Source organism: Halospina denitrificans (assembly GCF_004364635.1).
In the GTDB taxonomy this organism is placed as follows: Bacteria; Pseudomonadota; Gammaproteobacteria; order Pseudomonadales; family Oleiphilaceae; genus Halospina; species Halospina denitrificans.
This window is the reverse complement of sequence record NZ_SOAX01000001.1, coordinates 170,323-227,145: the sequence shown is the minus strand read 5'-3', so window position 1 is coordinate 227,145 and position 56,823 is coordinate 170,323. Positions and strand designations below refer to the sequence as shown.

The 56,823-nt window shown below is 60.0% G+C and carries 55 protein-coding genes (2 of these 55 cut by a window edge); 26 read left to right on the top strand and 29 right to left on the bottom strand.

Translation table 11 applies throughout. From position 1 onward, the window contains the following. The 6 genes from DES49_RS01050 to DES49_RS01025 form a co-directional block, all read right to left on the bottom strand. Nucleotides 1-305 carry the beginning of a TetR/AcrR family transcriptional regulator gene (locus DES49_RS01050; RefSeq protein WP_133734532.1) on the bottom strand. It extends 349 nt beyond the left edge of the window, so only the first 305 of its 654 coding nucleotides appear in the window; the start codon lies at nucleotides 303-305; its stop codon lies off the left edge, out of view. A gap of 88 nt (nucleotides 306-393) precedes the next feature. Next, nucleotides 394-1,065, bottom strand: a complete 672-nt coding sequence (locus tag DES49_RS01045) for an SCO family protein (protein ID WP_133734531.1) — start codon at nucleotides 1,063-1,065, stop codon at nucleotides 394-396. 9 nt (nucleotides 1,066-1,074) lie between these two features. Beyond that, nucleotides 1,075-1,977 carry a heme o synthase gene (cyoE, locus tag DES49_RS01040; protein WP_133734530.1) on the bottom strand — a complete coding sequence of 301 codons (903 nt, stop codon included), beginning with the start codon at nucleotides 1,975-1,977 and terminating at the stop codon, nucleotides 1,075-1,077. A 20-nt stretch (nucleotides 1,978-1,997) separates the two neighbouring features. Beyond that, nucleotides 1,998-3,077, bottom strand: a complete 1,080-nt coding sequence (locus tag DES49_RS01035; protein ID WP_133734529.1) for a COX15/CtaA family protein — start codon at nucleotides 3,075-3,077, stop codon at nucleotides 1,998-2,000. Nucleotides 3,078-3,096: 19 nt separating this feature from the next. Then, a complete protein-coding gene (locus DES49_RS01030; RefSeq protein WP_133734528.1) occupies nucleotides 3,097-3,696 on the bottom strand; it encodes a hypothetical protein in 600 nt (199 codons plus the stop codon). Continuing rightward, nucleotides 3,697-4,410 carry an SURF1 family protein gene (locus DES49_RS01025; RefSeq protein ID WP_133734527.1) on the bottom strand — a complete coding sequence of 238 codons (714 nt, stop codon included), beginning with the start codon at nucleotides 4,408-4,410 and terminating at the stop codon, nucleotides 3,697-3,699. 46 nt (nucleotides 4,411-4,456) lie between these two features. Between DES49_RS01025 and DES49_RS01020 the strand changes: the two genes are divergently transcribed. Beyond that, complete coding sequence (locus DES49_RS01020; RefSeq protein ID WP_133734526.1) at nucleotides 4,457-4,663, top strand: DUF2909 domain-containing protein; 207 nt, start codon at nucleotides 4,457-4,459, stop codon at nucleotides 4,661-4,663. 26 nt (nucleotides 4,664-4,689) lie between these two features. Here DES49_RS01020 and DES49_RS01015 read toward each other — a convergent pair whose 3' ends face one another. The 3 genes from DES49_RS01015 to coxB all read right to left on the bottom strand — a co-directional run bounded on the left by DES49_RS01015 (nucleotide 4,690) and on the right by coxB (nucleotide 8,079). Next, nucleotides 4,690-5,577: a cytochrome c oxidase subunit 3 gene (locus DES49_RS01015; protein ID WP_133734525.1), complete on the bottom strand. Its 888-nt coding sequence runs from the start codon at nucleotides 5,575-5,577 to the stop codon at nucleotides 4,690-4,692. A 100-nt stretch (nucleotides 5,578-5,677) separates the two neighbouring features. Beyond that, entirely contained in the window at nucleotides 5,678-7,264 is a 1,587-nt protein-coding gene (ctaD, locus tag DES49_RS01010; RefSeq protein WP_133734524.1) for a cytochrome c oxidase subunit I, read from the bottom strand. Nucleotides 7,265-7,296: 32 nt separating this feature from the next. Further along, complete coding sequence (gene coxB, locus DES49_RS01005) at nucleotides 7,297-8,079, bottom strand: cytochrome c oxidase subunit II (RefSeq protein ID WP_133734523.1); 783 nt, start codon at nucleotides 8,077-8,079, stop codon at nucleotides 7,297-7,299. Between the two features lie 195 nt (nucleotides 8,080-8,274). Between coxB and DES49_RS01000 the strand changes: the two genes are divergently transcribed. The 3 genes from DES49_RS01000 to DES49_RS00990 are packed head-to-tail and all read left to right on the top strand — an operon-like array spanning nucleotide 8,275 to nucleotide 10,360. After that, nucleotides 8,275-9,006, top strand: coding sequence for a hypothetical protein (locus DES49_RS01000; protein WP_341776770.1), 732 nt, complete (start codon nucleotides 8,275-8,277; stop codon nucleotides 9,004-9,006). Nucleotides 9,007-9,040: 34 nt separating this feature from the next. Then, nucleotides 9,041-9,427 (top strand): DoxX family protein, encoded by a 387-nt coding sequence (locus tag DES49_RS00995; protein WP_424955213.1) that lies wholly within the window; start codon nucleotides 9,041-9,043, stop codon nucleotides 9,425-9,427. Nucleotides 9,428-9,442: 15 nt separating this feature from the next. Then, nucleotides 9,443-10,360, top strand: a complete 918-nt coding sequence (locus tag DES49_RS00990) for a type 2 periplasmic-binding domain-containing protein (protein WP_133734521.1) — start codon at nucleotides 9,443-9,445, stop codon at nucleotides 10,358-10,360. 1 nt (nucleotide 10,361) lies between these two features. On the opposite strand, the gene DES49_RS00985 is transcribed toward DES49_RS00990, so the two are convergent. Both DES49_RS00985 and DES49_RS00980 read right to left on the bottom strand, forming a co-directional pair. After that, nucleotides 10,362-10,631 (bottom strand): YheV family putative zinc ribbon protein, encoded by a 270-nt coding sequence (locus tag DES49_RS00985; protein WP_133734520.1) that lies wholly within the window; start codon nucleotides 10,629-10,631, stop codon nucleotides 10,362-10,364. A gap of 31 nt (nucleotides 10,632-10,662) precedes the next feature. Continuing rightward, entirely contained in the window at nucleotides 10,663-12,714 is a 2,052-nt protein-coding gene (locus DES49_RS00980; RefSeq protein WP_133734519.1) for a M3 family metallopeptidase, read from the bottom strand. A 79-nt stretch (nucleotides 12,715-12,793) separates the two neighbouring features. On the opposite strand from DES49_RS00980, the gene DES49_RS00975 reads away from it, so the two are divergent. Then, on the top strand, nucleotides 12,794-13,333 hold the full coding sequence (locus DES49_RS00975; protein WP_133734518.1) for a gamma carbonic anhydrase family protein: 540 nt from the start codon (nucleotides 12,794-12,796) through the stop codon (nucleotides 13,331-13,333). A 164-nt stretch (nucleotides 13,334-13,497) separates the two neighbouring features. Here DES49_RS00975 and aroE read toward each other — a convergent pair whose 3' ends face one another. The 5 genes from aroE to DES49_RS00950 form a co-directional block, all read right to left on the bottom strand. Next, the gene (aroE, locus tag DES49_RS00970; protein WP_424955212.1) at nucleotides 13,498-14,322 is read right to left on the bottom strand and encodes a shikimate dehydrogenase; all 825 of its coding nucleotides are present in this window, start codon (nucleotides 14,320-14,322) and stop codon (nucleotides 13,498-13,500) included. Next, nucleotides 14,312-15,238, bottom strand: a complete 927-nt coding sequence (gene hemF, locus DES49_RS00965) for an oxygen-dependent coproporphyrinogen oxidase (protein ID WP_133734516.1) — start codon at nucleotides 15,236-15,238, stop codon at nucleotides 14,312-14,314. Before hemF ends, aroE begins: the two co-directional genes overlap by 11 nt. A gap of 25 nt (nucleotides 15,239-15,263) precedes the next feature. Further along, nucleotides 15,264-15,842, bottom strand: coding sequence for an L-threonylcarbamoyladenylate synthase type 1 TsaC (gene tsaC / locus DES49_RS00960; RefSeq protein ID WP_243864787.1), 579 nt, complete (start codon nucleotides 15,840-15,842; stop codon nucleotides 15,264-15,266). Between the two features lie 68 nt (nucleotides 15,843-15,910). Further along, complete coding sequence (gene dprA, locus DES49_RS00955) at nucleotides 15,911-17,062, bottom strand: DNA-processing protein DprA (RefSeq protein WP_243864785.1); 1,152 nt, start codon at nucleotides 17,060-17,062, stop codon at nucleotides 15,911-15,913. A gap of 36 nt (nucleotides 17,063-17,098) precedes the next feature. Then, nucleotides 17,099-18,127 carry a LysM peptidoglycan-binding domain-containing protein gene (locus DES49_RS00950; RefSeq protein WP_133734515.1) on the bottom strand — a complete coding sequence of 343 codons (1,029 nt, stop codon included), beginning with the start codon at nucleotides 18,125-18,127 and terminating at the stop codon, nucleotides 17,099-17,101. A gap of 190 nt (nucleotides 18,128-18,317) precedes the next feature. On the opposite strand from DES49_RS00950, the gene def reads away from it, so the two are divergent. Genes def through DES49_RS00925 form a run of 5 tightly spaced genes read left to right on the top strand, consistent with a single transcriptional unit; the run spans nucleotide 18,318 to nucleotide 23,972 of the window. Then, complete coding sequence (gene def, locus DES49_RS00945) at nucleotides 18,318-18,824, top strand: peptide deformylase (RefSeq protein WP_133734514.1); 507 nt, start codon at nucleotides 18,318-18,320, stop codon at nucleotides 18,822-18,824. An 11-nt stretch (nucleotides 18,825-18,835) separates the two neighbouring features. After that, nucleotides 18,836-19,777 (top strand): methionyl-tRNA formyltransferase, encoded by a 942-nt coding sequence (fmt, locus tag DES49_RS00940; RefSeq protein ID WP_133734513.1) that lies wholly within the window; start codon nucleotides 18,836-18,838, stop codon nucleotides 19,775-19,777. Beyond that, complete coding sequence (gene rsmB, locus DES49_RS00935; RefSeq protein WP_133734512.1) at nucleotides 19,774-21,093, top strand: 16S rRNA (cytosine(967)-C(5))-methyltransferase RsmB; 1,320 nt, start codon at nucleotides 19,774-19,776, stop codon at nucleotides 21,091-21,093. The genes fmt and rsmB overlap by 4 nt, the downstream gene beginning before the upstream one ends. Nucleotides 21,094-21,123: 30 nt before the next feature. Continuing rightward, the gene (gene trkA / locus DES49_RS00930; RefSeq protein ID WP_133734511.1) at nucleotides 21,124-22,506 is read left to right on the top strand and encodes a Trk system potassium transporter TrkA; all 1,383 of its coding nucleotides are present in this window, start codon (nucleotides 21,124-21,126) and stop codon (nucleotides 22,504-22,506) included. Between the two features lie 17 nt (nucleotides 22,507-22,523). After that, nucleotides 22,524-23,972: a TrkH family potassium uptake protein gene (locus tag DES49_RS00925; protein ID WP_133734510.1), complete on the top strand. Its 1,449-nt coding sequence runs from the start codon at nucleotides 22,524-22,526 to the stop codon at nucleotides 23,970-23,972. An 86-nt stretch (nucleotides 23,973-24,058) separates the two neighbouring features. On the opposite strand, the gene DES49_RS00920 is transcribed toward DES49_RS00925, so the two are convergent. After that, complete coding sequence (locus tag DES49_RS00920; protein ID WP_133734509.1) at nucleotides 24,059-25,870, bottom strand: ABCB family ABC transporter ATP-binding protein/permease; 1,812 nt, start codon at nucleotides 25,868-25,870, stop codon at nucleotides 24,059-24,061. Nucleotides 25,871-25,889: 19 nt separating this feature from the next. After that, on the bottom strand, nucleotides 25,890-26,807 hold the full coding sequence (locus DES49_RS00915; protein ID WP_133734508.1) for a lysophospholipid acyltransferase family protein: 918 nt from the start codon (nucleotides 26,805-26,807) through the stop codon (nucleotides 25,890-25,892). Nucleotides 26,808-26,955: 148 nt separating this feature from the next. Here DES49_RS00915 and glyQ point away from each other — a divergent pair, with 148 nt between their 5' ends. From glyQ to DES49_RS00900, 3 genes are all read left to right on the top strand, one after another. After that, entirely contained in the window at nucleotides 26,956-27,903 is a 948-nt protein-coding gene (gene glyQ / locus DES49_RS00910; protein WP_133735000.1) for a glycine--tRNA ligase subunit alpha, read from the top strand. A 3-nt stretch (nucleotides 27,904-27,906) separates the two neighbouring features. Continuing rightward, nucleotides 27,907-29,997 (top strand): glycine--tRNA ligase subunit beta, encoded by a 2,091-nt coding sequence (gene glyS / locus DES49_RS00905; protein ID WP_133734507.1) that lies wholly within the window; start codon nucleotides 27,907-27,909, stop codon nucleotides 29,995-29,997. Between the two features lie 209 nt (nucleotides 29,998-30,206). Beyond that, entirely contained in the window at nucleotides 30,207-31,007 is an 801-nt protein-coding gene (locus tag DES49_RS00900; protein ID WP_133734506.1) for a substrate-binding domain-containing protein, read from the top strand. A gap of 37 nt (nucleotides 31,008-31,044) precedes the next feature. On the opposite strand, the gene gyrB is transcribed toward DES49_RS00900, so the two are convergent. From gyrB to dnaA, 6 genes are all read right to left on the bottom strand, one after another. Then, nucleotides 31,045-33,453 carry a DNA topoisomerase (ATP-hydrolyzing) subunit B gene (gyrB, locus tag DES49_RS00895; RefSeq protein WP_133734505.1) on the bottom strand — a complete coding sequence of 803 codons (2,409 nt, stop codon included), beginning with the start codon at nucleotides 33,451-33,453 and terminating at the stop codon, nucleotides 31,045-31,047. 26 nt (nucleotides 33,454-33,479) lie between these two features. Continuing rightward, a complete protein-coding gene (recF, locus tag DES49_RS00890) occupies nucleotides 33,480-34,580 on the bottom strand; it encodes a DNA replication/repair protein RecF (RefSeq protein ID WP_133734504.1) in 1,101 nt (366 codons plus the stop codon). A 3-nt stretch (nucleotides 34,581-34,583) separates the two neighbouring features. Continuing rightward, a complete protein-coding gene (locus DES49_RS00885) occupies nucleotides 34,584-35,336 on the bottom strand; it encodes a glutathione S-transferase N-terminal domain-containing protein (protein ID WP_243864784.1) in 753 nt (250 codons plus the stop codon). Nucleotides 35,337-35,348: 12 nt separating this feature from the next. Then, a complete protein-coding gene (locus DES49_RS00880) occupies nucleotides 35,349-36,635 on the bottom strand; it encodes an ABC1 kinase family protein (RefSeq protein WP_133734998.1) in 1,287 nt (428 codons plus the stop codon). 108 nt (nucleotides 36,636-36,743) lie between these two features. After that, nucleotides 36,744-37,847 carry a DNA polymerase III subunit beta gene (gene dnaN, locus DES49_RS00875; RefSeq protein WP_133734503.1) on the bottom strand — a complete coding sequence of 368 codons (1,104 nt, stop codon included), beginning with the start codon at nucleotides 37,845-37,847 and terminating at the stop codon, nucleotides 36,744-36,746. A gap of 56 nt (nucleotides 37,848-37,903) precedes the next feature. Then, on the bottom strand, nucleotides 37,904-39,493 hold the full coding sequence (gene dnaA / locus DES49_RS00870; RefSeq protein ID WP_133734502.1) for a chromosomal replication initiator protein DnaA: 1,590 nt from the start codon (nucleotides 39,491-39,493) through the stop codon (nucleotides 37,904-37,906). A 619-nt stretch (nucleotides 39,494-40,112) separates the two neighbouring features. On the opposite strand from dnaA, the gene rpmH reads away from it, so the two are divergent. From rpmH to DES49_RS00840, 6 genes are all read left to right on the top strand, one after another. Then, nucleotides 40,113-40,247: a 50S ribosomal protein L34 gene (gene rpmH, locus DES49_RS00865; RefSeq protein WP_133734501.1), complete on the top strand. Its 135-nt coding sequence runs from the start codon at nucleotides 40,113-40,115 to the stop codon at nucleotides 40,245-40,247. Between the two features lie 13 nt (nucleotides 40,248-40,260). Beyond that, nucleotides 40,261-40,641, top strand: a complete 381-nt coding sequence (rnpA, locus tag DES49_RS00860; RefSeq protein WP_133734500.1) for a ribonuclease P protein component — start codon at nucleotides 40,261-40,263, stop codon at nucleotides 40,639-40,641. A gap of 19 nt (nucleotides 40,642-40,660) precedes the next feature. Then, the gene (gene yidD, locus DES49_RS00855) at nucleotides 40,661-40,921 is read left to right on the top strand and encodes a membrane protein insertion efficiency factor YidD (RefSeq protein ID WP_208296997.1); all 261 of its coding nucleotides are present in this window, start codon (nucleotides 40,661-40,663) and stop codon (nucleotides 40,919-40,921) included. 3 nt (nucleotides 40,922-40,924) lie between these two features. Continuing rightward, complete coding sequence (yidC, locus tag DES49_RS00850; RefSeq protein ID WP_133734498.1) at nucleotides 40,925-42,649, top strand: membrane protein insertase YidC; 1,725 nt, start codon at nucleotides 40,925-40,927, stop codon at nucleotides 42,647-42,649. A 12-nt stretch (nucleotides 42,650-42,661) separates the two neighbouring features. Further along, entirely contained in the window at nucleotides 42,662-44,032 is a 1,371-nt protein-coding gene (gene mnmE, locus DES49_RS00845) for a tRNA uridine-5-carboxymethylaminomethyl(34) synthesis GTPase MnmE (RefSeq protein WP_133734497.1), read from the top strand. Nucleotides 44,033-44,127: 95 nt separating this feature from the next. Beyond that, nucleotides 44,128-44,550 (top strand): globin, encoded by a 423-nt coding sequence (locus DES49_RS00840; RefSeq protein WP_133734496.1) that lies wholly within the window; start codon nucleotides 44,128-44,130, stop codon nucleotides 44,548-44,550. On the opposite strand, the gene DES49_RS00835 is transcribed toward DES49_RS00840, so the two are convergent. The 5 genes from DES49_RS00835 to DES49_RS00815 all read right to left on the bottom strand — a co-directional run bounded on the left by DES49_RS00835 (nucleotide 44,544) and on the right by DES49_RS00815 (nucleotide 50,124). Beyond that, nucleotides 44,544-45,353, bottom strand: a complete 810-nt coding sequence (locus tag DES49_RS00835; protein WP_133734495.1) for a metal ABC transporter permease — start codon at nucleotides 45,351-45,353, stop codon at nucleotides 44,544-44,546. The two genes, DES49_RS00840 and DES49_RS00835, sit on opposite strands and share 7 nt — an antisense overlap. Continuing rightward, complete coding sequence (locus DES49_RS00830; RefSeq protein ID WP_243864781.1) at nucleotides 45,353-45,931, bottom strand: ATP-binding cassette domain-containing protein; 579 nt, start codon at nucleotides 45,929-45,931, stop codon at nucleotides 45,353-45,355. The genes DES49_RS00835 and DES49_RS00830 overlap by 1 nt, the downstream gene beginning before the upstream one ends. Then, nucleotides 45,928-46,806 (bottom strand): metal ABC transporter substrate-binding protein, encoded by an 879-nt coding sequence (locus tag DES49_RS00825; RefSeq protein WP_133734494.1) that lies wholly within the window; start codon nucleotides 46,804-46,806, stop codon nucleotides 45,928-45,930. Before DES49_RS00825 ends, DES49_RS00830 begins: the two co-directional genes overlap by 4 nt. A gap of 40 nt (nucleotides 46,807-46,846) precedes the next feature. Next, nucleotides 46,847-48,142, bottom strand: a complete 1,296-nt coding sequence (locus DES49_RS00820) for a zinc-regulated TonB-dependent outer membrane receptor (protein ID WP_133734493.1) — start codon at nucleotides 48,140-48,142, stop codon at nucleotides 46,847-46,849. A gap of 161 nt (nucleotides 48,143-48,303) precedes the next feature. Next, entirely contained in the window at nucleotides 48,304-50,124 is a 1,821-nt protein-coding gene (locus DES49_RS00815) for an acyl-CoA dehydrogenase C-terminal domain-containing protein (protein WP_133734492.1), read from the bottom strand. A gap of 165 nt (nucleotides 50,125-50,289) precedes the next feature. On the opposite strand from DES49_RS00815, the gene DES49_RS00810 reads away from it, so the two are divergent. From DES49_RS00810 to atpB, 7 genes are all read left to right on the top strand, one after another. After that, nucleotides 50,290-50,835, top strand: a complete 546-nt coding sequence (locus DES49_RS00810) for a DUF3833 domain-containing protein (RefSeq protein ID WP_133734491.1) — start codon at nucleotides 50,290-50,292, stop codon at nucleotides 50,833-50,835. A gap of 304 nt (nucleotides 50,836-51,139) precedes the next feature. Continuing rightward, nucleotides 51,140-53,026 carry a tRNA uridine-5-carboxymethylaminomethyl(34) synthesis enzyme MnmG gene (gene mnmG / locus DES49_RS00805; protein ID WP_133734490.1) on the top strand — a complete coding sequence of 629 codons (1,887 nt, stop codon included), beginning with the start codon at nucleotides 51,140-51,142 and terminating at the stop codon, nucleotides 53,024-53,026. Beyond that, nucleotides 53,027-53,686, top strand: coding sequence for a 16S rRNA (guanine(527)-N(7))-methyltransferase RsmG (gene rsmG / locus DES49_RS00800; RefSeq protein WP_133734489.1), 660 nt, complete (start codon nucleotides 53,027-53,029; stop codon nucleotides 53,684-53,686). It begins immediately after the preceding gene. Between the two features lie 2 nt (nucleotides 53,687-53,688). Beyond that, complete coding sequence (locus DES49_RS00795; protein WP_133734488.1) at nucleotides 53,689-54,483, top strand: ParA family protein; 795 nt, start codon at nucleotides 53,689-53,691, stop codon at nucleotides 54,481-54,483. A 185-nt stretch (nucleotides 54,484-54,668) separates the two neighbouring features. Further along, nucleotides 54,669-55,550, top strand: a complete 882-nt coding sequence (locus tag DES49_RS00790) for a ParB/RepB/Spo0J family partition protein (protein ID WP_133734487.1) — start codon at nucleotides 54,669-54,671, stop codon at nucleotides 55,548-55,550. Between the two features lie 115 nt (nucleotides 55,551-55,665). After that, nucleotides 55,666-56,037 (top strand): ATP synthase subunit I, encoded by a 372-nt coding sequence (locus DES49_RS00785; protein ID WP_133734486.1) that lies wholly within the window; start codon nucleotides 55,666-55,668, stop codon nucleotides 56,035-56,037. 17 nt (nucleotides 56,038-56,054) lie between these two features. Next, nucleotides 56,055-56,823: the 5' portion of a F0F1 ATP synthase subunit A gene (gene atpB / locus DES49_RS00780; protein WP_133734485.1), read on the top strand. Its footprint extends 86 nt past the window's final position; only the first 769 of its 855 coding nucleotides appear in the window; it begins with the start codon at nucleotides 56,055-56,057; its stop codon lies beyond the right edge, outside the window.

Genomic DNA, 56,823 nt, shown 5'->3' with positions numbered 1-56,823 from the left:
AGGGGGTGGCTCAGCATCCGCGCAAAGGCGGCGCGGATGACCTCGCGGATACTTTCCAGCGGCGATGGCCGATGAGGCATGGATTCGTACTGCTCAAGGCAGCTGCGGGAGAAGCGCAGGGCGAGAGAGGCGTAGATGGCCTCCTTGCTGGCAAAATGCTTGTACACGGTGCCCTTGGCGACACCGGCCCGGGCGGCAAGCTGGGAAACCGTCACCTTCTCCCAGCCGCATTCCCGGAAAAGGGCAAGTGCGGTGTCCAGCAGCAACTCTTCCCGCTGACGAAACAGCTCATCCTGATAGCGCATGACTCCCTCACAATATGACCGTCAGTCATTATATGACTGGCGGTCACGGGTCACAATGAGGGATTTGGCGGAATTGCTGCGTACGGAATCAGGACGACGCGGATGGCCGCCACTGCTGGAGTTTTTCGTAGGTTCGGATGATGGTATCGACGTCAAGTGGCGGACGGATCATCCCGACGAAGTCCCCTCCCGGGGAGATCAATGCGATATGGGAACTGTGCTGGACCTGACCCGCATTGTCGGAACCCGGCGTGCGGGAAAAGGTCGCATTCAGGTCCTTGGCCAGGGCTTTCAGGGTCTCGCGATCGCCAGTCAGGCCCCGGAAATCATCGCCAAAGAAAGTGACGTAGCGGTTGAGGACATCCGGCGTATCCGTTTCCGGGTCCGCACTGATCATCAGGAATCGGGGCTCGGTAACGCGGTCCGGCAGGCGTTCAGCAGTCCTTGAGAGCGTCGCCATCGTCGTTGGGCAGATGTCCGGGCAGCTCGTGAAGCCTACAAAGGCAATGGTCCACTGCCCCTGCAGGAAACGGTTATCCACCTCTTCACCCTGCTCGTTGATCAGTGAAAAGGGGCGGATATCCCGGGGGCTGTCATAGAGATAGACATTGTCCGCATCGACCTCGGGCGCCGCGGCGCCGTTATTGCCAAGTTCGCCATGGCTTGCGCGCCACTGCTGGTACATCGCGAATGACATAACGCTCAGTGCGATAAGGACCAGAAGCGCTACGGTAATGACAATATTGCGGCTTTGCGACATGAGTGGCTCCTAGAAACGGACGAAATGATCCACCAGAAGGAATACGAACAGCAGCATCAGGTAGGTAATCGAATACTTGAAGGTGGCAAGCGCAACACGACGGTCATCCCCGCGCCAGAGGCGTACCGAGTACTGGAGAAAACGCAGGCCAAGCAGAGTGGCACCGACCAGGTAGATCATCCCGGACATGCCGGTCGCCACCGGCATCAGGCTGGCGGCGATCATCATCAGGGTATAGAGCAGGATATGCAGCTCGGTAAACCGGTTACCATGGGTGACCGGGAGCATGGGAATATCGGTCTGCGCGTACTCTTCCTTCCGGTGAATGGCAAGCGCCCAGAAATGCGGTGGTGTCCAGGCGAAAATGATGAGCACGAGCAGCAACGCATTGGGATCCACGGTTCCGGTTACCGCCGTCCATCCCAGCAGTGGCGGCATGGCCCCGGCGAGCCCGCCAATCACGATGTTCTGGGGAGTGGCCCGTTTCAGGAAAAGCGTATAGATAACGGCATATCCCACCAGCGAGGCCAGGGTGAGCCAGGCCGTCAGCATGTTGACCTGCCAGATGAGTACGATCATACCGGCAAGCCCGAGGCTGACGCTGAACCCGAGGGCATCGGGGGTGCTTACCCGCCCTGTCGCAACCGGGCGGCGGCGGGTCCGTGCCATGCGCTGATCAACCTCGTGGTCGACAACGTGATTGATGACTGCGGCTGACCCGGACAGGAGCGCGATCCCAAGATTGCCGAAAAAGACCACGCCAAGGCCGGGCAGGCCCGGCTCCGCCACCAGCATGCCGATGACCACGGTCAGCAGCATCAGGGCAACGACCTTGGGCTTGGTCAGTTCAAAATAATCACGCCAGGTAATCGGGCGCTGGGCCATGGAGGCCGTCGACGTTTCATTGCTCATAATCAGGCCAATAGGGCGGTTTATGGTTTCACGCTCGTCGGCTGTTCCGGTGGCGACACCTGGTGAACGCGATAGATCAGATTGATGACCGCCAGCAGCAACAACGCGCCAAACGCGTTATGCGCCACGGCGATGGCGACCGGTATGTGCAGAAGCACATTCAGGATCCCCAGCGCAACCTGAACCAGGAGGATCCCCAGGCCAAGCCAGGCGGCACGCGAAAGACGGTGACCGCGGGTCAATTTGATAAACGACAAGAATAACGCACCAAGCACCACCGTGACCATGATGGCACCAACACGATGGCTCAGATGGATCGCCACCCGGGCGTCATTGCCCAGCGTGCCCCCGAGGTAATTGGGACCCACTGACTGGAACACATTGAAGCCTTCCGGGAAGTTCGTCTCAGGCCACCACTGGCCCTGGCAGGTGGGCAGGTCGGGACAGGCAACCGCTGCATAGTTCGCCGCTGTCCAGGCGCCAAGCGCAACCTGGAGGACCACCACAACGAGGCCCCCGTAAAGCCAGGGGCGCAGGCGCAGTAGCGCTGCACGATTCTCAGCAGACAGACTCCGCCCCGGCGCATACTGGCGACCAAGGCGCAGCAGCAACAGGAAAAGCAGGCTCAGTGTGGTAAAGCCGCCAAGGAGATGCGCCGCCACTACCTGGGGCCAGAGGGAAAGCGTCACGGTCCAGGCGCCGAAAGCGGCCTGAAGGACCACAAAACCCGCGGTGAACGCCGGTAGCCTGACCGGTGTTTCCTCATCCCGGCTCATCCAGGCGGCGATGGCGATACCGAAAATCACCAGACCAAGGGTACCGGCCGCATAGCGGTGGATCATTTCCGGCCAGCCCTTGGACGCGTCGACCGGCGAATCGGGATAACGGGCCTCCGCGAGCTGAATCTGCTCCTCGCCCGTGGGGACCGACAGGAATCCATAGCAGCCCGGCCAGTCAGGACACCCCAGACCGGCGTCCACAAGCCGGGTCCAGGCACCCAGCATGATGACCACAAGAGCCAGCAGACACCCAGCGAGTGTCGCAACCTGTAGGCGCCGATGGCGACTCTCAAAAAAACCAGGGCCGGGACTCAAGTTCATGATCGGTTAGTACTCCACATCAACCCAGTGGTGAGGAATCCAGAAGATGCTCCACATCATCCAGAAGGTCTGTACCGTTGTGGCGGCTGTCGTAGCGCAGGACGAGATTGCCCATGGGGTCGACCACAAAGACGGTGGCGTTTGTCTCGCCGTCGCGGGCCTTCCCGGAGAAGGGATTACCCCCATCCGGCGCGGCCAGGGTCAGGAGTCGCGGATGTTCTCCCGAATCCGGTACCGTACCGTCCCCCGCGACAAAGGCTCTGCGCACCCGATCCGCATCGCGGTGAAGCCGGCGGTGGACACTCCTCGAGACATCGAGCCACTGCTGGCACGCTTGTTCACACTGATCCGCCGTCACAATAATCCACCACTTGGCGTCCTCATTTTCAGGCAGGAACCGCTGGGCGAAGGGTTCATCGGATGCGCTCAGGTTCATGCTCGAAATGCCTTCACGCGTGTCAACGAACTCGCCGTTGTTGGTGGTTGAAGAGGGTATTCCCCAACCGCTGAAGTACATGCCGGTGGCCGCAATAAGCGGCGCTATGGCGATGGCGAACAGCAGCCCTGCCTTGATGCGGGAACGACGGGTTTCTTCTGGCGTAAAATCGCGTGGAGCCAATTACTCATCCTCGTGTTTGCGGAAACTCGTCGCCACAGTCAGCGTCAGGAGCAGGAGGGCCAATGCAAACCACTGGGCCGCGTAGCCATAGTGGGTGGCAGCCCCCATGCGCTCGGAATCCCAACCGGCTTTCAGGGCCCCGGGTTGGGCCTCGTTCGCCACCCGGACCATGGACGGGTGGACCGTCCTTTCAGGACCGGCGGCCCGCTCCGCTGTCAGTTTTGCCACCCTTCGGGGCCAGCCCTCCGCATTAACCGGATCGACATCCCCGAGCACCATAGGCTCTGGCCAGTCCGAGACCCTCGCGCGCACGGTCACCGGATTGCCCTTCGGCACCGCGACCTCCGGGAGCCGATCGCGGCTGCCCGGGCCGGCCACCCAACCCCGATTCACCACAACGGGACCGGAATCCGTGTGGAACAGGTGCAACACCTCGTAGCCCCGGCGTCCTTCACGGGTGCGGTTGTCCAGCATCCAGACAACCTCGGAGTCGTACCTGCCCTCAAGTATTACCGGCTGACCCACGGCACCTGTCTCAGGCGGCCACCCAGAAGCCCCACTGCCCTGCTGCCAGCGTTCCGCCTGGGCCTGCTTCTCCCAGGCCCGATCAACCTGCCAGACACCCAGCCCGAGAAGAACAGGGACAAGCAGGGCGGCGAACACCCAGATCTTGGGTTCAGGGCTCCACTGCCAGTTGCTCCGCGATTCAGCCATGCTCTGTTATAGTGATCGGGTTCATACAGCGTCAAGAGATCCGGTTATGCTCAAGGTTTTGATTGTGCTCATTCTGGCCGGCATTATCGCCAGCCTCTTCAGCAGCTTCTTTTTCCTGATGAAGGACGACAGCGGCAGCCATCGGACCGTTAACGGACTGATCGTCCGGGTCTCCCTCTCGGCACTGCTGCTTATTCTTATTGGGGTGGCGGCGATGACGGGGAACCTGAGCCTGAACGCGCCGCCGTTCTAGACGGCGGCGCCTCAGGCACACAGGCTTTAGACCACGTACACGAAGATAAAGAGGATGATCCAGACAACATCAACGAAGTGCCAGTACCAGGCACCGGCCTCATAACCGAAATGGTCGTGACTGCTGAAATGGCCCTTGATCAGGCGGACCAGGATCACGCTCAGGATAATCCCGCCCAGAAGCACGTGGAGGCCATGGAAACCGGTCATCAGGAAGAACAGGCTGCCATAGATACCTGAATCCAGCGTCAGGTTCAGGTGCGCGTAAGCTTCAATATACTCTTCAACCTGGAAGAAGAGGAATACCACGCCCAGCAGGACCGTCAGAGCCAGCCAGTTAATGGCGGGCTTGCGCTTGTCGTGCATGAGGGCCTTGTGCGACAGCGTCAGCGTGATCGACGAGGTGACCAGGAGCACGGTATTGAGAAGCGGCAGACCCCAGGCACCAATTACGGAATCGGGCCCCTTGAAGGCGCTGTTGTCCGGGTTGTTGATCAGAGGCCATTGCGCCTCAAACCCTTCCCAGAGCATGTTGGCGGCCCCCTTCGCACCCTCGCCGCCGAGCCAGGGCACGGCAAACACGCGAATATAGAAAAGGGCGCCGAAAAGGGCGGCAAAAAACGCAACTTCGGAGAAAATGAACCAGGCCATGCCCTGGCGGAAGGAGCGATCCATCTGGGCGTCATAGAGGCCGGAGCGGCTCTCATTGATGACGTCACGGAGCCAGCCCACGATCATATAGATCAGGGTCAGTGCACCAACCGTGAAGAGCACCCAGGCAGTCGTGGTCGGGTCCCCGTTCGACTGGTTGACCAGCAGTGTCCCGAACCCGAAAAACAGGAGCAGCATACCGATACTGCCCACAATGGGCCAGATGCTCGATTCCGGTACATAATAGGATTGGTTGCCTGACATGCAGCCTCCGCTGTTACCCTTGATCCGTTACCGTTTCCGAGCCTTCAGCGCCCGCGGAATGCGGTCGTCATAGGCCCGGTTGTGTTGTTATACCTGCCCTTCAGTCAACCTTCGGTGGCTGCTCAAAGGTGTGATAGGGAGCCGGTGATGGCACCGTCCACTCAAGCCCTTCAGCACCATCCCAGGGACGCGCCGGCGCCTTGTTACCACTGCGGATCGCCCGATAGACGATGTAGACGAGCAGCAGCTGACTGATGCCGAACAGGAAGGCACCAATACTGGAGATCATGTTGAAGTTGGCGAACTGAACGGGGTAGTCCACATAACGCCGTGGCATCCCGGCCAGGCCCACGAAGTGCATCGGGAAGAAGGCAACATTCAGGCCGATGAACGACAGCCAGAAGTGCGTCTTACCCAGGGCTTCGCTGTACATACGTCCGGACCACTTGGGCAACCAGTAGTAAACGGCGGCGAAGATGCCATAGATGGCGCCGGGAATCAGGACGTAATGGAAGTGTGCAACCACGAAGTAGGTATCATGGTACTGGAAGTCCGCCGGCGCGATCGCCAGCATGACGCCGGAAAGCCCGCCAACGGTGAACAGCACCACGAAACCAATAGCAAAGAGCATCGGAGTCTCGAAGGTCAGCGAGCCACGGAACATGGTCGAGATCCAGTTGAAGATCTTCACGCCGGTCGGAACCGCGATGATCATGGTCGCGTACATGAAGAACAGCTCGCCGGCGATCGGAATGCCCACGGTAAACATGTGGTGCGCCCATACCAGGAATGACAGGATGGCAATGGCCGCGACCGCATAAACCATGGATGTATAGCCGAAGAGCGGCTTACGGGAAAATGCTGGAATGATCTGGGAAATAACACCGAAGGCCGGCAGGATCATGATGTAGACCTCGGGGTGCCCGAAGAACCAGAACACGTGCTGGAACAGTACCGGATCACCCCCGCCGGCGGCGTCGAAGAAGGCCGTGCCGAAATGGATGTCCATCAGCATCATGGTCACCACACCGGCAAGAACCGGAAGAACGGCAATCAGCAGGAAGGCCGTGATCAGCCAGGTCCAGACGAACATCGGCATCTTCATGAAGGTCATGCCGGGAGCGCGCATGTTGATGATGGTGGCAATCACGTTGATCGCGCCCATGATCGAGGAGATGCCAAGGATGTGGATGGCAAAGATGAAGAAGGTGGTGCTGTCCGGCCCGTAGGTCGTGGACAGGGGCGCATAGAAGGTCCAGCCGAAGTTCGGAGCGCCGCCGTCCATGAAGAGCGTGGAAACCAGGATCAGCGAGCCGGTCACCAGCAACCAGAAACTCCAGTTGTTCAGCCGCGGCAGCGCCATGTCCGGGGCGCCAACCATCAGCGGGATCATCCAGTTGGCGAGCCCCACAAACGCGGGCATCACGGCGCCGAATACCATGATGAGACCATGCATCGTTGTCATCTGGTTGTAGAAGGCGGGCTGGATCAGCTGCATGCCGGGCTCGAAAAGCTCCGCCCGGATCAGCATTGCCATGGCGCCGCCCACCAGGAACATGGTGAAACTGAACACCAGGTACATGGTGCCAATGTCTTTATGGTTGGTGGTAAAGAGCCACCGCGCTATGCCTTTGGCCGGGCCGTGGTGATCGTGATCCACGGCGTGAGCGTCTGCAACCGCACTCATTTTGAACTCCCGTTACTGAAAACCTGGATGGTTTATCCGTCTTCGCCGGTCTGTTCGGCGACCCACTCTCTGTATTCGTCCTTGGGAACCGCCTTGACTTCAATCGGCATAAAGGCGTGTCCCTGCCCGCATAGTTCAGCACAAAGACCGCGATAGGTGCCTGGCTCGTCAATGCGGGTCCAGTTCTTGTTGATGAAACCCGGAATGGCGTCCTGCTTCCAGCCAAACTCCGGAACCCACCAGCTGTGGATAACGTCGTTGGAGGTAATCAGGAAGCGGATCTTGGTGTCCACCGGAAGCACCAGGGGATTATTCACTTCCAGATTGTAGGTATCCGACTTCTTGGACAGGTTATTCTGCTCGGCAGAAGGGGTCGTGGGTGAGCTGAAGAAGCTGATGTCTTCATCCATATACTCATACTGCCAGCGCCACTGATAACCCGTAACCTTGATCTCAAGCTCGGCATCCGAGGAGTCGTACATATCCACCAGGGTAGCCGTTGCGGGAATAGCCATGGCCACCAGGATAAGGAACGGGATGACGGTCCAGATGATCTCGACCGTGGTGTTCTCGTGGAAATGGGCGGGCTCAGCGCCTTTCGAACGGCGGTAGGCAAGTACCGACCAGAGAATTGCCAGAAATACACCCACGCCAATGACAACACAGATCCAGAAAACCCACATATGCAGGTCGTAGATCGTGTTGCTCATGGCGGTTACACCCTGGGGTAGATTGACTCCCCACTCCGCAAACGCTGTTGCCGGGGCGGTCGCAGCAGTTGCCAGGGCACCGGCACGCAGGGCCTGCACGCTCATACCTCGTCTCCACCAAGAATTGTGTTTCGTCCCCGCTGAGTCCGGACACAGGCATCCCCATTAAGAGGCTGTGCGGCGGGGGAACAATGATTGTCGCGCAAAGTTACGCAGAGTTTATCGATTTTTCCGCGATTGACAAGCATCAAGCCTCAAATTTTAGTCGACTTTGCCTTTCAGTCCTACCCCTGGGACAGCATGACGCCGAAACTTGACTACACTTCCAGAACGGCGCTGCTGATAGCAGCGGCACATTCATCCATTGCTGTACGGTCAATGACGCCGGAAACCATCAGTCAGATTATCGCCCAGGCCCGTGAACAGGACGCACATACCGACCAGTACCGTGAGCAACTTGCAGGCGCGCTGGACGGGTTGCACGCCCTGATCCGTATTGATGGCGACGCCCCCCTGGATGCGCTCTACCATTTTGTCCGTGAGTACATCGAGATGGCGCCCGGGCTTATCGAGTGCGTCCGGGTCTGCGCGGACAACGCCGGTGTCGGCAACCTGTTCGCGCCCTTCATCCGAACGGCAACGGGCTACTTCTCCAGTCCCTCGGTCCTTCTGGCCCGATTCGATGGGCTTGAGGGCCTGTTAATCAAGGCCTATCAGTGTCACCGCCTGATGGAGGAAATGTATGAAAACAACCGGTCCTTTCGCAACAGTAACCTGATGGAACCGGAAGCCACCCAGGCCAACCTCCTTGTCCACCACCTGATCGGCGAGCCTTTTGCGAACGAGCTGGATCAGTCCATACTGATCACCGTACGCCAGATCGCGGGATCTCCGGACTATTACGACCTGAACCTGACGCCTTTTGTGGAACAGGCCAGTGACGAAGCCTGGCAGTGGATGCGCGAATATTGGCTCAATCTGCTGACGCGCAACGGAATACAATTCCATTTCTCATTCCGTTCCAGCCTCTAGAACAGAAACCAGTCGACCCAGGGGGATACACGCTTTGCTGAATCAACCGGACACCGGAAGGCTTCTTTTACGCCTGGGGCTGGGTTTCCTGGTCCTCCTCCACGGCATCGGCAAGCTGATCAACGGCATTGGCCCGATCGAGGACCTGCTTGCCGCGCACGGGCTTCCCGTCATGCTGGCCTGGGGCGTTCTGGTGGGGGAAATCCTGGCGCCCCTGATGCTTATCCTGGGCCTGCATACGCGCGTGGCGGCCACGCTGATCTGTGTGAACATGCTGTTTGCCCTGATGCTTGCTCACCAGCACGAGCTGCTTGCGCTCAAGGCCAATGGTGGCTGGGCGATTGAGTTGCCGATGCTGTTTCTGCTCAATGGCATCGTGATCGTTCTCCTGGGCCCCGGTCGGTTCCGAATGCACTCCTGAGAAGGAACATAAGCGATGATCCGGGAATTCGCGCGACGATACCGGGGTCCTGGCGGAGTGGTGCTGGGCCTGATTCTGATGGTCTCCGGCATAACGGTGAGCACGGCGGCCGAGCCTGTGGTTCTTTGGAAGCGCAATTTTGAGAGCCCCGCCATTCGCTCGCTGCTGGCGATAGCCCTGGAAAAAACCCCCGAATATGGTGAGGCGGACCTTGTTTCCAGCGTCCCGATTTCCCAGGCACGGGCGCTGCGGTACCTGGAGCATGGCAGGCATAAAGGGGTGCGGGTCGCCAATGTCGCATCATCCCCGGAGCGCAACAGCACGCTCCAGCCAATCCGGATCCCCATTGACCAGGGACTGCTGGGGTTCCGTGTCTGCCTGATCAGTGAGGGTGATCAGCCACGTTTTGACGGCATCTACACGGCCAGCCAGTTCCGGGAACGGGGGCTGCGAATCGGGCAGGGTGCGCACTGGCCGGATACCCGAATACTACGCGCCAGCGGTTTCGAGGTGGTGACGGTGCCACGCTTTGAAAACCTCCTGTCAATGCTTGAGAGGCAGCGTTTTGACTGTTTTCTGCGTGGCGCCGGCGAAGTCCTGATTGACCTGGCGCAATACGACAGCGACGACATTGTGGTTGAGGAGCGGCTACTGTTCACTTACCGGATGCCGTCATTCTTCTTTGTTGGTCCCGACGACGAACGCCTTGCGCAGCGGATTGAGACAGGTTTACACAGAGCCATGCAGGACGGGAGTTATGAACAGTGGTTCAGTGACCACTTCCGCAAGCCCATGAAGCAGCTCAAGTTGATGGAACGCGTCTTTATTCCACTGCCGAACCCCTACCTCAACGGGCAGGACACCCCGATACAGCTGCCATTGATGCCGATTCGTGCCGAGCGGTTCCTGCCGGTTCCCGAGGGCACGCGCTGAATCAGTGCTCCCTGTCGCCCCCGGATGTTCCGGGCAGGATCCGCACGGGCTGCGGCGTGTCGTCCTTCCTCGGCCGGTCTGGCTCTTCCCCCGGCGTCACGCGGGTCTCCATCTCGGGTGTGGGCGTCATGTCCTCTGCATCCGGCTGACGGTCCTCGTAGCCGCACTCAACACACTCCCGGAAGGTTCCCTCATCCGTCGTGAACATCACGATCCGGTCCATGGCGCTGCAGCGCGGACAAACCGCGCCAGCTATAAAACGCTTCTTCATAGGGCTCACCAAAGGTCTGGTATGGATCCGGTCAGGCCGCGCGCGATTCGTCCAGAATGCCGGACTGGCGCAGCAGGGGCTCTTCGCTGGGCTCACGCCCCCGGAATGCACGATACAGCTCAGCAGCCTCCCGGGAACCCCCTTTCTCAAGGATATTCTCCCGGAATGCGCGCCCTGCCTCAGGGTCGAAAATGCCACGCTCCTCAAACAGCGAGAAGGCATCCGCGGCCAGCACCTCCGCCCACTTGTAACTGTAATAACCCGCGGCGTAGGGACCGGAGAAAATGTGCCCAAAGCTGTGCGGGAAACGGTTGAACTCGGGAGGCCGCACCACAGCCACCTGGTCCCGAACACGCGCGAGCAGGTCCAGAGGCTCCACGGGGTTTTCCGGGCTGTATTCGGTATGCAGCCGGAAGTCGAACAATGAGAACTCCAACTGGCGGACCATCTGCATTCCGGACTGGAAGTTGCGGGCCGCCAGCATGCGTTCCAGCATGTCCGCCGGCAGCGGTTCGCCGGTTTCGTGGTGACGTGCAATCAATGCCAGTGATTCCGGGTCCCAGCACCAGTTCTCCAGGAACTGACTCGGCAGTTCCACGGCATCCCAGGCCACACCATTGATCCCGGAAACGTCCGCCACATCCACCTGGGTCAGCATGTGGTGGATCCCGTGGCCGAACTCGTGGAAGAGCGTGGTCACTTCATCATGGGTCAGCAGCGAAGGCTGGTCGCCAATGGGCGGCGTGAAGTTGCAGGTGAGGAAAGCCACCGGAAGCTGAACGCTGCCATCGGAATGGCGCCAGCGTACCCGGCAGTCGGCCATCCAGGCGCCGCCGCGTTTGCCCTGGCGCGCGTACAGGTCGAGGTAGAAAAAGGCCACGGACTCACCGCCACGCTCAATGCGATAGGCGGTCACGTCTTCATGCCAGGTGGGAATGCTCTCGTCCGAGGAAATGCGCACACCGAAGAGCTTTTCCACCACCTTGAAAAGCCCTGAAATCACGTTCTCCGCAGGGAACCAGGGCCGGACATCCTCGGGGGAGATGTTGAATCGGTGCTGGCGCAGCTTTTCACTGTAATAGCCCAGATCCCAGGCCTCGAGCGGATCGGGGCCACCCTGTTCCCTGGCAAAGGCCTGCACTTCCGCCAGCTCCTGTTCCGCCTCGGGCTTCGCCTTGTCCGCGAGTCGTTCGAGGAAGTCGATGACCTCCTGGACCGAATCCGCCATCTTGGTGGCCAGGCTGAGCTCCGCGTAATTGTTGAACCCGAGAAGCTTTGCCTGTTCGTGGCGGCGGCTGAGAATATCGTGCATCAGCTGGCTGTTGTCCCAGCGCCCGGCATCGGGACCACGGTCCGACGCGCGGGTGGTAAACGCCTCGTAGACCTCCCGGCGCAGTTCGCGGTTGTCCCCGTAGGTGAGTACCGGGTAGAAGCTGGGGAAATCCAGGGTGATCACATAGCCGTCGAGACCCCGTTCCTCGGCCGCCTGTCGCGCACTGTCCAGAGCCGACTGCGGCAGGCCCGAGAGTTCCTCGTCGTCGGTGATATGCCGGTACCAGTTCTGGGTCGCATCCAGCACGTTATCCCCGAAACGGCTTTCCAGGTCCGCCAGTTCCCGGGACAGGGTCGCGAATCGTTCCTTGCTCTCGGGGGGCAGATCGACACCACCCAGGTGGAAATCGCGCAGGGTATTGTTGATCGCCTTCTGCTGGGCCTCATTCAACGTCTGGAACTCGTCGCTCTCGGCCAGCCGCTTGTAGGCATTGCACAGCGCTTCGTTCTGGCTGACCTCGGAGCTGTATTCAGTCAGTTTCTGCAGGCAGCGCTTGTGAACCTCGCGGATCTCGTCGTCATTCATGACCCCGTTGAGGTGCGAAATGATCGACCAGGCATTGCTGAGGCGGTCCTCGAGCGCCTGCAGCGGCTGGGCCAGGCTGTCCCAGGTTGGCGCCTCCTGGTGTGCCAGTTCCTGGATCCGCTCACGGTTCTCGGCCAGAATGCGGTCGATGGCCGGTTCCATCTGCTCCGTGTAAATGGCATCGAACTTGGGCAGAAGGTCCTGATCAAGCAGGGGGTTACTCATTGAATACTCCGGTGTACTGTGACGCGTATCAGTGCATGATGACATACTTGTCATGGGCATTCTCTAGCAGGAGGTTATGGTGACGTATATCCGTTCTCACAAGGGGGTCCACCCCGAATTTGGTGATCGCGTCTGGATTGACCCCAGCGCGGTGGTTATTGGCGATGTTGTTCTGGGAGAGGATTGTTCAGTCTGGCCCATGACAACCATCCGGGGCGACATGCATCGCATCCGCATCGGCAAACGCTGCAGCATCCAGGATGGCAGCGTCTGTCATATTACGCACGCGGGCCCCTATAACCCCGACGGCTGGCCCCTGATCGTCGGCGATGATGTGACCGTGGGGCACAAGGCCCTGTTGCATGGCTGCACCATTGGCAGCCGGGTTCTCGTGGGCATGGGAACGATCATCATGGATGGGGCCCGGGTGGATGACGAAGTGATTATTGCCGCAGGCACGCTGGTGCCGCCGGGCAAGCATCTGGAGTCCGGCTACCTGTACCGGGGAAGCCCGGTCCGCCAGGCGAGGGAGCTGACGCAGGAGGAGCGGGATTTCTTCACCTATACCGCCAGTAATTATGTGCGCTTAAAGGATGAACACCGTACGGACGACCCTTGAAACTGCGCAGCATGGCCTTAGGATTGACCCTGCCCAAGCAGGATAAGGCCAAGCCTCGTGCCATCGAGGTGGAGGTCAACTGACTCCCGCAGGCCGATAAGGCCCATGGTGCTCGGGGTGCCGGTTCTGCCGGCCCCCCCCCCTCAATCACACTTCAATCACACTCAGCCGTTGCGAAGTGCTGCAATCACTGGGCCTGTGTCCGGCCTTATGCCTCGCCATATGAGGAAGGATTCCGCCGCCTGTTCCACCAGCATACCCAGACCATCCAGGGTCTTCGCCGCGCCACGCGCACCCGCCCAGGCGTTGAAGGCAGTCGTTTCGCTGCCGTACATCATGTCGTAACAGACCGTATTGTTACCCACCAGCGTATCGGCCAGGGGCGGAAGCTCGCCCTGCAGGCTGGCACTGGTGCCGTTGATGATGACGTCAAAAGGACCTTTCAGCGCCTCAAAGGTACTGGCGTCCAGACTCCCCTGATCAGCAAAGAGACGGCAGAGTTCATGGGCCTTCTCAATGGTCCTGTTGGCAATAACAACCTGCTCCGGCCCGGCGTCCAGCAGCGGTGTCAGTACCCCGCGAACGGCCCCGCCGGCGCCGAGAACCAGGACCCGGGCCCCGGCCAGCTCAACATCGTTGTTAACCATCAGGTCCCGGACCAGGCCGGCGCCGTCCGTGTTGTCCCCCTGTAACCGACCGCGCTCATCCTGCCAGAGCGTATTCACCGCGCCCGCGCCGGCGGCACGCTGCGTGTGATCGTCCGCGAGGGCCCAGGCCTGCTGCTTGAAGGGCACGGTGACATTCAGGCCGCCGCCGCCCTCGCTGAAGAAGGCACGGACCCTTTGCTCGAAGCCTTCCAACGGTGCCTCGATGCGCTCATAGCGCACGGCTTCTCCGGTCTGTTCAGCAAAGCGGGTATGGATGGCGGGGGAGAGGCTGTGGCCAATCGGGTTGCCTACCACGGCATAGCGCGTTGCATCACTCATCATCCACCTCCAGCCAGTTACGGGGTTGCAGGAAATGCTCGGTCAGCCGGGCTTCCGGGGTGCCGGGCTCGGGCGTCCAGTTGTAGTCCCAGCGCACCAGCGGCGGCAGCGACATCAGGATGGACTCGGTGCGCCCGCCGGACTGCAGGCCGAACAGGGTCCCGCGGTCATAGACCAGGTTGAATTCCACGTAACGACCACGCCGGTAGAGCTGGAATTCCCGCTCCCGCTCGCCATAGGGAATATTTCGCCGCCTGTCCACAATAGGCGTGTACGCGGGGAGGTAGCCGTCACCAATGGAACGCATCAATTCGAAGCTGTGCTCGAAGGAATGCTCATTGTAGTCATCGAAAAAGAGCCCGCCGACGCCGCGCTGCTCATTGCGGTGCTTGATGACGAAGTAGTCGTCACACCATTGCTTGAAACGCCAGTAAACCTCGTCACCCCCCGGCGCACAGGCCTGCCTGGCAATCTCGTGCCAGTGTCGGCAATCCTGGTTGAACCCGTAGTACGGCGTCATATCGAAACCGCCACCGAACCACCAGACTGGTGCGGAATCCGCCGGCCTCGCCACGAAGAAGCGGACATTGGCATGGGAAGTGGGCACATAGGGATTGCGGGGGTGCATCACCAGGGAGACGCCCATGGCTTCCCAGGGCGCGCCAGCCAGGGCGGGGCGGCTGGCGGAGGCGGAAGGGGGCAGCTCATCCCCCATGACATGGGAGAAGTTCACGCCCCCTTTTTCGAACAGGTCGCCGTCCTCGATAACGCGGCTGCGACCGCCACCCCCCGCCTCACGGGTCCAGGATTCCTCCCGGAAACGGGCAGCGCCATCGCGTTCGCCCAGTTCAGTGGTAATGCGGTCCTGAAGCTCAATCAGGTATTGGTAGACAGCATCAGCGTCGGGAACCGTGGTCATGTCGCGTCCTGTGGTTGTTCAGCGTTTATCGGAGGCGGCGGCCATCCAGTGGATCCAGGATCCGGCTCGGTTTCGAGGCTCCTCCCAGCGAACCCGGTAGGATGCCATCCAGCGCATCCCCAAAGCTCCGCCGTACCTGCCAGCTCCAGCGGGCCGGGGATCGCCCGGCACGGTTACAGGAGGTGGAGACCAGCGGGCCGCCGAAGGCGGTGCAGAGGCGCTGGACCCCTGGATGGGCACTGACTCGGATAGCCACCCGGTCGTGTTCGCCCTTGATCCAGCGTGGAACCCGGTCGTCCGGATCGGGCAGCAACAGGGTCGTGGGGCCGGGCCAGTACGCCACGGCGCTGTCGCGCAGCGATACCGGCAGCGGTTCCAGAAGAAACGCCACCTGTTCGATGGTTGCCGCCGCCAGGATCAGGCCCTTGTGCCGGGGCCGTTCCTTGAGCGTCAGTATCCGATCAACGGCGCTCGGATTCCAGGGATCGCAACCAAGACCCCAGACGGCTTCCGTCGGGTAGGCCCAGACGCCGCCCTGCCGGAGTGAGGCGCCAGCACGGCGCAGATGCCACCAGTCAGTACTCAACGAGCCCTCGGCGCTCACGGTTGCGGACTCCCCTACGCCCGGAAAAGGACGCAGTTTAACAGAGCCGTGCCGGGCGTGGGGACGTATCACCCGGCGCGTTTGCGGTAGCCCCCCGGGGTCGCCTCGGCAAAGCCCTCCATTTCCAGGGTCAGCAGGGTCTGGAGCAGTTCCGCGGCGGCCAGCCCCGTGTCCTCGCAGAGCTGATCGGAACTCCGGGGTTCATAGGTGAGCACATCGAGGAGCTGTCGCGCGGAGGGCTCAAGGGATTCCGGGTCCGGACCTGGAGGCGTGGCTCCGGAACCCGTTTCCAGGGTTTCCAGACCCCAGTCGGCCAGCTCCGTGAGAATGTCCTCCAGGGTTTCAACCAGCACCGCACCCGCACGGATCAGGCGATGACACCCGCGAACCCCCGGGTTGTGAATAGAGCCGGGAATCGCAAACACCTCACGCCCCTGCTCCATGGCCAGCCGCGCCGTGATCAGCGAACCACTGCGCACACCCGCCTCCACCACCAGTACACCACGGCACAGGCCACTGATAATGCGATTGCGCTGGGGGAAAAGATGCGCACGGGCCGGGGTACCGGGAGGCAACTCGGAAACCAGGGCACCGTTATTGAGGATTTCCGTGGCCAGGGCTCCATGCTGACGCGGGTAGGGCGTATCCACCCCGTTCGCGAGAACCCCCAGGGTTACCCCCGAGGCTTCCAGCGCACCACGGTGAGCCGCACCATCAACGCCCAGAGCAAGCCCGCTGACCACGGCAATACCCTGTTCCGCCAGGGCCCGCGCAAACCCGGCAGCGTGATTCAGGCCATCGCGGCTGGCATGTCGGCTCCCGACCATGGCAAGACAGGGTCGACTCAGGGCACCCGGATTCCCCCGAAGGTAGAGCACCGGGGGCGGGCCATGGATGTGGCGCAGGCTTTCCGGATAGCGCGGATCACACCAGTCCACCACCTGGATATGACGGGACCGGCACTTGTGGCGAATCTGTTCGAGTCGTTCCTGCCACTGCGAATCCATGTGGCCACGCTGCCAGTCTCCGATAAGGCGTCGCGCCCCAGCCGGCATGGAAAGCGCCTTGAGTGAGGTGGGCGGCAGTTGCAGCAACTGCACGGGGTCATCCAGCTGGTCGAGAACGACCTGCCAGTGGTCAGGCTTCATGCCGGGTAGCAGAGCCAGGATGTGGTGTTTGTCGAGCGACTCCGCCGCAGGGGGTCTTTCCGTGACCGTCATGGCAATGTCCATCCTTGGGTGTTCTGGTTTAACGCGTCAGGGGTTGCGCACCTCATCCATCAGTTTGAGGTGTTCATTTGCCTCAAGTACAAGCCCATAACTGAGCTTTTCATAGGTCCTGAATACCATCAGCACACCGGCGCGCTCGGAAGGCAGCTGGATCAGTTCATCGGTCACCGGATCCCGCGTCTGGTTGCCCTGCTTGAACACCGCCAGAATATGACCGGGTTCAAGGCCTTCGCGTTCGCCCCTGTTGATCGTCACGACATTATACTGACCAATGTTGGTGACGCCATCCTCTACATCGATCATACGGCCACGGATCTTTTCATCGGGTGCCGACGGCTGGAACCGGGTGGTAATCTCACGGTCCTCGGTGGGAAGCAGGCGGTCTTCCGGCCGGATTTCCTCACGGCTGCGGGTCAGATCCACGGAAAGAACCTGGCCATCCACACCGGTTATCCGGCCCCGGCCTATGGAACGCGCCTCCTGCCCCAGGAACTCGCCCGTTTCAGGATCCTTGTGCCGGGTACTGCGACGGAAAACCCCCATCACCTGACCCTGGCTGCCATCCCCCCGGGCGTAAACCCGGTCACCGCTGCCGCTGATGGTACGCCGATCCTGGCCCGCCAGAACGTAGGGCGCATTTTCGAGCGTCCCCTCTTCCACAATCCGCGTATTGGAGAGAAAGGTCTTGATCGCGTCCAGTGGGATCGTTGGGATCGGGGTATCCAGTGGCTCGGAGCGGACACGGGGGGAGAGCTCGATCACGCGGTCACTGGGATCCGAGTCGTCCGCGCGCCGGAGGCGGGGTTCGCCGTCCACCCAGGTCAGCTCAAGGACATCGCCGGGGTAGATCAGGTGCGGGTTATCCACCTGGGGGTTCACATTCCAGATCTCCGGCCAGTTCCAGGGTTCTTCCAGGAATCGCGCGGAAATGTCCCAGAGCGTGTCGCCCGGTTGCACCGTGTAACGTTCCGGGTGATCATCACGCAGCTCCGCGGCCCCGGCGCTCGTCGTGGCCAGGCCTATGGCGGCTGTCACCAGAATCAACAGAATCCTCATCGTCCGTTCCCTTGCTGGCAGAAATCGGTAAGTGGCAGTCATATCCCCCTACTATAGAAGATATGTCGGATTTTGTGGCTTTTCTTTAGCTCAAAGCGTTTGACCTTGCAATATTTTGTAAGCGCGCGGTTTGTACCGGCGCAGCCGGATACGCGATAATAAGCGCCAGAATTGTTCGGGAGCATAGTTCATGAAACTCAAGATCCTCCAATTTCCGGATCCTCAGCTGCGCACCGTGGCAGACCCGGTAGCCTCGGTCGACGACAGCATCCGCAAACTTGTGGACGACATGCTCGAGACCATGTACGCCGCGCCGGGCATTGGCCTGGCGGCAACGCAGGTCAACGTGCACAAGCGGGTGCTCGTGATCGATATTTCCGAGGAACAGAACGAGCCCTGGGTCTTCATCAACCCGGAAATCGAGATCGGGGAAGGGGAGCTCCAGGCCATGCAGGAAGGCTGCCTGTCGATCCCGGACGTCTACGAGGATGTCTCGCGGGTGGAGCAGGTCAGCGTGCGCGCCCTGGACTATCACGGGGAACCCTTTGAAACCGAGTTTTCCGGGCTGATGGCCGTGTGCCTCCAGCACGAGGTGGACCACATCAACGGACGCCTCTTCATTGACTACCTGAGCCAGCTCAAGCGCAGCCGCATCCGCAAGAAAGTGGAAAAACAACAGCGCCAGAAGGCGTCCTGAGGAGGCCCGATTTGCGGGTGGTTTTTGCAGGTACACCGGACTTCGCCGCAGCCAGCCTCAGGGCGCTGCTCGACGCCGGCCACGAGGTAGCCGCCGTCTACACCCAGCCGGATCGCCCCTCGGGCCGCGGGCGCCACGCCCGGCCCGGCCCCGTGGCCAGCCTGGCCAGGGAGCACGGCATTGCCCTGGAGCAGCCCGAATCCCTCCGCAACGCGGAGGCCCGCGCCAGACTTGCCAGCTACGAGCCGGAAGTGATGGTTGTTGCCGCCTACGGGCTGATCCTGCCCCAGGCCGTGCTGGATATACCCGAGTTTGGCTGCCTGAATGTGCATGCCTCCCTGCTGCCACGCTGGCGCGGGGCCGCGCCGATACAGTGGGCCATTGCCTCGGGAGATGCTGAAACGGGCATCACCATCATGCAGATGGACGCGGGTCTGGATACGGGCGATATCCTGCTCAGCAAACGTCTGACAATCCATCCCGATGAAACCGGCGGTAGCCTGCACGACCGGCTGGCGCCGCTGGGTGGCGAAGCCCTGCTCGAAGCCCTGCAACAACTTCAGGCGGGCAGCCTCAGGGCGGAACCCCAGGATAGCCACCACGCCACCTATGCCCGCAAGCTGGAGCGAGCTGACAGCCCCGTGGACTGGCATCAATCCGCGGCCACGCTGGCGCGCCACATCCGGGCCTTCAACCCCTGGCCGGTCTGTACCACCCATGTCGGGGAGACCACCCTCAAGCTGCTCTTTGCAGAGGCCGTCAACGATGAGGCCGCCACGGAAGCCCCCGGCACTGTCATTGAGCGCAATCGGGATGGGGCGCTCATCCAGTGCGGCGAGGGCCTGTTGAACCTGACCCGGCTGCAGCTGCCCGGCGGCAAGCCACAGACCGTCGGCGACCTGATCAACGGCGGAAAGCCGCTTCTTGAACCCGGCCAGAGGCTTGGGAAATGAGCGCCCCCAAGGGCGGCTCGCTGCGCGCCACCGCCACTCGCATGATCCATCAGGTCGCCCACGAGGGTCAGTCCCTTGGCCAACTGCTGCCTCCCATTACGGCAACTCTTCCCGTCGATGAACGCGGTCGCCTCCAGGACTGGTGTTTTGGCAGTTGCCGCTGGTGGCACCGGTTACAGGCCGAACTGCAGACGCGCTTGCGAAAGCCCCTGCCCCGGCGCAATGCCATGCTGGAGTCGCTGCTGATCCTGGGCCTCTACCAGCTTCGCTTCACCCGGATTGCGCCCCACGCGGCCATTCACGAAACCGTGGAAACCGCCAGGGAACTGGGCGCCCCCAAGTCGCTGACCGGACTGGTCAACGGCATCCTTCGCAATGCCCTGCGCGACGGTGAACCTCCGTTTGAGTCCGATGCCGTGCATTACAGTCATCCCGAATGGCTGGTCGCCAAGATCAAGGCGAACTGGCCGGAGCAGTGGCCAGCACTCCTGGAAGCCAATAACTGCAAGCCCCCGATGACCCTGCGGTTCAACCGCCAGCATCACGATCAACAGAGTGCCCAGTCCGCCCTTGCGGATGCCGGAATCACAGCCTCTCCCGGTGAACTGGCTGCAAATGCCATACGCCTGGCCGAACCCTGCCCGGTAGACCGGATTCCCGGCTTCCATGAGGGGTACTTCAGCGTCCAGGACGAGGCGGCCCAGTTGTGCACAGAACTGCTGGAGCTGGAACCGGGGCAACGGGTCCTGGACGCCTGTGCGGCTCCCGGTGGCAAAACAGGGGCCATACTGGAGGCCGAACCTCGATTGTCGGAAGTAGTGGCCATGGACATGGATCGGGATCGACTCGGTCTGATTACGGAGAATCTGGAGCGCACCGGCACCCATGCCCGGCTCATCGCCGCCGACGCCGCCGAGACGGACAGCTGGTGGGACGGCACGGAATTCGACCGCATCCTGCTCGACGCACCCTGCAGCGGCACCGGCGTCATACGCCGCCATCCGGACATCAAGCTGCTGCGGCGCGAAACCGACATTGCTGAGTTAGCCGACACCCAGCTGCGGCTGCTGGAAGGCTGCTGGTCGACTCTGCGCAACGGCGGCCGCCTGGTCTACGCCACCTGCTCTGTGCTTCAGCAGGAAAACAAGCGTATCATTCAACGTTTCATCAACAGCCATATGGACGCCCAGTTGGTACCCATTACGCTGGACTGGGGCGAAGAGACCGGGTACGGTCGCCAATTGATTACCGGGTCACAGGACCAGGACGGGTTTTTCTACGCTTGTCTGGTGAAATCTCCGGCCCACTGGGTCTGACTTTTCCGTCTTAGGGAGTCGGGTTCTCTCATGAAAATCATCATTCTTGGCGCCGGTCAGGTCGGGGGCACACTGGCCGAAAACCTGGCAAGCGAAGCCAACGACATCACGGTAGTGGACAACAATCCAAGCCGTCTGCGCGAACTACAGGACCGGCTCGACATCCAGTCGGTCACCGGCCGCGGCTCCTATCCCAGGGTCCTCAAACAGGCCGGCGCCCAGGATGCGGACATGCTCATCGCCACCACCAGCAGTGATGAGGTCAACATGGTGGCCTGCCAGGTGGCCTGGACCTGTTTCCGCACGCCCACCAAGATCAGTCGCGTGCGGGCCAGTGCCTATCTGGCACGTCCGGAGCTCTTCGACCGGGACAAGAAGGAAGGCTTCCCGGTGGATGTGCTGATCAGTCCGGAGCAGGTGGTCACCGAGCACATCACGCGCCTGATCGAATACCCCGGCACCCTCCAGGTGCTCGACTTCTCCCGGGGCCTGGCGCGGCTGGTGGCGATCCGAGCCACGGCGGGTGGGCCGCTTGTGGGCCATGAACTGTCCTACCTGCGCGAGCACATGCCGCGCATCGACACCCGGGTGGCGGCCATATTCCGGCAGGACCGACCCATCATTCCCCAGGGCGACACCATCATCGAGGATGGCGACGAAGTTTTCTTCATCGCCGCCAGCGACCATATCCGCTCGGTGATGAGCGAGCTTCAGCCGCTGGAGAAGCCCTACAAGCGCATCATGATCACCGGCGGCGGAAACATCGGTCACCGCCTGGCGCGCACCCTTGAAAGCCGCTTCAAGGTCAAGATCATCGAGCGCAACCGGGATCGCTGCATCGAACTCTCGGAATCCCTCGACAGGACCATCGTCCTGCAGGGGGATGCGGCCAACAAGGATCTGCTGCAGGAAGAGAATATCGAGGATACGGACGTGTTCTGTGCCGTGACCGACGACGACGAGGCCAACATCATGGCCTCCATGCTCGCCAAGCGCCTGGGCGTGCGCAAGGTCATGACCCTGATCAACAACCCGGACTACGTGGACCTGATCCAGGGCGGCGAGATCGACGTGGCCATCTCGCCCCAGCAGACCACCATCGGCAGCCTGCTGACCCATGTGCGCAAGGGTGACGTGGTCAATGTCCATTCCCTGCGCCGGGGGGCGGCCGAGGCGATCGAGGCCATTGCCCACGGAGACCAGCGTTCCTCCAAGGTAGTAGGCCTGAGGCTAGACGAGATCGCACTGCCGGAGGGAACCACCATCGGGGCCATCGTGCGCGACAACGAAGTGCTGATCGCCCACGACCATGTGCGCGTCCAGCCGGATGATCACGTCATCCTCTTCCTGGTGGACAAGACGCGGATCAAGGAAGTGGAAAAACTCTTCCAGGTCGGACTGACCTTCTTCTAGCAGGGGCCGGAATCACCATGCGCTATGCGGTCATCGCCAGAATCCTCGGCCTGCTGATGATGCTGTTCAGCCTGACGCTGCTGCCTCCGGTAGCGATCTCGCTGCTGTACGACGACGGCCAGGCACTGGCTTTTCTGGAAGGCTTTCTGATCGTTCTGGTGCTGGGCACCCTGGTCTGGTGGCCGACACGCCACAACACCATGGAACTGCGGGTCCGAGACGGCTTCCTGATCACCTCGCTGTTCTGGATCGTTCTGAGCCTGGCCGGCTCGGTGCCCTTCTTCCTGAGTTCCGAGCCCAAGATGCACTACGTGGATGCGTTGTTCGAGGCGGTCTCCGGGCTCACCACCACCGGGGCCACGGTGCTGACAGGGCTGGAGGAGCTCCCCAAATCCATTCTCTGGTATCGCCAGCAGCTGCAGTGGTTGGGCGGCATCGGCATTATCGTGCTGGCCGTCGCCATACTCCCCATGCTGGGTATCGGGGGCATGCAGCTCTACCGTGCCGAGGTGCCCGGGCCGGTCAAGGACAACAAGCTGACGCCGCGCATCGCGGAGACGGCCAAGGCGCTCTGGTACATCTATGTGGGACTTACCGTCGCCTGCGCGTCGGCATACTGGTTGGCGGGTATGAACCTGTTCGACGCGGTGGGCCACAGCTTCGCAACGGTTGCCATCGGCGGATTCTCGACCTATGACGCCAGTATCGGCCACTTCAACAGTCACGCCATCGAACTGATCGGCGCCCTGTTCATGTTCCTGAGCGGCGTCAATTTTGCGCTGCACTTCATGGCCTGGCGACAGCGTAACCTGTGGCAGTACTTCAGGGACCCCGAATTCAGGTTCTACGCGAGCGTTATGCTCGGCGCCAGCCTCCTGACTGTCGGCATCCTGATCGTTACCGGCACCATGGACCCCGTGACCGCCGCAACCAAAGGATTATTCCAGGTTCTCTCAATTGCCACGACGGCCGGCTTCTCGGCTGAAGACTTCGGTGCCTGGCCGGGCATACTGCCGGTTATGCTGATCCTGATGGCCTTCATGGGCGGCTGTGGTAACTCCACGGCCGGGGGCATGAAGGCCATGCGCATCCTGCTGATCTACCGCCAGGGCTCCCGGGAAATCCGCCGCATCCTGCACCCCAGTGCGGTCATTCCCATCAAGCTCGGCCACCGTCCCGTGTCCGAAAGGGTCCTGCAGGCGGTCTGGGGCTTCTTCTCCATGTACATGGTGGTCTTCGTGGTGCTGCTGCTGATCAACCTGGCCATGGGGCTGGACCAGGTCACCGCCTGGACCGCCGTCGTTGCCACGCTGACCAACCTGGGTCCGGGTCTTGGCCAGGTCGCCAGCACCTTCCAGAGCATGCCGGACCTGGTCAAGTGGAGTGGCATGGCCGCCATGATCCTTGGGCGTCTGGAAATATTCACGCTCCTGGTGCTGTTCACGCCGGATTTCTGGCGGAACTAGGCAAGTCAGTTCGCAGAGGCATCCATGCTCCCCGCCAGACCTTTGAACAACACTCCAGGTCACGGTGCATCAGGATCACGGATGCCTCAGCCCTCTTCAGGGCCGACGAATGAGCCTTCGTGCTGCTGACGTTCCCAGAGCCTGGCGTAATATCCCTGTTCCGCCAGCAACGTCTCATGGGTACCGCTTTCAACAATGACACCATTGGCCATGACCAGGATCCGGTCCGCATCCCGGACTGTGGACAGGCGGTGGGCGATTGCCAGTGTGGTGCGCTCACTGGCGATCTCATCCAGGGCGTCCAGGATCTCCTGCTCAGAGACCGAATCGAGTGAGGACGTTGCCTCGTCCAGCACCAGTATTGGAGGATCCTTGAGGATCACCCGCGCAATGGCCACCCGTTGCTTCTCACCACCCGAGAGCTTGAGGCCCCGCTCTCCGACCCGCGTTTCCAGTCCCTCGGGGAGCGTTTCCACGAAATCCGCCAGATGGGCCATGCGAACGGCCCGCCACACGTCCGCGTCGCTGGCGCCCGGCCGGCCATAGGCGATGTTACGGTACAGGGTGTCGTTGAACAGGACTGTATCCTGGGGCACCACGCCGATGGCTTCGCGCAGGCTCTGCTGAGTCACCTCCCGGATATCCTGGCCATCAATGGTGATACGCCCCCGGGTCACATCAAAGAACCGGAACAGCAGCCGGGCCAGGGTCGACTTGCCCGCGCCGCTGGCGCCTACCACCGCCACCTTGTGCCCAGCGGGTATCTCAAAGCTGATACCCCTGAGAATCTCACGCCCCGGCTGGTAGTCGAAACGCACCGCCTCAAAGCTGATATGGCCACCTGAGACGGCCAGGGCAGGGGCATCCGGCTTATCCACGACCTTGGGTGGTTCACCCAGAAGCTTGAACAGGCGCTCCACATTCACCAGCGCCTGGCGGATCTCCCGGTAGACGAAGCCCAGGGCATTCAGCGGGATGAAAAGCTGGATCAGGTAGGCGTTGATCATGGTGAAGTCGCCGAGGCTGATCTCGCCCATGGCTGCCTCGCGAACAGCCATGCCCATGATCACGATCAGGGTCACGCCAATGATCAGCGCCTGGCCGGCATTGAGCGTCGCCAATGACAGCCGGTTGCTGAGACGCGCCTGCTCCCAGTCGGCCAGGTCCTCATCATAGCGCTCGGCCTCAAATGCCTCGTTGTTGAAGTACTTGACGGTCTCGTAGTTGAGCAGACTGTCCACGGCGCGGCTGTTGGACTGGTTGTCGCGGGCATTGGCCTCACGCACGAACCGGGTCCGCCACTCGGTCACCTTGATGGAAAAGACCACGTAGACGGCCACCGCGATGACAATCGCGATGACATAGGACGGATTGAAAGCAAACAGGAGAATACCCGCAACCATGAGCAGCTCAAGCAGGGTAGGTACGATGTTGAAAAGGGTGAACCGCAACAGGAAACTGATGCCGTTGGTGCCGCGCTCAATGTCCCGCGCCAGCCCGCCGGTACGCCGGTCCAGGTGAAAGCCCAGCTCGAGTTGATGGAGATGTTGGAACACGCGCAGTGATACCCGACGCATGGCGCGCTCGGCAACACGGGCGAAGACGGCGTCGCGGAGTTCGTTGAACAGCGTGCCGCTGAACCTCAGCAGGCCATAGGCGACCACCAGCAGTGTCGGGAGGAGCAGCGCCATTTCACCGGCGGTTCCCTCATCCAGATAGTCGACAATGTACTTCAGCGCGACAGGGGTCGCCACGGTTGCCAGCTTCGCCGTGACCAGGAAAATCGCGGCCACGATAACGCGCCCCCGGAACTCGGTCAGATAGGGCCACAGCCCCGCAATAATACGCCAGTCCGGCTTGTGATCCGCCGGATAGTCGTTATCCGCGTACGCGCGCAATGATCAGGCTCCTGGTTGGCTAGGACTGCCGTTCGACCGGCTTCAATGGCTTATACGGATTGGGTTCGCCGGGTGGACGTTTCTTGAAGCGTTTGTACTCCCACTGGTACTGCTCGGGAATGCGCCGAACCACCTTTTCGACGGTGGCATTGAGGCCCGCCACCGAGACCTCGGTATCCGGGTCATAGAGGCGCTCGTCCACCTCCTCGATCACCAGGCGGAACCCCTTCGCGCCCGGAAGACGCTCGGCATAGGTCACCAGGGCGCGGGCCCGGGTTTTCTGGACGAGACGGGAGACCAGTTTCATGGTCAGTACATTCACCCCGAAGAAAGGGGCAAAAGCGCCGCCGCTCGCATCCGGGTTCTGGTCGGGGAGAATGCCGACGACGCCGCCCTCACGGAGAATGGAAAACAGGCGCAATACGCCGCGCCTGTCGGCCCGCACCAGCTCGGATCCGCCCCGGCCGCGCACCCGCGACATGTAGCTTTCCATCTCTTTCATGTTAGGCGGGCTGTAAAGTGCCGCCATGGAGAAACGGGTCGAGAAGTAGAGGCCGACCAGCTCCCAGTTGCCCAGGTGAGGCGCCAGCAGTACCAACCCCTCCTGGCGGGCGAGGGCATCATCCAGCAGGTCGCCGCCCTGGATCTCGCGGATCATCGACAGACATTGGTCCACGGGCCTTTCCCACATGATCGGTACTTCGGCCAGGATCTTCCCGGTTTCCACCAGGCTCCGGCGCGCCAGCTCACGACGTTCCCCTTCCTCCTTTTCAGGAAAAGCCAGGTCCAGGCTTATTTCCGTCACCTGGCGGTTGCGGCCCCGGGCCTGCCACAGTAAGACTCCGACAAAACGGCCGAGCGCCTGGGCAACGGCCAGGGGGAGGTGCCCGACCAGCCAGAGAAGGGCTCGAAGACTGGCTATCTTGAATCTTTTCATGGGATTTTGAACAACTCCCGCCTGGGGGCTTTCCTAAGTACCGGACGCGGAGAGTATAATACGCGCCTTCGAACAATCCAGAACCCTATCATGCCCAAGGGCCGATGGGGTTATCTTGCAACCGGACCAGGTGGACGCCGTGACTGAGCTGGCAAAACCCGATGTAACAACCTTCCAGGGCCTGATTCTGGCGCTGCAGCAGTTCTGGGCCGAGCGGGGCTGTGTCGTGCAGCAACCGCTGGACATGGAAGTGGGGGCCGGAACCTTCCACCCGGCAACCTTCCTTCGCAGCATCGGCCCCGAGGAGTGGAACGCCGCCTACGTTCAGCCCAGCCGACGTCCCACTGACGGACGCTACGGGGAGAACCCCAACCGCCTGCAGCACTATTACCAGTTCCAGGTGGTACTGAAGCCCTCGCCCGAAGACATTCAGGAGCAGTACCTTGAGTCACTCAAGGCATTGGGGCTCGACCCGCTCGTTCACGATATCCGTTTCGTTGAGGATAACTGGGAATCGCCGACACTGGGCGCCTGGGGACTGGGCTGGGAGGTCTGGCTCAATGGCATGGAAATCACCCAGTTCACCTATTTCCAGCAGGTGGGCGGCATCGAATGCTACCCGGTCACCGGCGAGATCACCTATGGCCTGGAACGCATTGCCATGTACCTGCAGGAGGTGGACAGCGTCTACGATCTGGTCTGGACCCGAACGCCTTCAGGGACCACCGTGACCTATGGCGACGTCTACCACCAGAACGAAGTGGAGATGTCGATCTACAACTTCGAGCAGGCGAACACGGACTTCCTGTTCCAGGCTTTCGGGGAGCACGAAAGCGAGAGCCACCGGCTGGTCGAGGCAGGACTCCCACTGCCCGCCTACGAGCAGGTACTCAAGGCCTCCCATACCTTCAACCTGCTGGATGCCCGACACGCGATATCGGTGACCGAGCGCCAGCGCTACATACTGCGTGTGCGGACCCTGGCCAGGGCCGTGGCCAAGGCCTATTTTGAACGACGCCGGGACCTGGGATTCCCCATGGCGACCGAGGCGCTGAAGCGCGAAATGCTGGCCGACGACCCGGCACAGGAGGCTTGAACCATGAGCGCACAGGATTTTCTGGTTGAGATCGGAACCGAAGAGCTGCCGCCCAAGGCACTGAAACAGCTTTCCGAGGCGTTCGGGGAGGGGATTCGCAAGGGACTCGAGACTGCAGGGGTTGAGCATGGCGAGGTGGAACTCTTTGCCTCGCCCCGTCGGCTGGCGGTCCGCATCAACAGGGTAGCGGATGCCCAGCCCGATACGCCCTTCGAAAAGAAGGGACCCGCGGTAAAGGCGGCCTTTGACGGCGCCGGCAACCCGACCAAGGCCCTCGAGGGCTTTGCCCGCAGCCTGGGTATCCAGCCGGATGAGCTGGATACGCTGGAGACCGACAAGGGTGCCTGGCTTGTCTACCGGGGTATTGAGCAAGGCCGCCCCACCGTCGAGTTGTTGCCCGGAATTGTGGACCAGGCGCTGGCCGAGCTTCCGATACCCAAGCGCATGCGCTGGGGCGCGCGCAAGGAGCAGTTTGTGCGCCCGGTCCACTGGGTCATCATGCTCTACGGAAGCAAGGAAGTGCCCTGTACCATCCTCGGAAAGGAGGCCGGTCACGCAACACGGGGTCATCGCTTCCATTACCCGGGGGAACTGATCATCTCCACGCCGGCGGATTACGAACTGGTGCTGCGCCAGCATGGCTTTGTGGAAGCCAGCTTTGCGGCACGACGGGAGCAGATTGAAGCCGGTGTCCATCGTGTTGCCAGGGAGCAGGCGGACGGTAACGCGGTGGTGGATCCCGGACTTCTGGATGAAGTTACTGCTCTGAATGAGTGGCCGGTGCCGCTGCTGGGCCGCTTTGAGGAACGCTTCCTGGAGGTGCCTCCGGAGGCACTGGTCTCATCCATGGAGGAACACCAGAAGTATTTCCACGTAGTGGATGCCAACGGTGAGATGCTGCCGTGCTTCGTAACGGTCGCCAACCTCGAGAGCCGTGATCCCCAGGCGGTGATTTCCGGTAACGAAAAGGTTATCCGCCCCAGGCTCGCCGACGCCGCCTTTTTCTACGATACCGATCGCAAAAAGCCATTGGCGGACCGGGTCGAAGAGCTCAAGCCCATCGTTTTCCAGGAAACACTGGGCAGCATCCATGACAAGACGGAACGCATGGCGGCCCTTGCCGGCCGGATCGCCAAAGCCATCGGCGCCGATCCCAACACAGCCCACCGTGCGGCCATGCTCAGCAAGACGGACCTGATTACCGAAATGGTCCAGGAGTTCGACGACCTTCAGGGCATCATGGGCCAGTATTACGCCCGCCACGATGGTGAGGGTGAAGCCGTTGCCACCGCGCTCCGTGAACAGTACCTTCCGGGTTTTGCCGGTGACGCCGTTCCTGAAACGGATGCCGGGTGCGCACTGGCGCTCGCCGACCGGCTTGATTCACTCGTGGGCCTGTTCGGGATCAATCAACCGCCCAGTGGCACCCGCGACCCCTATGCGCTTCGCCGGGCCGCCCTGGGCGTTCTCCGTATCCTGGTCGAGCGCAACCTGTCGCTGGATCTGACCGACCTCTGCAGCTGGACTGCGGAACAGTTCAATTGCCTTACCGTAGCCGATCCGGTCACGCCGGTTGTGGATTACATCCTCGAGCGGTTCCGTGCCACTTATGAGGACCAGGGCGTGCCCGCCGAGGTCTTCCTGGCGGTCCAGGCACGCCGGCCCACACAGCCACTGGACTTCCACCGGCGCATCATGGCGGTCAACAACTTCGTGGCGTTGCCGGAGGCAGCCGCTCTGGCATCCGCCAACAAGCGGGTCTCGAATATCCTCGAAAAACAGGCCGGCAATGCTGATACAGCGCCGAAAGTTGATGAGAGCCTGCTGGAGAAGGACGCCGAACGTGAGCTTCTGAAGGCGATTACCGCCCAGGAGGAAAAGGTGGTGCCACTTTTCCGGAAAGGGGATTATGACGCCGGTCTGCGCTCCCTGGCGGATCTGCAGAAGACGGTGGACCGATTCTTCGACGACGTCATGGTGATGAGTGACGACGAGGCACTACGCAACAACCGCGTGGGACTGCTGAATCGGCTGCGCTCATTGTTCCTGCAGGTTGCTGATATCTCACTGCTGCAGACCGCCAAGGCAGCCTGACCCCGTACTCCCGGAACCTTCAGGTCCGGGTTGCCAAAAGGCATCCCGGACCCTCTCCCATCCCCAGCACTTCCCGTATTCCTGCTTCTTTAATGCCATCAGACGAGTCTATGCAATTGATAGCACTTAATGGATAGCAATGGTTCTCATTGACATCAATGCAGTGGATTCGGATACTGTCGGAACAGCAATCAGGAGTGTGACGACTGATGGGTACCAACCTCCATCCGGACCTTGAGGCGACAGTATCCGCCTGCGTCGAGAGCGCCATGGCCATGCACAGGCTTACGGCTCCCCGCGTGGGGTCAGTTATGGCGGCGGACGAGGTCATAGGGAGCTACATTGAGGAACTCGGTTTCGGCGATCGGATTATTCCCTGGAAGCGGGTTGGGCGGGAAACGGCTCCCGACCTGATCCTCGCGCATCAAGTAGCCGGGGGCACCAGTCTCTGCCCCGCCTGGTTGCCAAAGCATCTGGAACCCAGACTGACCCTGGTGCCAGCCGCACACAATCCCGAGCAGGTATGCGCAAATCTTCGGCGCATTGCCCGGGTACTTGGTTGCATCATGGCAGAGATGGTGCCGGCGCAGCACTTCCGGGAGCGTTTTGAGGGGCTGAGAGCCGGATTGCCAAAACCGGGGCCACGGGTGCTGGTACTGATCGAAACAGCCCCGGGACGCTATCGCTTCACCACGCCCCAACATCCATGTCATCAACTGCTGGGATCCCTGGGCTGGATTTCCGCGCCCCAACCCCGCATCAGTGACAAGCGGGTAAGCCAGGAAGACCTGAAGTCGATCGAGCATGATGCGGTTCTGGTACTTGAAGCCTGGGCGGAACCCCAGCCGGGAATGGCGCGACACTGGCCGCTGATGGTTTCAGAGGCGGCGGGAAGGGGGCATTGGCATACCGAGTCGATACTGACCTTTCTCTGCCTCGGCCCACTGCTGCCCCGAAAAATCACCGAAATGGCGTTACGCTTCGGGGTCTATCCCTACCGAAACGATTGAGCGACTGCCCTGCTGCCTGACAGGGCAGTGAATCCCATCAGATATCGAGGTTGGTCACTTCCAGCGCGTTCGTCTGGATGAAGGCACGCCGTGGCTCCACCTCATCCCCCATCAGGGTCGTGAAGATCTGGTCGGCGGCAATCGCATCCTCGATTGTGACCTTCATCATCCGACGGGTTTCGGGATCCATGGTCGTCTCCCAGAGCTGATCCGGGTTCATTTCCCCCAGGCCCTTGTAGCGCTGAATCGTCAGACCCTTCTGGCCTTCACGCATCAACCAGTCGAGCGCACCGGCGAAGGTATCCACCGCCTGCTTGCGCTCGCCCCGCTGGATAAAGGCGCCGGGCTCAATCAGCCCATCCAGTTTCTCACCCAGCTGGGCGATGGCCTGGTAGGACGGTGACTCGAAGAACTCGTGGCGGAACGTATACTCGTAAGGAATACCATGAATGAGGAGCCGGACCTTGGGTAGCGTCAGCTTGCGCTCGGTATCCTCTGCCGTGGTGAATTCGTAACGGATGCCCGTGCGGGTATCCAGTACCAGGCGCTCACCCAGATCCGCAACCCACTGTTCAACCTTCTTCGAATCCTGAAGGTCTTCCGTTGTCAGGGTGCGATGGGTAATCATCTCCTGGAGTACCCGTTCCGGATAGACGCGCGTCAGTCGCTCGATCACATCCATGACACTCTGATACTCGCGTACCAGTGTTTCCAGGGCGCCGCCGGTGATCGGCGGTGCATCGGGGTTCACGTAGAGCGAGGCATTCTCCAGGGCTGACTGGGTGACATAGGCAGTCTTCGCCTTCTCGTCCTTGAGATACTGTTCCTGTTTGCCACGCCTTACCTTATAGAGCGGAGGCATGGCGATGTAGACGTGGCCACGCTCAATCAGTTCGCGCATCTGGCGATAGAAGAAGGTGAGCAGCAGTGTACGAATATGGGAGCCGTCGACGTCGGCGTCGGTCATGATCACGATGCTGTGGTAGCGCAGCTTATCCGGGTCGTAATCCTCGCGGCCAATTCCGCAGCCCAGAGCGGTAATCAGGGTTCCCACTTCCACTGAGGAGAGCATCTTATCGAAACGGGCCTTCTCCACGTTCAGGATCTTACCCTTGAGGGGCAGTATCGCCTGAGTCCGGCGCTCCCGGCCCTGCTTGGCACTGCCACCGGCTGAATCACCCTCCACGATGAACAGCTCAGAAAGGGCCGGGTCCTTTTCCTGGCAGTCAGCCAGCTTTCCCGGAAGCCCGGCAACATCGAGCGCGCCTTTGCGGCGGGTCATGTCCCGTGCCTTGCGGGCCGCTTCCCTGGCACGCGCCGCGTCGATCATCTTGTTGACGATGGCTTTGGCTTCCTGGGGATACTCCTGGAGATAGTCCGTGAACTGCTGGTTCATTTCCTGCTCGACCGCGGTCTTCACCTCGGAAGACACCAGTTTGTCCTTGGTCTGGGACGAGAATTTCGGGTCCGGAACCTTCACGCTCACGATCGCGGTCAATCCTTCCCGTGCGTCATCTCCGGCGGTGCTGACCTTGAGCTTCTTGAGCAGACCTTCCTGTTCAATGTAGTAATTCAGGGTCCGTGTCAGCGCCGCCCGGAATCCGGCAAGGTGTGTGCCGCCGTCCCGTTGGGGAATATTGTTGGTGAAACAGAAGATATTTTCCTGGAAGGCATCGTTCCACTGCATCGCGATCTCGACGACGATGCCGTCCTCACGCTCGCGGGTAAAATGGAAAACCCGGTTCAACGGTGTCTTGTTGGTATTAAGGTGCTCAACAAAGGCTCGCAGGCCGCCTTCGTACTCAAACACTTCATCCTTTCCGGAGCGCTCATCGGTCAGGCGGATGCGAACGCCGCTGTTCAGAAAAGCCAATTCCCGGAGCCGCTTGGCAAGAATATCGAAGTGGAATTCGATATTGGTGAAGGTTTCCGGGGAAGGGATAAAATGCACCTCGGAACCGGAAGCCTCTGTCTCACCCACGATAGCGAGGGGTTGTTCCGGAAATCCGTTATGGAAAACCTGTTCGTGCACCTTACCATTGCGGCGGATCGTAAGCTTCAGCGTCGAGGAGAGGGCGTTGACAACTGAAACACCCACGCCATGAAGTCCACCGGAAACCTTGTAGGTATTATCATCAAACTTACCGCCTGCATGGAGAACGGTCATGATTACTTCAGCAGCGGAAACGCCTTCCCCCTCATGGATATCGGTAGGAATGCCGCGGCCGTCGTCCTTTACCGTGACCGATTCATCTGGATGGATGATGATCCCGATCTCGGAACAGAATCCTGCCAGCGCCTCATCGATTGAGTTATCAACGAGCTCAAAAACCATGTGATGAAGACCGGTCCCGTCGTCCGTATCGCCGATGTACATTCCGGGACGTTTACGGACCGCGTCCAGACCTTTGAGAACTTTGATATTCGATGACGTATATTCAGACATATGCTAAGGGCTCCCCCAGCTTGCTCTTATTGTTCCGAGAATTGGCCATGTTCCACGTGAAACATTCGATAATCACCGGGTGACACATCCGACCAGGGCCCTTCATGGCCCGGTGACGTAATACTTGTTACAAAGAGTTGGCAGTCCAGGGCGAGAAGCTCACCCGCAAGCAACTGTTGATTGCTGGCGTCCAGCTCTGCATTGATGTCATCCAGGAGGCAAAGACCCCGGATCCCGCATTGTTCGCGCAGAACCCTCATCTGTGCCAACTTCATCAGGATAACCAGCGAACGTTGCTGACCCCGGGAAAGAACCTCACCTGCGGGCAGGTTCCCGCATCGGATGCGGATATCCGCTCGATTTGGCCCGTAAAGTGTGAAACCGGCTCGCTGCTCCGATTGCGGATTCGCTCTAAGGGTCGCTTCAAGGCCGCGGCTTGCGTCCCATCCCCTGGCGAACTCAACCTTCAAGCCCTGCGCCCAGTCCGCCCCGGCATTCAAAAGCATCTGGTCGAGCTCTTGCCGGAACAGTTCAAAGCCTTTTTCACGGGACTGGGTAATCTCTTCCCCGAGAACGGCCACCTGCTGCGTCCAGGGGCCCAACTCCTGATCGGATAGTATACCATGCCGGAGTAGATGATTGCGCTGCCGTATCGCCCTTTGACAGGCTTTCCAGCGTCGTCCGTAATCATGTTCCACGTGGAACACCAACCAGTCCAGGAATCGCCGTCGATAACCGGGGCCTCCGGACACCAGATCGAAGGTACCGGGCTCGATTACCGACACCGGCATCAACCTGGCAAACTCGGCAACGCTGCGGAGTTTCAAACCATTCTTATGAAGGGTCGCCTCCTGCCCCCCAATAACGCGCTCAATCCCCAAGCGATGCTGTCCCGACGTCTCAACCACGCGACCAAACAACGTAAGCCGATCATTCCCTTCCTGGACCACTCGATTGTGCTTGGCGGTTCGGAATGAGCGTCCCGTCGACAGATAATAGATTGCTTCGAGAAGGCTGGTCTTTCCGCTCCCATTGACCCCGAAAACAATATTGAGGCCGGGAGAAAAGACCAATCGTTGAGAGGCGATATTGCGGAAATGATGGATATGGAGCTCTTCCAGGGCCATCAATCAGATCTGATAAAAGTGTCGCAGGTGCTCCAGAATCCGGTCGCTCTCATAGAGGCTGTTGTCCTGGTTCGGATCGACGAGATACGGAACCGCTACACGTCCGGTTCGAGCCAGAAGCTCACGGCGGTTGGGAGACGCGGGCTCGTAGTTCATGCCGACAGCTTCCCTCACCACCGGCAGCACGTAATCGCCCAGCGACGATTTACCGCAATTACGGACAACGTAGGGCAGTTGCAGCTCACATAATCGCTCGCGAACCACACGTGTGTAAGGGCTCGATTCAAAACTGTAAAGTTCAAGAAGGCGTGCGGGCCGACGGGCCGGTTTGGCATAAACACCAGCCCCGATGCGCGTGGCACTCGCCATTACCGATCGGATCTTGCCAATCGGTGCCCGCGCGGTCAGCCCCGGTCCGCCGCCACTGCCATACTGTCGCCAAAGATAGGCCACAATCCGGGTACTCTCCTGGAGTACCTCACCCTGGCCGGGATCAACCAACAAGGGGAAACGTTCCCGACCGCCGAGCTCCGCCGCCCGATTACGGAACCGATCCCCACCCTTGGGGCAGGGATAGATCACGGCATCCAGGTCGAGCTCGGTTAACGCTTCACGAACCAGTCGGCAATGGGGACAACCTTCCATATCATAAAGGTGCAGTAACTCCCTCGGCCTTTCCGTTTCCTGCACCCGCACCGATGTGCCACGCCAAAGTGCGCTTGTCGATGTTGTCAGCTGTCCCGCAAGTTTCAGCACCCGTTTCTCCCCCTATTGCAGCATATTCAGCCGCTCATCAAGGAACATATCCATTTCCGGCGCCAGTATGTGGACATACCGATCGAAATACAGGAACTGCTTGATCAACAGTGCAAACTCACGCGGGAAATGCAGCCCGTGATTTTCCCCGATCCGCACGAGGTCCATGAGCAGATCATTCACATCATCCTCGGTACGACCGGACAGTTCCGTGACATCCATATCCATCATTTCAATATCCGGAGGCACAACCGCATCCATATGTTCCTGGAGCCCGGAGAGGTCACGGGCCAGGGCGGAAACATCCACACCTTCCCGGGTTACCCCGATGCGCGTCATCGCGTCCGCCATCTTCTCAAAGTCCGCGCTCATCAACGCACCCATGAAATCGGAGACGGCCGTCCAGGTATCCGGCTTGATCCGCCCAACGATCCCGAAATCAATAAAGCCAACCCGGCCATCCTCCAGCACCATCAGGTTCCCGGCATGCACATCCGCATGGAAAAAATCGCACTGCGTCAGACTCGCGAACCAGGTGTTCATCGCGGTAATCAGCGTGCGTTCCGGATCATCACTGTAGCGCCGGATCGAATCCAGATCGGTCAGTGACACCCCCTGGAAGCGCTCCATCGTCAGAACCCGCCGGGTACTCAAATCCCGGTATACCGCCGGAACGGTGGCTTCCGTGTTGCCGGTGCGATCGAGGAATTCCCGGAACGCTTCCAGGTTATTCGCTTCCTGCACAAAATCGCACTCTTCCATCATGGTCCGCTGGATTTCCTGGATAACGCCGGACATGGAGGTCCAGGCCAGCTTCGGCGCCAGTGTTTCCACTATCCGGGCCGATACATAGAGAAAATTCAGGTCGGTAAGCAGGATAGTGGAGACACCGGGTTTCTGGATCTTAAGTACTACTTCCTCCCCGGATTTCAGGCGCGCGCCATGGACCTGTGCAATCGAGGCCGACGCCAGCGGCGTCCGGTCAATCCGGGTGAACTCAGTATCGACCGCAGAACCCAGCTCTTCTCTGAGTATCCCCTCCATCACGGAATAGGGAAGCGGTCGTGTCTGATCCAGGCAGTGCTGGAATTCCTCCACATATTCCCGGGGAAAAAACGTCGGCGAAGAGGCAATAAATTGCCCCAGCTTCACATAGGTCGCTCCGAGGCGTTCGAAGGTATCCCTTACCAGATGGGGCGTCGAGGGTCTGTCCCCACGAAGCCACCGAACCCCCTGGCCACCGACAACCGCCGCTGTCTGGCCAATCCGGAACGCGCCCTTGATCCCATCACCAATCATCTGCGCCGGGTTCTGGCGCAGCCCTTCAACTACCGGGCGCTGAGGGCCCGATTCCCTGTTCACATCAATGCTTTCCAGTGCCGTGTTCATCGTCTGTTTCTCCATGGATTAAAGCCGCATCGGCATTACCACGTAAAGATTGTCGTCTGTGCCCGTGCTTTCAATCAGCGCACTGGCATTCGAACCGGAAAGGACAATCCTCACCTGGTCTTCCCGTATCACATTCATTACGTCAATCAGATAACCAACGTTGAAGCCAATCTGCAACGGCTCCCCATCGTAGGCTACCGACATGGTGTCTTCAGCCTGTTCCTGATCCGGATTATTGGCATAAACATGCAACTGACCCGGTTCCAGCTCAAGCCTGACACCACGGATATTTTCATGGGACAGGATTCCCGCCCGCTGAAGGATGCTCTTAAGCGTCTCGCGGTCCGCAATCACCGTCTTGTCGCCACCCTGGGGAATAACGCGGTTGTAGTCCGGGAAGCGTCCTTCGATCAGTTTCGAGGTGAAGGTATACGCACCCAGGGTCGCGCGGATATGACTGCTGCCAATGGTCAGCGCCACCGGATCCTCGCTGTCGTCAAGCAGGCGAATCAGCTCCTGAACCCCCTTTCTCGGTACGATGATCTGGCGCGGTGTATCGAGATAGGTAGGAGTGGGAAGGTTACCCATCGCCAACCGGTGGCCGTCCGTTGCAACCGCTCGCATATTGTCATCGCCAATCTCAAGAAGCAGCCCATTCAGGTAATAGCGCACATCCTGCTGGGCCATGGCAAAGGCAGTGCTGCTCAGCAGTGAATGGAATTCACGCTGCTCCAGATTCAGAGTGAAGCTGTCCTCATCGTCCTCAACATTGGGGAAATGATCAGCTGGCAGCGTTGCAAGGGTAAACTGACTTGCTCCCGCACTGATCTTCATGCGGTCGCCTTCCAGTGCCAGGGTTACATCCGCTGCCTCGGGCAATGACCGGCAGATATCAACCAGTTTGCGTGCCGGTACCGTGACACGCCCGGTCTGGCTTACTTCCAGATCCGTCAGGGTGGCGACAAGCTCCACCTCCATATTGGTCCCCGTCAGGGTCAGGGCATCATCGTCAACCGCCATCAGCACATTGGACAGAACGGGCATGGTCTGTTTCTTCTCAACGACGCCGGCAATGGGCTGGAGCGGTTCAAGCAGGGATTCGCGACTGATACGGATTTTCATGGTCTTGTGATTTGCCTGGTTCAGCGAATGAATGGAAGTTGTTGAGGTTTTGGTTTTCAGGTTGTCAGCAAACGCAGGAAGTTCTGGTAATCCTCACGTATATTGGCATCAGACTCCTGCAGCTCCTCGATCTTCTTGCAGGCGTGGAGAACCGTCGTATGGTCACGCCCCCCGAAGGCATCACCGATTTCGGGGAGACTGTGACTGGTCAGCTCCTTGGCCAGTGCCATCGCCATCTGGCGGGGGCGTGTGATCGTCCGGGTGCGACGCTTGGAATGCAGATCCGCCACCTTCATCTTGTAGTACTCTGCCACGGTCCGCTGAATATTGTCGATGCTCACCTGCTTCTCATGCAGCGCCAGGAGATCCTTGAGGCTCTCGCGGATGAAAGCAGGGGTAATCTCCTGGCCGGTGAAGTGTGAGTTGGCAATCACCAGTTTCAGCGCACCCTCCAGCTCCCGAACGTTGGAGCGGATCTTCTGGGCAATAAAGAAAGCGGCTTCATTGCTGAGGTGGACGCGCGCCTGCTCGGCCTTCTTCATGATGATCGCTACCCGGGTCTCGAGTTCCGGCGGTTCGACCATCACCGTCAATCCCCAGCCGAAACGCGATTTGAGGCGCTCCTCCATGTTCACAATTTCCTTGGGGAAGCGATCGCAGGTCAGGATGACCTGCTGTCCACCCTCAAGCAGCGCATTGAAAGTATGGAAGAACTCTTCCTGCGAACGCTCCTTGCCAGCAAAGAACTGGATGTCATCGATCAGCAGCGCGTCGAGTGAGCGGTAAAAACGCTTGAAATCATTAATCGCATTGAGCTGGAGCGCCTTGACCATGTCCGCCACGAACCGTTCTGAGCGCAGATAGGCCACCTTGGCCCCGGGGTTGCGCTTTACGATTTCATTACCCACAGCGTGCATGAGGTGGGTCTTACCAAGCCCTACGCCGCCATAGAGGAAAAGCGGGTTATAGGACCCCCCGGGGTTCTCTGCGACCTGGCTCGATGCCGCCTTGGCCAGCTGGTTGGATTTCCCCTCGACAAAGGTGTCAAAGGTGAACTGCTGGTTGAGAAAGGTCTCGTTATGCTGCACCCCGCCTTCAACATTGACCTTCCGGCGTTCCTGCTGACGCCCCGGTCCCCTCCGGTCCAGCCTGTCAATGTGCAGCTCTTCCCCGGCGCGCTCATCCGCAATGTTGAGCTCTGAGTCATTCACCGCGGGGGCGCTCTCACCACCTTCGATCCCGTCCGGGGTGTCTATCGCCGGATCCCCGCTGCGGCTGCGCGTATCCGGATCCCGACGCGCCCCCGTCCCAGCCTGATTGAGCCGGCTCTGCCCATGAGTGCGGCCATTTCCACCGGATCGACCGGCTCGGGCCTGCTGCTCATTCGCAGAGCCCACACGCACTTCAACCTTGAGGTTCAAAGACCCGTTGATTTCCCGGATCACTTCCTCGATGCGCCCCAGATACTTCTGACTCACCCAGTCCCGCACGAACCGATTCGGCGCAAGCAGTACCAGAGCACCGCCATCATCCCGCGACTGCAATGGCCTGAGCCAGGTATTGAACTGCTGGGAAGGGAACTCATCCTGTAACAGTTCCAGACACTGCTGCCAGATTTCCTGCGGCACGGTTTCGACCTCGTCCATTTTATTCTTGTTGAACCAAACACCCGGTGGGCAAGACTGGACATTCTACCCCCGCAAGCCCCCCCTTGAAAGCCCCGAAAACGAGGATATAAACACCATGTGGATAACTTTTATCCCTACACACAGAATCTTACAGACTTAAAAACAGAGTGGTGCACAAAATTACAATCAGCACGCTTCACAAATAGTTATCCACAGATCCATGTGGGTTCCCCGTGCACAGACCATCTTCAAACCGGTGCATAACCCTGGTATGAAATCGACCGATTCCAGTCACCCCTGCTTATCAAGTTTTACTCCCTGGCTTATCACCCGCTTTCCCCGCAGCTATCAACAGGTTCATGCTTTACGTATCCAACTGATCAAAAAGTATTAAAACCGCCTATCCACAGAAAACCGCCTGCCTAATAGTAATAACAACAGTCTTTTTATTCCTTAAAACATAAAAACTGATAGTAATTATGACTGCGGCTGGGAAACCCCAGGAAAAGCCAGACAGGCATTGAATCAATCCGCTAAATTGAATAGAATCCCGCTCCCCGGCCAAACGTTTCTCCGGACGATTTGAGAAACCGGCCGTGATGACCCGATAAATGCAAGTTCTGACAGGACCATCAAGATGAAACGCACCTTTCAGCCCAGTGTTCTCAAGCGTAAACGGGCTCACGGCTTTCGTGCCCGCATGGCCACCCAGAATGGACGGCAAGTAATCGCCCGGCGTCGCGCCAAGGGCCGTAAGCGTCTGAGCGTCTGATTCCCCGTAATCATTGACGCACGACAACCGGTTTCCACGTCAGGCGCGACTGCTGAACAGCCGCGCGTACACCCAGGTTTTCAGTGATGTACAGTTCAAGACGGGAAATCGACACCTGTTGATGCTGGCGACACAAACCAGGGCACCTGAACCCAGCCAGTCAAGGCTGGGTATCATAGTGGCGCGCAAACACCTCAAGCGCGCCGTTGACCGGAACCGGATCAAACGTCTTGTGCGTGAATCCTTCCGTCACAGGCAGAATGACATTCCCAGTCTCGATGTCATTGTCCTGGCCCGGCCTGGTATTGGAACGCTTGATAATCAGCAGCTCTATCAGCAACTGGACCGACTCTGGAGTAAGCTCAGTCATCAGGTCGATTCAACCAGTCTCTGAAGCGGCGGGAATATCAGCCATGCGTTGGTTTTTGCTCTGTCTTATTCGCGTTTACCAGTATGGCATCAGTCCTGTCTTCGCCCCCCACTGTCGTCATATTCCCAGCTGCTCCGAGTACGCTCTGACTGCCATTGAGCAGCATGGCGCGATCCGGGGTGGCTGGCTTGCCCTGAAACGCCTGGGTAAATGTCATCCCTGGGGATCTTCCGGATTTGATCCGGTGCCCGAGGCCGACAATGAAGCCTCCCACTGCACCCATTCATGCAACAGGATGCGATGAACTATGGATATCCCACGAGTTGCGATCTGGCTTGGTCTCGGTATCGTTGCCTACCTCCTGGTCATGGCCTGGAACGAGGACTATGGCCAGCAACCGGTCGCTGATCGCGAGCAGCCCACAGAAATGGCGCCAGCGAGCAATGGTGATACCGCGGACGCCAATGGCGCCGAACCGCCGACCGCGGACACCGAGGATTTTGATCTGCCTGAATCCGGGGATTCCACCGATGACCAGGCGATGACAGGCCCTGAGGAGACGGATGGCACTCAGGTTCCCGGTGATGACACTGAAACTGTCCGGGTCGAAACGGATGTCCTGGATCTGCGCATCAACCTGAAAGGCGGGCAGATCACCCAGGCCTGGTTGCCGGAGCACAAGCGAACGCTTAAATCCGACGAACCCCTTCAGTTGCTCAGCAATGACTCTGATCTGACCTATATTCTGGAAAGCAGCCTGATCGGCCGTGATGGCCCTGATGCCTCGGGTGGTGCCCCTGTCTACGAAGCGAAAAGTTCGAGTTATGAACTGAGCGAAGGTGAGGATGAACTCGTCGTTGATCTGCACCATGAAATGGATAATGGCGTTGTCATCACCAAGCGTTACCGTTTTGAACGGGATCGTTATGAGGTAAAGGTCAGTTATCAGATCCGCAATAATTCAGACCAGCCCTGGTCTGGCAACTTCTCCGGCAAGATTGTCCGGGATGAAAGCGAGGATCCAACCGGTCAGCGCATCGTTGGCGTCCGTGCGTTTCTAGGCATGGTTCTGAGTACACCCGACGACCCTTATACGAAATATGATTTCAGTGACCTTAAGGAGTATCCGGTCAACAAGACCGTTGAGGGCGGCTGGATCGCCTTCCTCCAGCACTATTTCATGACCGCCTGGATACCTCCCCAGGAGACGACCCACCGGTATCAGAAACGGGAACGGGGCAACCTCAATGTCATGGGCTTCGTAAGTCCGGCCACAACGGTTGAGCCCGGCGGTGAGGGTGAGGTTTCCTCCAGCCTCTATCTCGGGCCCAAGATTATTGAACGGCTTCAGGGTATCGCGCCCAATCTGGACCGCACCGTGGACTTCGGCTGGCTGTTCTTCATCTCCCAGCCGCTGTTCTACATCCTGGACTGGTTCCACAGCATCGTTGGCAACTGGGGTGTCGCCATCATCCTGCTGACGGTCGTGGTTAAGCTGGCCTTCTATAAGCTTTCTGCGACCAGTTACCGCTCCATGGCGAACATGCGCCGGGTCGCGCCGGAACTCCAGCGGATCAAGGAACTCCACGGGGACGACAAGCAGAAGCTCTCCCAGGAGATGATGAATCTCTACAAGAAGGAGAAGATCAATCCCCTTGGGGGCTGCCTGCCCATACTGGTGCAGATGCCCGTGTTCATCTCCCTGTACTGGGTTCTGTTCGAAAGCGTGCAGTTGCGCCATGCGCCCTTCATGCTGTGGATCAACGACCTGTCGGTGATGGATCCCTACTTCATCCTGCCGATCCTGATGGGCGGCTCCATGTTCCTGCAGATGCAGCTGAACCCGACGCCGCCGGATCCGGTCCAGGCCAAGGTGATGAAGATCCTTCCGATCATGTTCACCTTCTTCTTCCTGTGGTTCCCGGCAGGCCTGGTGCTCTACTGGCTGAGCAACAACGTCCTGTCGATGGCGCAGCAGTTCTGGATCTACCGCCAGATCGAGAAAGAGCAGGCCAAGCCTGCCAAGAGCTAGGCTGCGGATCCCATGGACAACGGTGGCGATCAGGACACCATTGCGGCACTGGCGACACCACCGGGACGCGGTGGTGTCGGTGTCGTCCGGATCTCCGGCCGCCTGGCCCCTTCCCTGGCACTTGCCTTTCTGGGGTATGAACCCAGCCCGCGCCATGCGCATTACGGGCCTTTCCTGGATGATGACGGCAATGTGATCGACGAGGGCATCGCCCTCTATTTCCCAGCGCCCCATTCCTTTACCGGTGAACACGTTCTGGAACTGCAGGGTCATGGCGGCCCGGTCATCATGGATCGGCTCCTGCAGGTATCCACCAACCGGGGCGCCCGTCTCGCCCGTCCTGGCGAATTCTCGGAAAGGGCCTTTCTGAACGATAAGCTGGATCTGGCCCAGGCTGAGGCTATCGCGGATCTGATTGAGAGCAGTTCGGAACAGGCGGCCCGCTGCGCTGTGCGTTCTCTCCAAGGGGCCTTCTCCCGGGTGGTTGAGCAACTCATCGATTCCCTGACCCGTCTCAGGATCTATGTGGAAGGCGCCATCGATTTTCCGGATGAGGATGTGGATTTCCTGGCCGATGGTCACGTGGCCGAGGACCTGGCTCGGTTGCTGGAACAGCTGGACCATACCCTCTCCGAGGCCCAGCAGGGCTCACTGCTGCGTGAGGGCATGCGGGTTGTGATCGCCGGGCGACCCAATGCGGGTAAATCCAGTCTGCTCAACGCCCTATCCGGCGAGGACACCGCCATTGTCACCGCCGTGGAAGGCACGACCCGGGATGTCCTGCGCGAACAGGTCCAGATTGACGGTATGCCCGTCCACGTTATCGACACGGCTGGCCTGAGGGACAGCGGTGACGAGGTGGAGCAGATCGGCATTGAGCGGGCCTGGCGGGAGATCGAACAGGCCGACCGGATCCTGCTGCTTGTCGACAGCACGCTTACCGATGAGGTGAACCTGGATCGCCTCCAGACGGGCCTGGACCGGCGCCTTCCCGAAGGCGTTCCTGTAACCGTGATCCGGAGCAAGACGGATCTGAGTGGTGAGTCCCCGGGCTATTCCGAATCCTGTGAGGTGCCCATCATCGGGGTTTCTGCGCATACCGGCGATGGCATCCCGATTCTGCGTGAGCATCTCAAGGACTGCATGGGGTTCCAGACCGCCTCGGAAGGCGGATTCATGGCGCGCCGCCGGCATATTGATGCTCTCAACCGCGCACGGGATCTGGTCATACAGGGCCGGGAACAGCTCCGCGATTATGGCGCCGGGGAGCTCCTGGCCGAGGATCTGCGCCAGGCCCAGGACGCATTGGGTGAGATCACTGGCGCAATGACTGCCGATGATCTTCTGGGGGAGATTTTCAGTTCGTTCTGTATTGGTAAGTGAGTGTATCGAACGGCTTACACCTGTTACGGCAATGATTTATACTCTCGGCGCTTTAATACACGTGGCTGGCTGTTACGCCACACAGGAGGATTGGAATGAATGACCGAGTACCCCGTGAAACAACGGACAGAGCCTTCCAGAGCTATGGGCGGTGTTGCAATGATGAGGCCTTTTTCGAGGACTTCTACAATATCTTCATGAGTAAATCCGGCGAAATCCGCGCCATGTTCACCAGTACCGATATGGCTGAACAGCGCCGGCTTGTTCGTGCCGGGCTCATGTGGTTGATCATGTACGCGCGTGGTTCCCAGGGCGCCAAGATTGACTATCTTGCACGCACTCATGATCGCAGTAATATGGATGTTGATCCCGCCTGGTACACCGTCTGGGTCGACGCGCTAATGGAGACCCTGGCACGTCACGATCCTGAGTTTGACCGCAGCCTTGAAATGGCCTGGAGAGAGACCCTCAAGCCGGGTATTGAGGCAATGAAACAGAGCTATGAGACTGTTCAGTAACTGTTCTGCCCTTTGATGGGGCCGACAAGCCGGAGCACGGACGTCAACGCCAGCAACAGGGCAAGTAAGGGGCCAAAAGGCTGGTTCATCAGCAATGCGATAAAGAATGCAAGCAGATACACGCTGGCCCCGATAATCGCTGACAGCCAGAGCCCGTGTTTCCAGCTCCGGACCAGTCCGAAGGCTACCCAGGCTGGCACAAAGAACAGTGCAAAGGCGGGCAGCGCACCGATTGCCAGTGTCCCCAGTACCACAGCCGGCACCAGAAGTACGACGAACAGAAGTTCATGGTGCCAATTGGTCCGGCCATTGGCTGCATAGTAATCCGGGAAAAAGCGCTGTATCAGGAGCCGTCGATTCAGCCAGTGCAGACTGAGTAGAAAGCCCGCAAGTGTAATCAGCGCTCCCACCAGATGCCCGGCGGTGCTGAAATAGAGCTGGCCGCGCAGCAGCCCCTCGCTGATTACCTCTCCCTGGTTGGTGTTTGCCGCCAGAAACAGGGCTCCGGCCCACCCCAGTACCAGCATCAGAGCAAACTGGCTGTTGCCCATACGTGCAATCAGGGCGTTTGCAAGCGCTGCCAGGGTGGTGGCGACTGTAGCTGTGAGCGTTGTAGGTAGGCCCAGCGGCAGCCCAAGCACACTACCGGCGGCGGCGATGTGTGAAAAACCCAGTGCTGCCAGCCACTCACCACGCAGGCGCAGGTAACAACCAAGCAATGGCAGCAATACGGCCAGAACCAGTCCTGTCAAAAAGGGCAGGATAAACAGTTCGCGAAGCGTGGCTATATCGATCCCGTCCATCAGGCCAGCTCCACCAGCCGTGTGCAGTGCCTGCTAAGAAAACTCTGTTCATGGCTGACCAGCAGGATACTGCGGTCCGACCCAACGCAATCCATGAGGCCGGACAGCGCTTCAATGGCCTGGACATCCAGGTTATTGGTCGGTTCATCCAGAATCACCAGGTTGCTGTTGCTTCCGAGGCAGGCACAGCTCTGGAGAAACTGAAACTCACCGCCGCTGAATTCTGACAGGGGTTTATCCAGGAGCGGCGTAAGAAGCAACGGCATAGCACTCAGGTCCACTTTGAATAAAGCCAGCAGTTCCCGTCCCTTCAGGGGGAGTTCCGGCGGTAATTCAGGCCGTTGACGATGGTGGGCTACTGAAAGGTCGGGCCTGCGTTCAATGGTCCCCGAAAACACCCTGGCTACCCCGGTCAGTGCCTTGAGCAGGGTAGATTTACCAGCGCCGTTGGGCCCGGAGAGGCCGAGGATCTCCCCGGGCATGATCTCAAAGGATACTGGCCCGACGATCGGCCTTCGATAGCCCGCGCAGACCGATTTGAAGCGCGCCAGGGTCAATGCTTGAGTATCGCTGTTCAACGGGAGATAGCCTCAACCCAACGATCAATCAACTCGAAATAGGCTTTCTGGTCGCTGCCCGGTTGCACCTGGCTGGACAGCTGATGGTGTGGCCAGCCCAACTGCCTCTGAATGAATTCAGCGGCCCGGGACGGCTGAAAGTCGGTGTAGAGTACCACAGCTTGCTTTCCCTTAAGATCCTGAACCAGGCCGGAGAGGTGTTTCCCCGTTGGTGCGATGCCCGGAAGCGGTTCCAGGTACCCAAGGATGGTCACATCGAGGCGTTCCATCAGGTAATCGGCATCCTTGTGATAGAGCAGAACGCCAGGTGCATCCTCCGTTCTTTCATGCCATTCCGTCATCCGGGCATTAACCTCGGACTGGAAGCCCTGAGCACGGGCGCGGTAATCGGACCCATTGCCCGGGTCCAGCTCGCTGAGGCGATCCGCAAGTGCGTTACCCACTTCGGCCATCCGAACCGGGTCCAGGTAGAAATGTGGGTTACCCTTTGTATGCACATCACCCTGGGAACGGTCCGCGGCCTGATTCGTCTGGATCAGGTCCGTATGCTGCGCGCCGGAAAAATACCCGGGCTGGCCCCCGCGTATACCGGCATTGCCCGCATTCTGTATTGCCACGGGCAACCAGCCTGCTTCCAGATCAGCGCCCACGGACACCACCAGATCCGCATTGCGCAGCTGCGCCATCATGCTTGGGCGCGCTTCCAGATAATGAAGGTCCCGATCCGGAGGTGCCAGTACCTCCACTGCGACATGTTCGCCTCCAATCGCGCTGGCCAGCATGCCCAGGTTGGGAGCGGTGGCTACGACCTGGAGTTTCGCCTGAGCAGGAAGGCTCATGATGATCACTAGAAGCGTAAAGATGCTTTTTCTCATGCTGACTCCTGTTTTCCGTTTGCTTGTCCGCTGACTCCGTTCAGAACCGGTGAGCCCCGTGCGCACCCAGGCTCAGGTTATACTGGAGCATGAACTGCCAGGCATTTTCTGAAGGGCCTCCTGCATGACCCTGATCCGGGTCCAGATAGGCAAGCTGCGTCCGGAAGCGGGAGAATTCAGTGGGCGAATAGCTGAGCTGCCCGGTGTAGCGGAAGGAGGTGCCCGCCTCTTCCCGCTCCGTGCCTTCGAATACCTTGTTGGCCATCCCAATGGCATCCAGCCGCAGGCCGGCATCCCAGCGGCCAGCGATAGCGTAGAGCCCCTGGACATAGGCGCCGTCCTGCTTGGGCCGCAGTGTCTGTGGTGTACCAACAGCGTCGAAATGATCGTTGTTGGGTGTGAACTCCTGGAATTCCAGGTCCCGGGCGCGGATCAGGTATTCGGCTTGGAGCTTGAAGTCGCCCCGCCCACCGGGCCCCGGGGCGTCGTACTTGTAGACGGTATCCACGCCGGCAAACCAGCTGTCCCCCTGAAGGATCTCCACATTGCCCTCGTGTTCGTGGCGCTGCTGGAAGGCATCGGTAAAGCCACCGGAGATTCCCAGCTGCAGGGCATGGTCATACCCGAGGTTGGGTGCATAGGTGGCAAAGGCGGTTACAAGCCGAGGGCCTGTCGAGGCCTCCAGACCAGGTTCAACGTCACCCAGTTGGTTGGCAACGCCTTCGTTTTCCCCTTCCAGAATCTCCACCCCCAGCCGGGTGTACTGGGCGGTAGGTGCGACCCAGGCGAGCTGGACACCGGTTTCATTCAGCCCTTCGTCGCCGAAAAGGAACTTCCGCATCCAGGGCTGGTCCACGAAATCCCAGCTGTGAGGATGCTGGCGATTGATGTAACCCACGTCACTGAGAAACTTACCCGCCTTGATCCGGAAACCCGCCGGCAGCGCCGTGGTCAGTACATAGGCTTCCTCGAGTTCCACGCCCTCGTCACCGATGGCAGCCGTAACGCTGGCATCCAGGTAGGGATCAATGGACCCGGAGATGGCCACTTCGGTTTCCCTGAGCTGGAAGCCCTCCTCGACACCATGACCGTGTTCCTCATTGCCGTGGTCCCCGTGTTCGGCCTCATTACCTTCGCCAAAACCCGCAGGAGCGTCGGTCTTGCGGCTGAAATTGCCATAGATGCCATCGAGGATTACTGAAATGGCGGGATTGAACTGGTTCCCGTTGATAATGAGGGGACTGGTGTCTTCCGTGCTATTGCCCTGCTGGGCCCAGGCTGGCGCATTCAGCAATGAAACAGCCAGAATCGGTGTGAGCCGCTGTCTGGTATTCATGGGTCTTTCCCTTTTAGGAATGGAATTTCTGTTATCTGGTATTGCCCCTGGCGTTGATTAAAAATGTTATAACATAACTTTTAAAAACGCAAGAAAGGGTCTGCTCGATGGGTTATCTGGACCCGAAAGGATGGGGTCCCTCTTGAGGGGACCCGAGGGGATCAGTAATCGAACGCGAAGTGGTCGTTATCCAGCTTCATCAGGGTTTCGCTCGGGCTGAGCATGCTCTCGGCATGGCCCTGGGCCCGGGGCAGCATCCGTTCAAAGTAGAACTCCGCGGTGGCGAGCTTGGCCCGATAGAAGTCCTCGCTCTGCGCACCACCCTGGCGCAGTCCCTGCTGTGCCGCGACGGCCATGCGGGCCCACATGAAAGCCATGTAGACATAGCCGCTGTACATCAGGAAATCATTGGCGGCGGAAGACACCATATCCCGATCCTTGCGCGCCATGACCATCAGCCTGAGGGTAAGCCAGTTCCACTGGGCCGCCAGCCTGAGCAGCCGCCAGCAGTAGTGACGCACGGCCTTGTCGCCCAGGTGCTTGCGGGCGAAGTTGCTCATGCGCAGGGTAAAGTCACGCACCGCACCGCCCTGGGTCATCAGCAGGGTCTTGCGGCCGAGCAGATCCAGTGCCTGTATGCCGGTGGTGCCTTCGTAGAGGGTGGCGATGCGGGTATCGCGGACAATCTGCTCCATGCCGTGTTCCTTGATGTAGCCATGCCCGCCAAAGACCTGCATGCCGAGATTGGTCGCCTCGTAGCCCATTTCCGTCAGGAAGCCCTTCAGTATCGGGGTCAGGAAACCGAGCTTGTCGTCATACTGATCCGCTTGCTTCTCATCCTCCTCGATGTAGGCACAGACCATGTGATCCGCGAATTGCGCGGCATCATAGAGCATGGCCCGACCACCTTCGGCCACCGCCTTCTGGGTCAGCAGCATACGGCGCACGTCAGCGTGGTACATCAGGCTGTCGGCGACCTGGTCCGGCTCCTTCTTGCCGGAGAGCGCACGCATGGAGCGGCGTTCCTTCGCGTAAGCCAGGGCGTTCTGGTAGGAAAGCTCGGCCGGGCCCACGCCCTGTATGGCGGTACCGATACGGGCGGTGTTCATGAAGGTGAACATGCACTCCAGGCCCTTGTTCTCTTCGCCCACCATGTAGCCCCTGGCGTCGTCGAAGTTCATGGTGCAGGTCGCGGAGGCCTTGATACCCATCTTCTCTTCCAGCGCACCCACGGAGACGCCGTTGGCGTCACCCGGGTTGCCCTGTTCGTCGGGCAGGTACTTGGGCACGATGAACAGCGAGATGCCCTTCGTGCCCTTGGGGGCTTCCGGCGTGCGCGCCAGCACGATGTGGACGATATTCTCGGCCATGTCATGGTCGCCGGAGGAAATGAAGATCTTGGTGCCGGTTACCCGATAGGAACCGTCCTCCTGGGGCACGGCCTTGGTGCGGACCTGGCCCAGGTCGGTGCCGCACTGGGGTTCGGTCAGGCACATGGTGCCGGTCCAGCGGCCTTCGGTCATGGGGGTGAGATAGGTCTGGCGCTGGTCCTCGTGGCCGTGCAGCTGGAGCGTGTTCATGGCCCCCATGGAAAGGCCGGGATACATGCTGAAGGGCCAGTTGGCGGTCCCCATCATTTCCTGTTTCATCAGGCCCAGGGAGGCAGGCAGGTTCTGACCGCCATACTCTTCCAGGCTGGACAGTCCCTGCCAGCCGCCGGCGACGTATTCCTCATAGGCTTCCTTATAGCCGGCCGGTGTTTTCACCCCGCCGTCCACCAGCTTGCAGCCTTCCTCGTCGCCACTCTGGTAGAGGGGGAAGAGTGTGTTCTCACAGAATCTGGCGCACTCGCCCAGAATGGCGTCCACCATATCCGGGGTGGCCTCCCCGCCATTGCTCAGGGATTGGTAGTGGCTTGGGTAATCGAAAACCTCATTGAGCAGAAATTTCACGTCAGTCAGGGGCGCTTTGTAGCTTGCCATGACAATCCCTCCAGTATGATTGCTTATGCCACTAGTGTTACCAAAAACGATTGTTGGACCATTGACGGGGTGTACAGTTGTGTACGTCACTGCGGCCACCCAATGATCTCCGTGCCATGGCATCACGTATCCATAAGGTGTATGGACCGGAGAAAGGCTGACACCATGACGACACCCCTGATCAATCGTTTCGGAATCGTCGCACTGTTGTTGTTGCTGCCACTTGTCACGTCATGCTCGGGGCCGCGACTCAACGACTACGAGGGGGAAACCCCGAAACTGGTTCCGAGTGAGTTCTTCCAGGGGGAGCTGAGCGCCCGTGGCGTGGTCAAGAATCGTTCGGGAACGGTCATCCGCACCTTCGACGCGACCATTGATGCCAGTTGGGATGAGAATGGCGTCGGCACTCTGGACGAGGTGTTCAAATACAATGACGGGGAAACGGATACCCGGGTCTGGACCCTTGAGCCCCGTGATGGTGGCTACCACGCCACTGCCGGCGATGTGACCGAGCCCGGTTTCATGGAATTTTCCGGCAATGCCATCCATATGAATTACGTGCTGGAAGTGCCCTATGGCGATGGCACCATCAACGTGCGCATGGATGACTGGATGTACGCGGCAACGCCGGATACCGTCATCAACGAAACGGAAATGACTTATTGGGGTTTCCGGGTGGGTGAGGTGGTTCTTGTGATCCAGAAGCAATGACGGGCCCGGCCTGTGTTGACAGGCACCACTTGTGGATAAGTGTGTCAATAAGTTTTGGAAACGATTGTATAAATTTCATAAAAATGATTTAAATCAATACACTAAATTGCTTTTGGTGGAAAATTAGCCGACAGGCAGTTGTGGAAAATTTTTTGATAAGCATTTAAGCATTCAGCCGTAAGCTCATGTAATCCCCACTCAAACGCCCGTTTGATCAAAAAATGCCCACCTGCCCTGCACAGATTTCCGCCAAGCGGTTATACTGTGCGGTTCATTCAGTGGCTCCCGAATACCGAGGTTCAGTGTGGATTATCCCAACAGCTACGACGTCATCGTCATTGGCGGCGGCCATGCCGGCACCGAGGCGGCGCTGGCAGCGGCGCGCATGGGCTCGAGCACCCTGCTGCTGACGCACAACATCGAGACACTGGGCCAGATGTCCTGCAATCCGGCCATCGGGGGCATCGGCAAGAGCCATCTGGTCAAGGAGATCGATGCGCTCGGCGGGGCCATGGGCCACGCCACGGACCGCGCGGGTATCCAGTTCCGCACCCTGAACGCGCGCAAGGGGCCGGCCGTACGCGCCACCCGCGCCCAGGCGGACCGCGTCCTGTACAAGGCCGCCATCCGTGAGATGCTGGAGAATCACCCGAACCTGACTCTCTTCCAGCAGGGCGCCGAGGATCTGATCGTCGAGGGCGAGGAATGCCGGGGCGTGGTCACCCAGACCGGCATCCGCTTCCATTCCAGGACCGTGATCCTGACCACGGGGACCTTCCTGGGCGGCGTGATCCACCTGGGCATGCAGAACCAGTCCGGCGGTCGCGCCGGAGACCAGGCCACGATTGGCCTGGCGCAGCGCCTGCGCGAACTGCCCTTCAACGTGGGCCGGCTCAAGACGGGCACGCCGCCGCGCATCGACGGCAAGACGGTGGATTTCTCCGTGATGGAGGAACAGTGGGGCGACGATCCCAGGCCGGCCATGTCCTTCATGGGCTCCCCCACGGAGCACCCTGAACAGCGCTGCTGCTTCATCACCCGAACCACGGAACAGACCCACGAGATCATCCGCGGCGGTCTCGACCGCTCGCCCATGTTCGCGGGCGATATCGAGGGCATAGGCCCCCGTTACTGCCCCTCCATCGAGGACAAGGTGCACCGCTTCGCGGACAAGGACTCTCACCAGATCTTCGTGGAGCCGGAAGGGCTGAACACGCACGAACTCTACCCCAATGGCATCAGCACCAGCCTGCCCTTTGATGTGCAGATCGAGGCGGTGCGCACCATTCCCGGTTTCGAGAACGCGCACATCACCCGGCCGGGCTACGCCATCGAGTACGATTTCCTGGATCCACAGGACCTGCGCCATACCCTGGAGACCAAGTTCATCACCAACCTCTGGTTCGCCGGGCAGATCAACGGCACCACCGGCTACGAGGAAGCCGGGGCCCAGGGGCTGCTGGCCGGCATCAACGCCGCGCTGCGGGCCCAGGAGCGCGAGGGCTGGTATCCGCGCCGGGACGAGGCGTACCTGGGCGTGCTGGTGGATGACCTCATCACCATGGGCACCAAGGAGCCCTATCGCATGTTCACAAGCCGTGCGGAATACCGGCTGATCCTGCGCGAGGACAACGCCGACCTGCGCCTGACCGAGACCGGCCGCAACCTGGGGCTGGTGGATGACGAGCGCTGGCGGCGTTTCAATGAGAAGCGCGAGGCCATCGAGACCGAGCGCCAGCGCCTGGACACCACCAAGGTCAGTCCATCCTCGGAGCAGGCAGGTATTGCCAACCAGTACCTGCGCAGCCCCATGAAGGACGGCATGTCGCTGTCCGACCTGCTGCGCCGGCCGGAGATCCAGTACGAACACCTGGTGGAAATCAGCGGTGAACGGGCCGACGACGAGACGGTATCGGACCAGGTGGAGATCCAGATCAAGTACGAGGGCTATATTTCCCGTCAGCAGGCGGATATCGAACGCCTTCGCCAGAACGAGAACCGGCCCCTGCCGGTGGACCTGGACTATGATGCCGTGGGTGGGCTTTCCAACGAGATTACCGAGAAGCTCAAGGCGGTGCGGCCCGAGACCATCGCCCAGGCTTCGCGCATCCAGGGCGTGACCCCCGCGGCCGTGTCCCAGTTGCTGATCCACCTGAAAAAGCGGGATATGAGCCGGCAGGAAAGCGCCTGAATGGACGGGGAGCGACAGGAACTGACGCGTGGTGCCGAGCGGCTCGGCGTGGCACTGGACGAGCCCACCACCGACCGGCTCCTGACCCTGCTGGACCTGCTCGAGAAGTGGAACCGGGCCTATAATCTAACGGCGGTGCGCGAGCGCGGTGCCATGTGTTCTCGCCACCTGCTCGACAGCCTGAGCCTGGCGCCGCTGGTCCAGGCGGAGCGGATTCTGGATCTGGGTGCCGGCGGTGGCTTTCCGGGGCTGGTGCTGGCATTGCACTCGCCGCATCGAGAGGTGACACTGATCGACAGTAATTCCAAGAAGACCCGTTTCCTGACCCAGTGCAAACTGGAGCTGGGACTGGATAATGTCACGGTGGTGCATTCGCGGGTGGACGATTACAGTGTCCGGGAACCCTTTGAGCAGATCACCAGCCGGGCCTTTGCATCACTGGCGGAAATGATCCCCATGGCGGCGCACCTGCTGGCCAGGGACGGGGAGTACCTGGCAATGAAGGGCCCCGAAGCCATGGAAGAAGCCAGTCTGATACCATCCGGCTGGACGCTGGCCGAAAACCGGCGGGTCGAAATACCGGGTGTGTCGGCCGAGCGCCGCCTGCTCCGCATCCGGCGGCATCATGCGGGAGATTCCGCGACCGAGACAGGAGATTGATCATGGCGCGTATCGTGGCGGTTACCAACCAGAAGGGCGGCGTGGGCAAGACCACGACCTGCGTGAACCTGGCGGCATCACTGGCGGCGACGAAGCGCCGCGTGCTGCTCGTCGACATGGACCCCCAGGGCAACGCCACCATGGGCAGCGGGCTGGACAAGAACCAGCTCCAGGTCAGCGGCTTCGACGTCCTCACCCGCCGCCACGACGCTGCCGATGTCTGCACCGAGGCCCCCGAATCCGGATTTGACGTCCTCCCGGCCAACGGCGACCTCACTGCCGCCGAAGTCGAACTGATGAACGAAATCGGCCGCGAACACCGCCTGCGCCTCGCGCTCAAGCCGTTGCGCGAGATCTACGACTACATACTCATCGACTGCCCGCCGGCCCTGAACCTGCTCACCGTCAACGCCCTGGCCGCCGCCGACAGCGTGCTCATTCCCATGCAGTGCGAGTACTATGCCCTGGAAGGGCTGGCCGCGCTGATGAACACCATCGAACAGATCCAGGAAACCGTGAATCCCGGGCTGGAAATCGAGGGTATACTGCGTACCATGTACGATCCCCGAAACAGCCTGACACTGGACGTATCCCGGCAGCTCAGCGACTACTTCGGCGACAAGGTCTACTCCGCCGTCATCCCGCGCAACGTACGGCTGGCGGAAGCGCCGAGCTACGGCATGCCGGCCCTGCGCTACGACCGCGCCTCCAAGGGGGCGATTTCCTATCTCGCCCTCGCGGGGGAAATGGTCCGGCGCAATGGGAGCCAGAAGCAAGCGGGGGCAGTGGCTGTCTGATAATTGGCAGGATGTTGAAGAAGCGGGCGGGGCTCCCTCTTCAGGGATCCTCTGGAGCCATGGATGGCGGAAGGGAGCGTACATGGAGGTATTCACAGCGTATCCCTGAAGAGGGAGCCCCGCCCGCTTCCGGCACAATGTTTTAGCCGGTTTTCCAAATACTAAAAGGGTGAATAACAACCATCATGGCATCGCGCAAACGCGGACTCGGCCAGAGAGGGCTCAATGCCCTGCTCGAAGGCTCCCGGACCAACCTTGAAGACACCCCGGATCCCGCGCTGGATGCCGAACTGCGGGAACTGCCCCTGGACCTGATCCACCGGGGCCGCTATCAGCCGCGCCGGGACATGGACGAGGAAGCCCTGCAGGAGCTCTCCGACTCCATCAAGCAGCAGGGCGTCATGCAGCCCGTGGTGGTTCGCCCCCTCGACAACGGCGAATACGAACTGGTCGCCGGTGAGCGCCGCTGGCGTGCTACCCAGATGGCCGGCCTCGAACGCATTCCGGCCCTGATCCGACAGGTCCCAGACGAAGCCGCCATTGCCCTGGGCCTGGTTGAGAACATCCAGCGCGAGAACCTCAATCCCATCGAGGAGGCCGGCGCCTTTTACCGCCTGCAGGAAGAATTTGGTCTGACCCAACAGCAGGTGGCCGATGCCGTGGGCAAGTCACGCACCACCATCACCAACCTGCTCCGACTCATGGGCCTGACGGAAGAAGTGCGCGTCATGCTCGAGCATGGCGATCTGGAAATGGGCCATGGCCGGGCGCTTCTGGGCCTGCCCGTGGAGCAGCAGGCTCCGGTTGCACGCCAGGTAGTGAGCAAGTCACTGTCCGTGCGCCAGACCGAGGCGCTGGTCCGCAAGGCCCTTGAAGCCGGAAACACCGGAGAGAAAGCGCAGCAGGTCAAGCGTGAGGATCCGGATATCCGTCATCTTCAGGACCGTCTGGCAGACCGTCTGGGAGCCCGGGTTGCCATTAATCATGGCAAGCGCGGCAAGGGCAAGGTGGTGATTGAATACAGCAGTCTGGATGAGCTTGACGGAATCCTGGACCACATCAAGTAAGGCCGTGACCAGGATTCGTTCGGATTTTCATCCAATTTTATTGATCCTGAACCGTCAAAGCCCTATAATCTGCCCCGCTTTACCAACGGCCGACAAGGGTTAGCATCGTTTGAACATGCAGCGGCCACCGGTGGGCCGGCTCCTTCTTCTGCAGCTCGCAATACTGCTGCTGGTCAGTGGCGGCTGCCTGATCGAGTCGCCGGTCAGTGCCCGTTCGGCACTGTTTGGGGGGTTGGCTTACTACATCCCCAACAGCCTTTTTGCGTTGCGCTACTTCCAGCATCGAGGCGCGCGCCAGGCCGGGGCCGTATTCGCCGCCATGATGGCCGGCGAAATGTTCAAACTGACATTAACGGCCGTACTGTTCGCAGCCACATTGCTGCTGATCCGGCCAATCAGCGGTCCAGCCCTTTTTCTGGGGTTTGGCACCATGATTCTGAGCCACATGCTGACGCCACTCGTGTTCAGTAGAGTCGCACACCGATGACAGGGCGAGAGTAGAACATGGCAGGTGAATCTCCCAAGGAATACATACAGCACCATCTGACAAACCTGACTTACGGCAAATTGCCGGCAGGCTTTGAACGTGCGGATGGAAGCGTCGTTGAACAGGCGACATGGACGCTGGCCCAGTCCGGTGCAGAAGCACGGGCCATGGGTTTCATGGCGCTTCACGTCGATACCCTTTTCATGTCTGCTCTGATGGGACTGATCTTCATCTGCCTGTTCCGTTTCGTGGCCAAGCGTGCCACCAGTGACCAGCCCGGCGGCCTCCAGAACATGGTGGAAATGGTGGTTGAGTTCACCCAGAACCTGGTGAGCGGCACTTTCCACGGCAGAAACCCGCTCATCGGCCCAATAGCGCTGACGGTTTTTGTCTGGGTCTTCCTCCAGAACTCCCTGAAGCTGATTCCGGTTGATTATATTCCGTACCTGACATATTCAGCCGGCATTGAGTACACCAATATCGTCCCGACCACTGACCCGAATGCCCCTTTCGGCATGGCGATCGGCGTTTTCCTTCTGGTGCTTTTCTACAGCATCAAGGTTAAGGGTGCTGGTGGTTTCGCCAAGGAACTGTCCTTCTCGCCCTTCAATCACTGGTCCATGACCTGGTTCAACCTGGTTCTGGAAACCGTGGCGCTGGTGGCCAAGCCCTTCTCGCTGGCACTGCGGCTATTCGGGAACATGTATGCTGGCGAAGTTATTTTCATCCTGATCGCGTTGCTGCCATTCTGGATCCAGTGGACGCTCCAGGTGCCATGGCTGATCT

Excerpts from the sequence above, each read along its gene's own strand:
- dprA (WP_243864785.1), bottom strand. The coding sequence starts at position 17,062 with ATGACGGTCACGGAAAGACCCCCTGCGGCGGAGTCGCTCGACAAACAC.
- DES49_RS00990 (WP_133734521.1), top strand. The coding sequence starts at position 9,443 with ATGATCCGGGAATTCGCGCGACGATACCGGGGTCCTGGCGGAGTGGTG.
- yidC (WP_133734498.1), top strand. The coding sequence starts at position 40,925 with ATGGATATCCCACGAGTTGCGATCTGGCTTGGTCTCGGTATCGTTGCC.
- rsmG (WP_133734489.1), top strand. The coding sequence starts at position 53,027 with ATGGACGGGGAGCGACAGGAACTGACGCGTGGTGCCGAGCGGCTCGGC.
- DES49_RS00950 (WP_133734515.1), bottom strand. The coding sequence starts at position 18,127 with ATGAGGATTCTGTTGATTCTGGTGACAGCCGCCATAGGCCTGGCCACG.
- DES49_RS01000 (WP_341776770.1), top strand. The coding sequence starts at position 8,275 with ATGACGCCGAAACTTGACTACACTTCCAGAACGGCGCTGCTGATAGCA.
- rpmH (WP_133734501.1), top strand. The coding sequence starts at position 40,113 with ATGAAACGCACCTTTCAGCCCAGTGTTCTCAAGCGTAAACGGGCTCAC.
- DES49_RS01015 (WP_133734525.1), bottom strand. The coding sequence starts at position 5,577 with ATGTCAGGCAACCAATCCTATTATGTACCGGAATCGAGCATCTGGCCC.
- glyS (WP_133734507.1), top strand. The coding sequence starts at position 27,907 with ATGAGCGCACAGGATTTTCTGGTTGAGATCGGAACCGAAGAGCTGCCG.
- DES49_RS01020 (WP_133734526.1), top strand. The coding sequence starts at position 4,457 with ATGCTCAAGGTTTTGATTGTGCTCATTCTGGCCGGCATTATCGCCAGC.
- ctaD (WP_133734524.1), bottom strand. The coding sequence starts at position 7,264 with ATGAGTGCGGTTGCAGACGCTCACGCCGTGGATCACGATCACCACGGC.
- aroE (WP_424955212.1), bottom strand. The coding sequence starts at position 14,322 with ATGATGAGTGATGCAACGCGCTATGCCGTGGTAGGCAACCCGATTGGC.
- def (WP_133734514.1), top strand. The coding sequence starts at position 18,318 with ATGAAACTCAAGATCCTCCAATTTCCGGATCCTCAGCTGCGCACCGTG.
- DES49_RS00790 (WP_133734487.1), top strand. The coding sequence starts at position 54,669 with ATGGCATCGCGCAAACGCGGACTCGGCCAGAGAGGGCTCAATGCCCTG.
- mnmE (WP_133734497.1), top strand. The coding sequence starts at position 42,662 with ATGGACAACGGTGGCGATCAGGACACCATTGCGGCACTGGCGACACCA.
- DES49_RS01025 (WP_133734527.1), bottom strand. The coding sequence starts at position 4,410 with ATGGCTGAATCGCGGAGCAACTGGCAGTGGAGCCCTGAACCCAAGATC.
- DES49_RS01045 (WP_133734531.1), bottom strand. The coding sequence starts at position 1,065 with ATGTCGCAAAGCCGCAATATTGTCATTACCGTAGCGCTTCTGGTCCTT.
- DES49_RS00810 (WP_133734491.1), top strand. The coding sequence starts at position 50,290 with ATGACGACACCCCTGATCAATCGTTTCGGAATCGTCGCACTGTTGTTG.
- DES49_RS00925 (WP_133734510.1), top strand. The coding sequence starts at position 22,524 with ATGCGCTATGCGGTCATCGCCAGAATCCTCGGCCTGCTGATGATGCTG.
- gyrB (WP_133734505.1), bottom strand. The coding sequence starts at position 33,453 with ATGTCTGAATATACGTCATCGAATATCAAAGTTCTCAAAGGTCTGGAC.
- trkA (WP_133734511.1), top strand. The coding sequence starts at position 21,124 with ATGAAAATCATCATTCTTGGCGCCGGTCAGGTCGGGGGCACACTGGCC.
- DES49_RS00980 (WP_133734519.1), bottom strand. The coding sequence starts at position 12,714 with ATGAGTAACCCCCTGCTTGATCAGGACCTTCTGCCCAAGTTCGATGCC.
- DES49_RS00835 (WP_133734495.1), bottom strand. The coding sequence starts at position 45,353 with ATGGACGGGATCGATATAGCCACGCTTCGCGAACTGTTTATCCTGCCC.
- DES49_RS00785 (WP_133734486.1), top strand. The coding sequence starts at position 55,666 with ATGCAGCGGCCACCGGTGGGCCGGCTCCTTCTTCTGCAGCTCGCAATA.
- DES49_RS00880 (WP_133734998.1), bottom strand. The coding sequence starts at position 36,635 with ATGATTGGTGATGGGATCAAGGGCGCGTTCCGGATTGGCCAGACAGCG.
- rsmB (WP_133734512.1), top strand. The coding sequence starts at position 19,774 with ATGAGCGCCCCCAAGGGCGGCTCGCTGCGCGCCACCGCCACTCGCATG.
- DES49_RS00815 (WP_133734492.1), bottom strand. The coding sequence starts at position 50,124 with ATGGCAAGCTACAAAGCGCCCCTGACTGACGTGAAATTTCTGCTCAAT.
- DES49_RS00825 (WP_133734494.1), bottom strand. The coding sequence starts at position 46,806 with ATGAGAAAAAGCATCTTTACGCTTCTAGTGATCATCATGAGCCTTCCT.
- DES49_RS01035 (WP_133734529.1), bottom strand. The coding sequence starts at position 3,077 with ATGAACTTGAGTCCCGGCCCTGGTTTTTTTGAGAGTCGCCATCGGCGC.
- cyoE (WP_133734530.1), bottom strand. The coding sequence starts at position 1,977 with ATGAGCAATGAAACGTCGACGGCCTCCATGGCCCAGCGCCCGATTACC.
- dnaA (WP_133734502.1), bottom strand. The coding sequence starts at position 39,493 with ATGGACGAGGTCGAAACCGTGCCGCAGGAAATCTGGCAGCAGTGTCTG.
- DES49_RS00840 (WP_133734496.1), top strand. The coding sequence starts at position 44,128 with ATGAATGACCGAGTACCCCGTGAAACAACGGACAGAGCCTTCCAGAGC.
- DES49_RS00900 (WP_133734506.1), top strand. The coding sequence starts at position 30,207 with ATGGGTACCAACCTCCATCCGGACCTTGAGGCGACAGTATCCGCCTGC.
- DES49_RS00915 (WP_133734508.1), bottom strand. The coding sequence starts at position 26,807 with ATGAAAAGATTCAAGATAGCCAGTCTTCGAGCCCTTCTCTGGCTGGTC.
- DES49_RS00795 (WP_133734488.1), top strand. The coding sequence starts at position 53,689 with ATGGCGCGTATCGTGGCGGTTACCAACCAGAAGGGCGGCGTGGGCAAG.
- DES49_RS00820 (WP_133734493.1), bottom strand. The coding sequence starts at position 48,142 with ATGAATACCAGACAGCGGCTCACACCGATTCTGGCTGTTTCATTGCTG.
- yidD (WP_208296997.1), top strand. The coding sequence starts at position 40,661 with ATGCGTTGGTTTTTGCTCTGTCTTATTCGCGTTTACCAGTATGGCATC.
- coxB (WP_133734523.1), bottom strand. The coding sequence starts at position 8,079 with ATGAGCGTGCAGGCCCTGCGTGCCGGTGCCCTGGCAACTGCTGCGACC.
- DES49_RS00985 (WP_133734520.1), bottom strand. The coding sequence starts at position 10,631 with ATGAAGAAGCGTTTTATAGCTGGCGCGGTTTGTCCGCGCTGCAGCGCC.
- hemF (WP_133734516.1), bottom strand. The coding sequence starts at position 15,238 with ATGACCACGGTTCCCGACGCTGATGCTGTCTACCAATACCTGATTGAG.
- recF (WP_133734504.1), bottom strand. The coding sequence starts at position 34,580 with ATGGCCCTGGAAGAGCTCCATATCCATCATTTCCGCAATATCGCCTCT.
- dnaN (WP_133734503.1), bottom strand. The coding sequence starts at position 37,847 with ATGAAAATCCGTATCAGTCGCGAATCCCTGCTTGAACCGCTCCAGCCC.